The sequence below is a fragment of the Jiella sonneratiae genome (assembly GCF_017353515.1).
Classification (GTDB): domain Bacteria; phylum Pseudomonadota; class Alphaproteobacteria; order Rhizobiales; family Rhizobiaceae; genus Jiella; species Jiella sonneratiae.
Genome location: NZ_JAFMPY010000007.1, coordinates 1 through 56800 on the forward strand (window position 1 = coordinate 1; position 56800 = coordinate 56800).

At 68.4% G+C, this 56800-nt stretch carries 49 protein-coding genes and 1 tRNA gene (1 of these 50 cut by a window edge); 26 read left to right on the top strand and 24 right to left on the bottom strand.

The window, feature by feature from the left end; translation table 11 throughout:
- Positions 1–565 (bottom strand): ISAs1 family transposase (locus J1C47_RS08290; RefSeq protein ID WP_207350291.1); only part of this gene is annotated, 565 nt, incomplete at its 3' end.
- 216 nt (positions 566–781) lie between these two features.
- On the opposite strand from J1C47_RS08290, the gene J1C47_RS08295 reads away from it, so the two are divergent.
- The gene (locus J1C47_RS08295) at positions 782–1204 is read left to right on the top strand and encodes a DUF6163 family protein (RefSeq protein WP_207350292.1); all 423 of its coding nucleotides are present in this window, start codon (positions 782–784) and stop codon (positions 1202–1204) included.
- A gap of 171 nt (positions 1205–1375) precedes the next feature.
- A complete protein-coding gene (gene ldtR / locus J1C47_RS08300; RefSeq protein ID WP_207350293.1) occupies positions 1376–1885 on the top strand; it encodes a transcriptional regulator LdtR in 510 nt (169 codons plus the stop codon).
- Positions 1886–2176: 291 nt separating this feature from the next.
- Here ldtR and J1C47_RS08305 read toward each other — a convergent pair whose 3' ends face one another.
- From J1C47_RS08305 to J1C47_RS08315, 3 genes are all read right to left on the bottom strand, one after another.
- On the bottom strand, positions 2177–3007 hold the full coding sequence (locus J1C47_RS08305) for a lytic murein transglycosylase (RefSeq protein ID WP_207350294.1): 831 nt from the start codon (positions 3005–3007) through the stop codon (positions 2177–2179).
- A gap of 241 nt (positions 3008–3248) precedes the next feature.
- Complete coding sequence (locus J1C47_RS08310; protein WP_207350295.1) at positions 3249–3581, bottom strand: lipid-A-disaccharide synthase N-terminal domain-containing protein; 333 nt, start codon at positions 3579–3581, stop codon at positions 3249–3251.
- Positions 3582–3585: 4 nt separating this feature from the next.
- Entirely contained in the window at positions 3586–5184 is a 1599-nt protein-coding gene (locus J1C47_RS08315; RefSeq protein ID WP_207350296.1) for a glycosyltransferase, read from the bottom strand.
- 293 nt (positions 5185–5477) lie between these two features.
- Between J1C47_RS08315 and J1C47_RS08320 the strand changes: the two genes are divergently transcribed.
- The gene (locus J1C47_RS08320) at positions 5478–7049 is read left to right on the top strand and encodes a glycosyltransferase family 39 protein (protein WP_207350297.1); all 1572 of its coding nucleotides are present in this window, start codon (positions 5478–5480) and stop codon (positions 7047–7049) included.
- Positions 7050–7149: 100 nt separating this feature from the next.
- Here J1C47_RS08320 and J1C47_RS23690 read toward each other — a convergent pair whose 3' ends face one another.
- From J1C47_RS23690 to J1C47_RS08355, 7 genes are all read right to left on the bottom strand, one after another.
- Entirely contained in the window at positions 7150–9384 is a 2235-nt protein-coding gene (locus tag J1C47_RS23690) for a methyl-accepting chemotaxis protein (RefSeq protein ID WP_281065491.1), read from the bottom strand.
- A gap of 538 nt (positions 9385–9922) precedes the next feature.
- Complete coding sequence (locus tag J1C47_RS08330) at positions 9923–11554, bottom strand: caspase family protein (protein WP_207350298.1); 1632 nt, start codon at positions 11552–11554, stop codon at positions 9923–9925.
- Between the two features lie 309 nt (positions 11555–11863).
- Positions 11864–12439: a DUF6101 family protein gene (locus J1C47_RS08335; RefSeq protein WP_207350299.1), complete on the bottom strand. Its 576-nt coding sequence runs from the start codon at positions 12437–12439 to the stop codon at positions 11864–11866.
- A gap of 181 nt (positions 12440–12620) precedes the next feature.
- Complete coding sequence (locus tag J1C47_RS08340) at positions 12621–14081, bottom strand: FAD-binding oxidoreductase (protein WP_207350300.1); 1461 nt, start codon at positions 14079–14081, stop codon at positions 12621–12623.
- A 107-nt stretch (positions 14082–14188) separates the two neighbouring features.
- A complete protein-coding gene (locus J1C47_RS08345; RefSeq protein WP_207350301.1) occupies positions 14189–15154 on the bottom strand; it encodes an L-threonylcarbamoyladenylate synthase in 966 nt (321 codons plus the stop codon).
- 87 nt (positions 15155–15241) lie between these two features.
- On the bottom strand, positions 15242–16783 hold the full coding sequence (locus tag J1C47_RS08350; protein WP_342591950.1) for a GH25 family lysozyme: 1542 nt from the start codon (positions 16781–16783) through the stop codon (positions 15242–15244).
- 406 nt (positions 16784–17189) lie between these two features.
- Complete coding sequence (locus J1C47_RS08355) at positions 17190–19604, bottom strand: glycine--tRNA ligase subunit beta (RefSeq protein ID WP_207350302.1); 2415 nt, start codon at positions 19602–19604, stop codon at positions 17190–17192.
- Between the two features lie 279 nt (positions 19605–19883).
- Between J1C47_RS08355 and J1C47_RS08360 the strand changes: the two genes are divergently transcribed.
- Positions 19884–20162: a ribbon-helix-helix domain-containing protein gene (locus tag J1C47_RS08360; RefSeq protein WP_207350303.1), complete on the top strand. Its 279-nt coding sequence runs from the start codon at positions 19884–19886 to the stop codon at positions 20160–20162.
- 101 nt (positions 20163–20263) lie between these two features.
- A complete protein-coding gene (locus tag J1C47_RS08365; RefSeq protein ID WP_342591956.1) occupies positions 20264–20458 on the top strand; it encodes a type II toxin-antitoxin system RelE/ParE family toxin in 195 nt (64 codons plus the stop codon).
- Between the two features lie 11 nt (positions 20459–20469).
- Here J1C47_RS08365 and ypfJ read toward each other — a convergent pair whose 3' ends face one another.
- Positions 20470–21366, bottom strand: coding sequence for a KPN_02809 family neutral zinc metallopeptidase (gene ypfJ, locus J1C47_RS08370; RefSeq protein WP_207350304.1), 897 nt, complete (start codon positions 21364–21366; stop codon positions 20470–20472).
- A 227-nt stretch (positions 21367–21593) separates the two neighbouring features.
- On the opposite strand from ypfJ, the gene J1C47_RS08375 reads away from it, so the two are divergent.
- The 3 genes from J1C47_RS08375 (at position 21594) to gndA (ending at position 24818) form a co-directional block, all read left to right on the top strand.
- Complete coding sequence (locus J1C47_RS08375) at positions 21594–22538, top strand: ABC transporter ATP-binding protein (RefSeq protein ID WP_245396443.1); 945 nt, start codon at positions 21594–21596, stop codon at positions 22536–22538.
- Entirely contained in the window at positions 22535–23296 is a 762-nt protein-coding gene (locus J1C47_RS08380; RefSeq protein WP_207350305.1) for an ABC transporter permease, read from the top strand. The genes J1C47_RS08375 and J1C47_RS08380 overlap by 4 nt, the downstream gene beginning before the upstream one ends.
- Positions 23297–23390: 94 nt before the next feature.
- Positions 23391–24818 carry an NADP-dependent phosphogluconate dehydrogenase gene (gndA, locus tag J1C47_RS08385; RefSeq protein ID WP_207350306.1) on the top strand — a complete coding sequence of 476 codons (1428 nt, stop codon included), beginning with the start codon at positions 23391–23393 and terminating at the stop codon, positions 24816–24818.
- A 204-nt stretch (positions 24819–25022) separates the two neighbouring features.
- On the opposite strand, the gene J1C47_RS08390 is transcribed toward gndA, so the two are convergent.
- From J1C47_RS08390 to J1C47_RS08400, 3 genes are read right to left on the bottom strand one after another with little or no spacing between them, the layout of a single operon-like run.
- Positions 25023–26180, bottom strand: a complete 1158-nt coding sequence (locus J1C47_RS08390) for an ABC transporter permease (protein ID WP_207350307.1) — start codon at positions 26178–26180, stop codon at positions 25023–25025.
- A gap of 22 nt (positions 26181–26202) precedes the next feature.
- Positions 26203–27201 carry an ABC transporter permease subunit gene (locus tag J1C47_RS08395; protein ID WP_207350308.1) on the bottom strand — a complete coding sequence of 333 codons (999 nt, stop codon included), beginning with the start codon at positions 27199–27201 and terminating at the stop codon, positions 26203–26205.
- Complete coding sequence (locus J1C47_RS08400; RefSeq protein WP_342591951.1) at positions 27198–29153, bottom strand: ABC transporter substrate-binding protein; 1956 nt, start codon at positions 29151–29153, stop codon at positions 27198–27200. The genes J1C47_RS08395 and J1C47_RS08400 overlap by 4 nt, the downstream gene beginning before the upstream one ends.
- 432 nt (positions 29154–29585) lie before the next feature.
- On the opposite strand from J1C47_RS08400, the gene J1C47_RS08405 reads away from it, so the two are divergent.
- The 6 genes from J1C47_RS08405 (at position 29586) to J1C47_RS08430 (ending at position 34220) form a co-directional block, all read left to right on the top strand.
- The gene (locus tag J1C47_RS08405; RefSeq protein ID WP_207350486.1) at positions 29586–30812 is read left to right on the top strand and encodes a glycosyltransferase; all 1227 of its coding nucleotides are present in this window, start codon (positions 29586–29588) and stop codon (positions 30810–30812) included.
- A 16-nt stretch (positions 30813–30828) separates the two neighbouring features.
- Positions 30829–31620, top strand: a complete 792-nt coding sequence (locus J1C47_RS08410; protein WP_207350310.1) for a polysaccharide deacetylase family protein — start codon at positions 30829–30831, stop codon at positions 31618–31620.
- A 100-nt stretch (positions 31621–31720) separates the two neighbouring features.
- Positions 31721–32053, top strand: a complete 333-nt coding sequence (locus J1C47_RS08415; protein ID WP_245396445.1) for a hypothetical protein — start codon at positions 31721–31723, stop codon at positions 32051–32053.
- A gap of 185 nt (positions 32054–32238) precedes the next feature.
- Positions 32239–33270: an NAD-dependent epimerase gene (locus tag J1C47_RS08420; protein ID WP_207350312.1), complete on the top strand. Its 1032-nt coding sequence runs from the start codon at positions 32239–32241 to the stop codon at positions 33268–33270.
- Positions 33271–33401: 131 nt separating this feature from the next.
- Positions 33402–33575, top strand: coding sequence for a hypothetical protein (locus tag J1C47_RS08425; protein WP_207350313.1), 174 nt, complete (start codon positions 33402–33404; stop codon positions 33573–33575).
- Positions 33576–33773: 198 nt separating this feature from the next.
- Positions 33774–34220, top strand: coding sequence for an RbsD/FucU family protein (locus J1C47_RS08430; RefSeq protein ID WP_207350314.1), 447 nt, complete (start codon positions 33774–33776; stop codon positions 34218–34220).
- A 311-nt stretch (positions 34221–34531) separates the two neighbouring features.
- Here the strand turns inward: J1C47_RS08430 and J1C47_RS08435 are convergent.
- Both J1C47_RS08435 and cpdR read right to left on the bottom strand, forming a co-directional pair.
- A tRNA-Val gene (locus J1C47_RS08435) sits at positions 34532–34606 on the bottom strand.
- A 298-nt stretch (positions 34607–34904) separates the two neighbouring features.
- Positions 34905–35270 (bottom strand): cell cycle two-component system response regulator CpdR, encoded by a 366-nt coding sequence (gene cpdR, locus J1C47_RS08440; RefSeq protein WP_207350315.1) that lies wholly within the window; start codon positions 35268–35270, stop codon positions 34905–34907.
- A 156-nt stretch (positions 35271–35426) separates the two neighbouring features.
- Here cpdR and J1C47_RS08445 point away from each other — a divergent pair, with 156 nt between their 5' ends.
- Together J1C47_RS08445 and hisN are read left to right on the top strand one after the other, a co-directional pair.
- Complete coding sequence (locus J1C47_RS08445) at positions 35427–36329, top strand: N-formylglutamate amidohydrolase (protein WP_207350316.1); 903 nt, start codon at positions 35427–35429, stop codon at positions 36327–36329.
- 346 nt (positions 36330–36675) lie between these two features.
- Entirely contained in the window at positions 36676–37458 is a 783-nt protein-coding gene (hisN, locus tag J1C47_RS08450) for a histidinol-phosphatase (RefSeq protein WP_207350317.1), read from the top strand.
- Between the two features lie 314 nt (positions 37459–37772).
- Here hisN and J1C47_RS08455 read toward each other — a convergent pair whose 3' ends face one another.
- Together J1C47_RS08455 and J1C47_RS08460 are read right to left on the bottom strand one after the other, a co-directional pair.
- Positions 37773–38747, bottom strand: coding sequence for an alpha/beta fold hydrolase (locus J1C47_RS08455; protein WP_207350318.1), 975 nt, complete (start codon positions 38745–38747; stop codon positions 37773–37775).
- Positions 38748–38906: 159 nt separating this feature from the next.
- A complete protein-coding gene (locus J1C47_RS08460; RefSeq protein ID WP_207350319.1) occupies positions 38907–39362 on the bottom strand; it encodes an SRPBCC family protein in 456 nt (151 codons plus the stop codon).
- 162 nt (positions 39363–39524) lie between these two features.
- Here J1C47_RS08460 and J1C47_RS08465 point away from each other — a divergent pair, with 162 nt between their 5' ends.
- From J1C47_RS08465 to olsB, 5 genes are all read left to right on the top strand, one after another.
- Positions 39525–40622, top strand: a complete 1098-nt coding sequence (locus J1C47_RS08465) for an RsmD family RNA methyltransferase (protein ID WP_207350320.1) — start codon at positions 39525–39527, stop codon at positions 40620–40622.
- Positions 40615–41490, top strand: a complete 876-nt coding sequence (locus J1C47_RS08470) for a TrmH family RNA methyltransferase (RefSeq protein ID WP_207350321.1) — start codon at positions 40615–40617, stop codon at positions 41488–41490. The genes J1C47_RS08465 and J1C47_RS08470 overlap by 8 nt, the downstream gene beginning before the upstream one ends.
- Positions 41487–41987, top strand: a complete 501-nt coding sequence (lspA, locus tag J1C47_RS08475) for a signal peptidase II (RefSeq protein WP_342591952.1) — start codon at positions 41487–41489, stop codon at positions 41985–41987. The genes J1C47_RS08470 and lspA overlap by 4 nt, the downstream gene beginning before the upstream one ends.
- A 172-nt stretch (positions 41988–42159) precedes the next feature.
- Complete coding sequence (gene acuI / locus J1C47_RS08480; protein WP_207350322.1) at positions 42160–43152, top strand: acrylyl-CoA reductase (NADPH); 993 nt, start codon at positions 42160–42162, stop codon at positions 43150–43152.
- 334 nt (positions 43153–43486) lie between these two features.
- The gene (gene olsB / locus J1C47_RS08485) at positions 43487–44326 is read left to right on the top strand and encodes a l-ornithine N(alpha)-acyltransferase (RefSeq protein ID WP_245396461.1); all 840 of its coding nucleotides are present in this window, start codon (positions 43487–43489) and stop codon (positions 44324–44326) included.
- A 145-nt stretch (positions 44327–44471) separates the two neighbouring features.
- Here the strand turns inward: olsB and J1C47_RS08490 are convergent, their stop codons facing one another.
- Positions 44472–44762 (bottom strand): hypothetical protein, encoded by a 291-nt coding sequence (locus tag J1C47_RS08490; RefSeq protein ID WP_207350323.1) that lies wholly within the window; start codon positions 44760–44762, stop codon positions 44472–44474.
- Positions 44763–45189: 427 nt separating this feature from the next.
- Between J1C47_RS08490 and mutS the strand changes: the two genes are divergently transcribed.
- The 5 genes from mutS (at position 45190) to J1C47_RS08515 (ending at position 53632) form a co-directional block, all read left to right on the top strand.
- Complete coding sequence (gene mutS / locus J1C47_RS08495) at positions 45190–47877, top strand: DNA mismatch repair protein MutS (protein ID WP_245396446.1); 2688 nt, start codon at positions 45190–45192, stop codon at positions 47875–47877.
- A 295-nt stretch (positions 47878–48172) separates the two neighbouring features.
- The gene (locus tag J1C47_RS08500) at positions 48173–48607 is read left to right on the top strand and encodes a hypothetical protein (protein ID WP_207350324.1); all 435 of its coding nucleotides are present in this window, start codon (positions 48173–48175) and stop codon (positions 48605–48607) included.
- A gap of 131 nt (positions 48608–48738) precedes the next feature.
- The gene (locus J1C47_RS08505; RefSeq protein WP_207350325.1) at positions 48739–51609 is read left to right on the top strand and encodes a [protein-PII] uridylyltransferase; all 2871 of its coding nucleotides are present in this window, start codon (positions 48739–48741) and stop codon (positions 51607–51609) included.
- Positions 51606–53243 carry a murein biosynthesis integral membrane protein MurJ gene (gene murJ, locus J1C47_RS08510; protein WP_207350326.1) on the top strand — a complete coding sequence of 546 codons (1638 nt, stop codon included), beginning with the start codon at positions 51606–51608 and terminating at the stop codon, positions 53241–53243. The genes J1C47_RS08505 and murJ overlap by 4 nt, the downstream gene beginning before the upstream one ends.
- Positions 53240–53632 (top strand): VOC family protein, encoded by a 393-nt coding sequence (locus J1C47_RS08515; RefSeq protein ID WP_207350327.1) that lies wholly within the window; start codon positions 53240–53242, stop codon positions 53630–53632. Before murJ ends, J1C47_RS08515 begins: the two co-directional genes overlap by 4 nt.
- 3 nt (positions 53633–53635) lie before the next feature.
- On the opposite strand, the gene trmB is transcribed toward J1C47_RS08515, so the two are convergent.
- From trmB to lnt, 4 genes are all read right to left on the bottom strand, one after another.
- Positions 53636–54343, bottom strand: coding sequence for a tRNA (guanine(46)-N(7))-methyltransferase TrmB (gene trmB, locus J1C47_RS08520; RefSeq protein ID WP_207350328.1), 708 nt, complete (start codon positions 54341–54343; stop codon positions 53636–53638).
- A gap of 176 nt (positions 54344–54519) precedes the next feature.
- The gene (gene metK / locus J1C47_RS08525) at positions 54520–55785 is read right to left on the bottom strand and encodes a methionine adenosyltransferase (RefSeq protein WP_207350329.1); all 1266 of its coding nucleotides are present in this window, start codon (positions 55783–55785) and stop codon (positions 54520–54522) included.
- A 191-nt stretch (positions 55786–55976) separates the two neighbouring features.
- The gene (locus J1C47_RS08530; protein WP_207350330.1) at positions 55977–56402 is read right to left on the bottom strand and encodes a helix-turn-helix domain-containing protein; all 426 of its coding nucleotides are present in this window, start codon (positions 56400–56402) and stop codon (positions 55977–55979) included.
- A 141-nt stretch (positions 56403–56543) separates the two neighbouring features.
- A protein-coding gene (gene lnt / locus J1C47_RS08535) for an apolipoprotein N-acyltransferase (RefSeq protein ID WP_245396447.1) crosses the window boundary here: on the bottom strand, positions 56544–56800 show its 3' end. 1432 nt of this gene lie beyond the right edge of the window; 257 of the gene's 1689 nt are visible here — the last part of the coding sequence; its start codon lies off the right edge, out of view; its stop codon occupies positions 56544–56546.

Below are 56800 nucleotides of genomic sequence, written 5' to 3' on the forward strand. Positions count from 1 at the left end.
CGATGGCGTCGATCGAGACCAGCGCGCCCTCGAGCCCGCCGTCCTCGCCGAGCCGGGCCAGAAGTTCGGGGATGGCGGCCAACTCGCTGGCCTTGTCCGGCACGGCCTCCTGGCCGAGCACCAGCCGTTGCGTCGTGGCGAAGGCCGAGACCATGTGGATGGCCTGTTGGCCGGCGCCCCGGTCATGGCTGCGGCGCGAGGTCTTGCCGTCGATGGCGATGAGGTCGACCCGCTCGGGCCAGGTCTCCCGCACCCAGTCGGTGAAAGCCTTGGAGAACAAAGCCGGGTTGATGCGGTTCATCACGATCGTCAGCCAGCGCTCGCCGGGCACGCCGTGCTCGTAAGGCAGGAAGCGGCGCAGGAACGGCAGATGCGCAGCGCCCCATGCGGCGATCGTTTCGTAGTCGTCGCAGTCGGCCATCGTCCCGCAGACGACGAGCAGCAGGACTTCGGGAAGCGGATGATAGAGCCGGCGCACATCGCGCGGGTCATCGATCTCGGCAAAATGCTCCAGCAAAACCCGAAGGCGGGACTTCGAACCCCAATCGTCGGCACAAGCGCTCATCGCGGCGGCTCCTCGAATCAACCGCCGCCACAGAATCAGCCTCCGCGCAATGCGTCACCTGCTGTCATATGAGTTCGGAGCCCTGCCTGAACCCGGGCCCCAGATTGACCATGGCTCGGCGGGGGCGGTAGGTTGCCGGCAAGCCGCCCGAAAGCCGGCCCCAGGGAGCGCCGCCCGCGCGTGTCGGGGCGGCGCCGCCACGACGACGGGAGCGCCATGACCATCGAGCTTTCGGGCGAGAGCCGCGCGGAAAGCCTCAACCGGCGACTGACGGTCTGGCTCTGCCGGCTCGCCGGGCTCTGCCTGTTTTGCGTCGGCGTCTTCTACTGGGTGCGGCTGATCGGCGTCGAGCCCGCCCGCCTCGGCCGCTTCGACCTGATGCCGCTTTGGTGGCGGATCGCCGCGCCGGCGCTCGCCGTGCTCTATCCGGTCGCCGGCATCGGCCTTTGGATGACCGCCGGCTGGGGCGCGGTTATCTGGGCGCTGATCGCCATCGTCGAGGGGGTGATGCATCTCGGCTTTCCGGCGCTGTTCGGCGAAAACCTCCTGGGGCTCGCTGCCCATGCCTGGGGCCTCGGCATGCTCGCCGCCCTCAGGGTGGTGGACTGGCGCGAGAGCGGCCGGCGGCGCGGCCGCTGAAGCCGGCGCGGTCGCGCCGGGCGGAAAATCGTTAAGCAAGAAATTCGTCTGGTTCGCGTAAGGCCCCGTTAAGTCTGGGGTTTAAGTCGAATTTTAGGTGCGCCGCGTAGAGTGGTCTCCAAGATGGATAGACAAAACAATAATCCATCACTTCAACAGCGGAGATTTAACATGGTCACGAACAACAAGGCGCAGTCGGTTCCCGTTCACGAAGAAAAGGTGGAACTGAAGTCACTCTACCTCGAGACACTGCAGTTGGTCGAGCGGCTGCATCGGCGGTTGCTGGACGTGATCAAGGACGAGTTCGACCGGGCGGGTCGCACCGACATCAATGCCGTGCAGGCGCTCCTGCTCTTCAACATCGGCGATTCGGTGCTGACCGCCGGCGAGCTTCGCAGCCGCGGCTTCTATCTTGGCTCGAACGTCTCCTATAATCTGAAGAAGCTCGTCGAGCTCGGCTTCATCGACCACCAGAAGTCCCGCGTCGACCGCCGCGCGGTCCGGGTCTCGCTGACCGAATCCGGCAAGGAAGTCGCCGAGGTCGTCGCCGGCCTCTACGACCGCCACATCGGCTCGATCGACAAGGTTGGCGGCCTCGACGAGCAGGAATTCCAGAAGATGAACAAGTCGCTGCAGCGCCTCGACCGCTTCTGGAACGACCAGATCCTCTATCGCCTCTGATCGCCGGCCTGACCTCCAACGATCATCGGGCATCGACCCGCCCCGGAGCATCGCTCCGCGGGCGCGGTCGGCGTTTGGCGTCCGGCCCAAGGCCCGCGGCGCTTCCGGACATGGCTGCGAGCCGGATTCGATGCTCTGGTCAGGCAGGGCCCAATGGGCGGGCCGGCCTTACGGCACCGCAACCGAGACCCGGCCGGAACCGTGCATGAAAAAGCCCGGCGCCGTCGGCGCCGGGCGGATCAAGGATCGGGAATGCGGCCCGCGGTCAGCGGGCGCGCGGTCCGCTGCAGCTCAGCTCGCGAGCTTGGAGGCGAACAGCGCCAGGGCCTTCTGGTAGACGCCGGCCTTGTTCCACTCGCGCAGAACCGAGAAGTTCGGCTGGCCCGGCTGGTAGCCGGCGCCCGCCTGCCAGCCGTGCTGGCGCAGGAAGTTCGCCGTCGAGGCGAGGACGTCGGCCTTGGAGCGGATCAGGTCGCGGCGGCCGTTGCCGTCGGCATCGACGGCAAAGCGCAGATAGTTCTTGGCGAGAAACTGCGTCTGGCCGATCTCTCCGGCCCAGGCGCCGCGCATCTGGTCGGCGCTCATGTCGCCGCGGTCGATGATGGCGAGAGCCGCGAGCAGCTCCTCGGTGAAGAAGGCCGAACGGCGGCAGTCATAGGCGAGGGTCGCCAGCGAGGGGATCACCGGCATGCTGCCGGAATTGGCGCCGAAGCCGGTCTCCATGCCCCAGATCGCGACGAGGATCTCCTTCTGCACGCCGTAGCGGCTCTCGATCGAATTGAGCAGCCCGGCATTCTGCTGGATGATTCGCTTGCCCTTCGAGACGAAGGAGGCCGGCGCCCGCCGCGCCATGAAGGCGTCGAGCGACAGGTTCATCGAATGCTGGTTGCGGTCGAGGCTGATGACCTTCGAGGAATAGCGGGCCGGCATCAGCGCCGACTCGATGGTGCGCTGGGAAATGCCGGCGGAAGCCGCCTCGCGGGCCATCTGCTGCTTCCACTGGTCGAAACCGGCGGCGGAATTGCCGCACTGGGCGGCTGCTGCGGGAAGCGCGCCGGCGCCGATGACGAGGGCCGTCAGGCCGGAAAGGGCGAGCTTCGCGAGGCTGGTGCGTCTGAGCATGTCGGAAGAATTCCTCCTTTGGGAAAAGATCTGAGGTTTCGGGCCCGCGCGACGGCGGCGTGAAAGGTTTCGGGCGATGCGGCCGGCCTTGCCCGGCTTCGCGCCGCCGGTCCCGGCGATTGTCGTCGGGCGGCGGCAGGTCGGATCGCCGCCGAATCGCCCTGTCGGTACGGAACGCTTCCCGAAGGAAAACGGCAGCAGTCGGGCAGGACGGTGTGCCTGCGCGCAATTCGGCGCCGCGTCAGGAATGCGGGATCTCCATGCTCTCGGTCTCCGCCAGTGTCCGTTTCTTCTCTCCGACGATCAACATGACGTTCCGGGCATAGATGAACAGGCCCGCCGCCTGGCCGATGATGAAGACCGGATCGCGGCGATGCAGCGCATAGACGAGGAGCAGGCTGCCGCCGAGCAGCGAGAAGGTCCAGAAGGCGACCGGCATCACCGACCGGCGGGCCCGCTCCGAGGCGATCCACTGGATGAGGAAGCGCGCCGTGAACATCGCCTGGGCGATGAAGCCGAGAACGATCCAGAGGTCGAACTGCTCGATGAAGACGTGATTGAGATAGGACAGCATGGCGCTACTCCCTCGCGGCGGAGACGTCGTCGACGCGGCCGGGCGTGCGGCGGCCGCGGCGCAGGATCCACCAGACGCCGAAGAGATCGAGCGCCCCGCGTGCCGCCCGGTCGAAGATGCCGTAGTTCGATTGGCCGAAGCGGCGCTGGCGGTCCTTGACGTCGAGATGCGCGATCGAGAATTCCTCCCTGAGGACGAGCGCCGGCAGATAGCGATGCCAGCCGTCGAAATAGGGCAGCCGGCGGAACAGCGCCGTCGGAAGCGCCTTCAGCCCGCAGCCGGTGTCGCGGGTCGCATCGCTGAGGATCGCCGTCCTGAGCCGGTTGGCCGCCCTGGAGGAAAGGCGCTTGGAAAAGCTGTCGGTGCGCCCTGTCCGCTGGCCGGCGACGAGACCGCAGCCTTCGCCCGCCCGTTCCAGCCGCGCCACCATTTCGGGAATGAAGGCCGGGTCGTTCTGGCCGTCGCCGTCGATGGTGACGAGGCAGTCGCCGGCGGCGTGGAGCACGCCGGTGCGCACCGCCCGGCTCTGGCCGGCGGAGCGTTCGTGGCGGATGTGACGGACGGCGAGCCCTTGGCCGCGCAGCCGCTCGAGCGTCTCCGGCGTCGCATCCGTCGAGCCGTCGTCGACGACGACGATCTCGTGCCGCCGTGCGGCGAGGGCCGTCGCGATCTCGGGCACGAGAACCGCGAGGTTCTCGGCCTCGTTGCGGGCCGGAACGACGACGCTGATCATGGCGAAATGCCGCTGCTGCGTCGGTTGAAGCGTGGGAAGGGCGTCCATCGGCGGCGCCTTATCACAGTCCTTCGCGCCGGTCGCGCCAGAAAACCGTGCCGCGGCGCTGCCATTCGCCGGCTGCCGCGCCGCCCGGTTTTTTCCGGAGGCGAAGCCGAGGCGGGCCCGAATGGCCTCGCGGGTCGCGGCGAAGCGGGCATCGATTCTGCCCCCTGCCGCGCCGAAGAACAGCGGCCTGAGGATGACGATCGTCGCAAGGACGATGATCCAGGAGACCAGGACGTCGGAGAGGAAGTGGCCGCCGGCGGCGATCCGCGCCGCCGAGACCGTCGCGGCGGCGACGGTGAGCCCGAGCCCCACCGGCGCGCGATCGGATCGCGGCACCACGAAGAACAGCGACAGGATCGCGGCGGCCGAGGCCGCCTCGCCGGAGGAGAACGAACAGTTGCCGGTGCACTGGCCGGCGAAGTGCCACACCGGCGTGAAGTCGAGGCTGCCGCCGAATTCGGCGAGATTGCGCGGCCGCACCCGGCCCGCGGTGTTCTTCAGGATGGCGTTGACGACGAGGCCCGGCCCGAGCGCATAGACGCAAAGGACGAAGAGGCCGGCGCTCGGCCGCATCGGCCAGCCGGGCAGGCGGGCGAAAAGCGCCCCGACGACGGAGAGCCCGGCCGCCGAGACGGCGAGGATGGTCATCCAGTTGCCGAAGCCGCGGACGATCTGGAGGTCGATGCCGGACTGGTCGGCAAAGCCGCGGCCCTGTTGGTAGAACAGTGCGCTGACGCCGGTGTCGATGCCCGGAAAGGCAAGGAAGACGAGACTGACGAGGCACAGCACCACAGTCAGGCCGGCGAGCGGCCGGCGGTTCATCAGGCCGGCGAGGCGCCGCCACGGCGCTCCTTTCGTCGGACCGTACCCGGGCCCGCCGCTGCCGATCCCGTCATCCGAAAGGCCGGCGAACCCCGAAGAGGCCACGGCACCTCGATCCATCTTCGACCATCCTTGCACTGCACTGCGCCATGGGCCAGTTTGCCCCGGCCCGCAGCGTCGATCATGGCCCGCGCCGCATGGCGGGGCTTTCGACACGCGTTCTGCGGCCACTAACCATCCATTCGCAAGTAATTATGACACGAACGACGACCGCAACGCGTCAGGCCGCAGGCGTGACGGATCGGCTACAGGACCGCTCCCTCGGCATGGCCGGGCTCGCCCTGATCCTCGCCGCCGTCGCGCTCGCGCGGCTCCTCGCTCTGGTGCTGTCGCCGAGCGAGCTCGGCTTCGACGAGGCGCAATACGTCCTTTGGGCCCGGCATTTCGACTTCGGCTACTTCACCAAGCCGCCGCTGATCGCCTGGGTGATCGGGGCGGAGACGCAGGTTTGCGGCACCGGCGCGGCCTGCGTGCGCTCGGTCGTGCCGCTGGTCAATTCGGCGACGGCCTTCGTGCTGGCGCTGCTCGCGGCGCGGCTCTACGGCCGGCGCAGCGGCTTCTGGACCGGCATCTTCTTCGCCCTGATGCCGGGGATCGCGGTCTCGTCCTTCCTGATCACCACCGACCCGTTCCTGCTGTTCTTCTGGGCGCTCGCGCTCTATGCGCTGTTCGAACAGATCGAGCGGCCGGGCCTTTCGCCGGCGCTGCTCTTCGGCGTCGCCGCCGGCCTCGGCCTCAACGCCAAATATGCGATGATCTATCTGCCGGCGCTGGTGGCGCTTTCGGCGGCGCTGCTGCCGGAACTGCGGCAGAAGCTCGTGCGCCGCGAAAGCCTCGCAGCGCTCGCCGTCATGCTCCTCCTCATCGCGCCGAACCTCGTCTGGAACGCGCTGAACGGCTTCGCCACCTTCGAGCATACGGCGAACGACAACATCGGCTGGTCGCTGGACCGGATCAACGGCCGGAAGGGCTTCGAATTCCTGGCGGCCCAGTTCGCCATCGCCGGCCCGGTGATCTTCGGGGCGATGCTCAACGCCCTCTTCCTCGGCGCCCGGACGGAGAAGCCGCGCACCGATCTTCTGCTGCTCGTCCTCTCCTGGCCGATCCTCCTCGCCATCACCGTCCAGGGCTTTCTCGCCCAGGCGAACGTCAATTGGGGCGCCACCGCCTATCCGGCGGGCGCGATCGTCGCGACCGCGCTGGTCGTGCGCCACCGCTGGCGCTTCTTCTTCCTGGCCAACCTCGTCGTCTGCGGCCTTGCCTCGCTGGTGATCCTCTTCGGCACGGCGTTCTTCGACCCCGGCTCGGCGCCGGCGGCAGGCCGGCAGCTGCGTCAGCTCGCCGGCTGGCAGAAGACCGCCGAGAGCCTCGAAGCCCTGGCGGCGCAAACGGGGGCAAGGCGCGTCGTCGTCGAGGGGCGGGCGCTGACGGCGGGCATCGCCTATGCGCTGCGCGATTCGGATCTAAAGGTCCTGGCCTATCTGCCGAAGGGCGACCGTCCCGGCGACCAGTTCCAGCTCGACCGGCCGTGGAACGGCGAGGACCAGCGCCAGGGCACGCTGCTCTTCGGCGTCGGCCGCGAGGGCCTGGAGCGGCTCGGCGCATCGCCGATCGCCGTCATCGAGGCGCCGATCTATGCCGCGAAGGACGGCACGATGCCCGTCTACGGTTTTGCGGAAGGGGCGACGCCGGCGGCCGGACCGGCGGCGCAGTCCACCGCCGCGCGACCGTCGGACCCTGCCAAGGGCGCTGCCGGAGGCGGCGATGCAAAAGCGCGCGCCGGTGACGGGGCCGGCACGCGCTGAGCTTTCGCGAGGCCGCCGAACGCCTCCAGATCGGCTGGGTCCGACTGGTGCGGCCAGATCCGGCGGGGAGTGGCCGGCCCGACCCGAGCCGGCCGAAGGCTCAGAACTCCTCCCAGCTCTCCTCGGCTGCGGTGGCGGCGGCGGGCTTGCGGGCCGCGCCGCCGGTGCCGGCGGTCTTCAGCTGCGGCAGGCCGCGGGCACCGGGCCGAGCGGCGGTGCGCATGCCGCCCGATCCCGCCGCCCCGGCGGCCTTCGCCGCCGTCCCGGCCGTCCGGAACCGCGCCACCGCCGCCGCCAGGCCCTCGGTCTCCTTGGCGAGCGTCTGGGCCGCCGCGGTCGATTCTTCCACCATCGCGGCGTTCTGCTGCGTCACCTTGTCCATCTGGTCGGCGGCGCCGGAAACCTCGCGCAGGCTCGTCGCCTGTTCGCGCGCCGAGGCCGCGATCCGCCCCACCACCTCGGCCATCCCCGCGACCTCCGCGACGATCTCCTCCAGCGACCTACCGGAGGCGGTCACCAGCGTGACGCCCTTCTCCACCTGTTCCGAGGAGGCGTTGATCAGGCCCTTGATCTCCTTGGCGGCCTCGGCCGAGCGCTGGGCGAGCGCCCGCACTTCCTGGGCCACCACCGCGAAGCCCTTGCCGGCCTCGCCGGCCCGCGCCGCCTCGACGCCGGCATTCAGCGCCAGGAGATTGGTCTGGAAGGCGATCTCGTCGATCACCCCGATGATCTGGTTGATCTGCTGCGAGGACGCCTCGATCTGGCTCATCGCGGTCACCGCCTCGGCGACGATCGCGCCGCCCCTTTCGGCCTTCTGACGTGCCGCCTCGGCGCTCTGGCGCGCCTCGTTCGCCCCGTCGGCGGTGCGGTTGACGCCGCCGGTCACCTCGCCGAGCGCGGCGACGGTCTCTTCCAGGCTCGCCGCCTGCTGTTCGGTGCGCTGGGCGAGGTCGTTGGAGGCGACGGTGATCTCCGAAAGCCCGGTGCGGATCGAACCGACCGCCCCGACCACCCGGCCGATCGCCGCTTCCAGCTCTTCAACCGAACCGTTGAACTTCGCCCGGATCGGCTCGAATTCCGGCGCCACCGCGCCGGCCATGCGCACCGTCAGGTCGCCCGAGGACAGCCGGTCGAAGCTCGCGTCGACGAGGCCCATGAAGGCCCTGAGGTCTTCCGCCTTGGCATGTTCGAGATCGGCCTGGCGCCGCCGCGCATCCGCCTCCGATACCCGCGCGGCCTCGGCCTCGCCTTCGAGCCGTCGCTGATCCACCGCCGTCTGCTTGAAGACCTCGACGGCTGCCGCCATCGCGCCGATCTCGTCCGACCGTTCCTGGCCGTCGACCTCGACCGTCAGGTCGCCGGCTGCCAGCCGTCCCATCGTCGTCGTCAGGCGCTTGATCGCCGTGCCGAGGGACCGGGCGAAGAGCATGAAGCCGACCAGCGCCAGCAAGGCCACCGCCAGCGTCGCCAGCATCGTCGTCCACAGGGCGGCCCCCTGATGGGCCGAAAGATCCGTGACGTCCGAGGCGAGCTCCAGGACGCCGATCGGCTCGCCGGAGAAGTTCGTCAACGGCATTGCCGTCACGGCATATTCCTCGCCATTCGTCGTGGCGTGGCCATAGACCGGCCGGCCGGCGAATGCGTCGTCGATCTGCTCGCCCGTCAGGATGCTCTCTGAAGGGAAGGTCGACGCCTGCCGGGTGAACTGCCCCTCCTGGAACATGTGGACCGCGACGTTGCCATGGATGCTCTTGGCGATCCGGGCGAAATATTCGTCGTTCAGCCGCGTTCCGACGTCGATGACGCCGACGACCGTTCCGTTCTGGACGACGGGCGCGGAGGCGAACATGCCGATGGCGGCGCGTCCCGGCTCGATGCCGGCCGTCAGCCGCCCTTCCGCGATGGCCACCTCGACCATCTTGCGGCGGCCCTTCATGAAGTCTCCGGACTTCTTAGGATCGTGCACCCGCGCGATCGCCTGGGTCTCGGCATTGACGAAGGTGATCGCCTGGACGTCGCTATGGGCGGTGATCTGCGGCAACTGCGCCTGATAGCGCGCGACGAGCGTATCGTGCGCCCGCTGCCGGATGAGTTCGGCGGTCTCGGGTTCGGCGGCGATCGTCAGCGCGACGGCGGAAGCGGACCGCTTCTGGCCCTCGACATCGGCCTCGACGAAGGCGAGGTCGTTCCGCGATTCGGCCCGGATCGCGTTGTCGCTCATCGAATCCTGGCGGTACCAGGCGAGCCCTCCGATCGTGCAACTGGCAAACAGGACGGCAGCGATGCCGCAAGTGGTGATCTGGATCCACAGGGGACGCGTGACGTTCGTTGCCATTTTCCGACGAGTTCCGTGTTGTGCGCGGATGGTACCGGCAAGCGGGTTTGCTGCGGCAGCACAAGCTCGGATGGAAACATTAAACTTCGGTTATAAATTCTCCGTGAGAAGTTGAATTCGCGTAACCGTGGGGCGTGGTGGCCTGTCGACAGCAAACCGCTCGCGTGAACGGCGTGACGCAGGAAATTCCTGCTTCTCCGCTCCGTCGCCGCGCAGCTTCGACGCGCCGCACCTTTCGCCGCCGCCGCGCAGATTTGCCGCGGCGCAGCGACGCCGCCGCAGCGTTCCAACCGCAACGCAACGCGCCGACCGCGGACCACCACCGCAGGCCGAGCCATGAACGGAAAAGGGGCGGCCATGGCCGCCCCCTTCGTCGTTCTTCCGGATTTGACGCGCAGACGGCCTCGCCGCATTTTTGGATGCCGGATGCCGGATGCCGGATGCCGGATGCCGGATGCCGGATGCCGGATGCCGGATGCCGGATGCCGGATGCCGGATGCCGGATGCCCGATGCCGCATGCCCCGCGACAGTTGCGGGTCAGCGGCCGATGGCGCCGCCGATCACCCCGCCGACGAGACCGCCGAAGAAGGCCGCGGCTGCGGGATCGCCGCCGCCGGAGCGGCGCGGGGAGACCCTTCGCACGACATGCGGCTGCGCGCGCTGCGCCCGGCGCGGCTCGGAATAGGTCTGCCGGGTGGCGCGCTGCGGCGTGTAGGCCCGCACCTTCGGCGGAGCCGGCGGCGTATAGGCGGCGAGGGCGGCCTGGGTCTGGTTGACAAGAAGGTCGTATTGCGGACGGTTCAGATAGCCGCTGACATGCACGGCGCGCGCCGTCTGCCACCGGATGATGGCGTTGCGGGTGTTCGGGCCGAAGGCGCCGTCCGGCGTGCCGCATTGGAAGCCGGCGAGGTTGAGGCGGAGCTGCACCTCCTTGCGGAGGTTGCGGTCGAGGCCGAGCACCGCCTCGGTTCCCTCGCTCGACTGCAGCGCGCTCTGGCCGGCCGTTCCGGAGAGCCCGGCATCCGGCTCGGCCGCGGCGGCCAGCGGCTGCGGCGCGCTGGTGCCGGGATCGAGGCTGGCGACGACGTTGCCGCCGGTTTCCCGCGCCAGCTTCTGGATCTGCTTGCGGGCGTTGGCCGCGAAGAGCCCGTCCGGGAAGGTTTCCAGATAGGCCTCGTAGTCGGCACGCTGGCCGGTCTGGCGGGCGAAGTTGTAGAGCGCCGTTTCGCGCTTCAGGAGGTCGGCGTCGTCGCCGCGGCTGGCCGTCGTGTTGTCGGCGGTCGGCAGGGCCGGCGCCGGCACGGAGTCCAGAGCCGGCGAGATCGCCACCGCCGGATCGAGCGAGGCGACCCGCGTCGCATCCGGGTTGAGATAGACCTCGCCGGTCAGCGAGGCGTTGATCCAGGGGCGCTGCTTGTTGCCGGTGGTCTGCAGCACCTGGCCGGTGACCCGCGACATGACCACCTGGATGTCGGTGTCCGGCGCCTCGATCTGGTCGAGGAAGGCCTGGGTGAAGGGCGAGTGGGCGGTGCCGTCGCCGTCATAGGCCACCTCGTCCGGGCTGGTCGCGTAAATGATCGCGGTGCCCTCGCTGCCGTCGCCGTCGCCGATGTCGACCTTGGCGAGGCCTTCCGAGATCTTCGCCGACCGCGTCGACCGCGTCAGCGATCGCGCCAGCGAGCGCGACAGCGGATTGTCGCGGCAGGCGTCGAGCACGACGAGGCGCACGCCGACGTCGTAGCGCATCTGCTTGTTCACCGTGTCGAGCGAGACGGCCTTGAAGTCGAGATCGGAGGGATCCTCGAAGGCCGCGTCCACCGGCACCAGGTAGTTCCTGCCGTTCACCTGCATGCCGTGGCCGGCATAGAAGAACATCCCGATCTCGGCGCCGCGGACGGCCTTGGCGAATTCCTGGATGGTCATGTCCATCTTCGCCTTTTCGAGGTCGTATCCCTCGATCACCTCGAAGCCGAGCTTCTTCAGCTTCAGGGCGATGGCGCGGGCGTCGCGCGAGGGGTTCTCGAGGGCGCCGGTGTTGAGATAGGCGCTGTTGCCGATCACCAGGGCGACCCGCTTCGCCTCGGTGGCGGCGCGCGCCCCGCCGGGCGCCGAAAGGCTCGCCAGGGCGAAGGCGAAGAAAAGGGCGAAGGCGCCCGCGACGAAGCGCAAGGCCGACCGGCGGCGGCGGCCGGAGGTGCGATCCCGGCGCGTGACTGCGCCGCTCAGCGGCCCGGCCGGACGAAGGCTTTGATTTCCCACGAGCCTACCCCTCTAAGTCGTTCCTTACCTTAGGAGACGCACGCCACGGTATTGTCATTTGCCGGCAAAGGCAACCGGAAAACGCATCCCTGAGGCAAAAGGCCGCCCGGTCCTTGCGGACGGGCGGCGACGCTCTCTCGGGGGCCGAGGCAGGAAGCGGGGCGGGGGCGGGCCGCGCCGCGGCCGGACAGGGGAAGGGGACTGCGGCGGGCCGGACGGTCAGCGGCGGGCGATGATCTCTTCGCCCGACACCACCATGCGCATGCCGAGGCCGGGCTTGCGGCGGGCGAGGAAGCGCGGGCGGCGCTGGCGATGCGGCCCGGCGCGGCGCGAGGCGGGCTTTGCGGTGCGCACCTGGCCGACGGTCTCCTCCAGCGTGACGACGCTGCCGTCGGCCTCGATCATCAGCATCGGCAGGCCGAAGAGGTCGGACCAGCCGCGCCAGTCGGCGGCGACGTCGAAGAGGTCGCTCGCCACGAGTAGCGGCACCGTGCATTTCGGGTCGTCGTGATGAAGTTCCAGCGTCACCGTCACCTCCCCTTCCGCGGTTTCCATCGCCCGGGCGGCGATGCCGCGGAAAACGCGAGGCGCAAGTGCAACGGAAATCGGAAGTCCGCAACCTTTCAGAGTGCGGCGGATGACCGCTCCCCGCCGGTCGACCCGGTAGGTGACCTCCTCGCCGTCCTCGACGGCGACGAAGCTCTGATGCCGATCGCAGTCGCGCGGATCGAGCCGCACCGGCGCGCCGGCCCAGGTCGGGCGGGAAAGGGTCTGTGCGTTCTGAGCGGTGGTCATGGATGACGCCTTCTGTCTCTCCTGAGAGCCGATTGTCCGGCTCGGGATCCCCGTTTGCGACGGCCGATGTGTTCCCGGCCTTTCGATGGGATCAGAATAGACAGCGCCTCTTGCCCGCCCGCTAAGAAAGTCAGTTAAGTCTTCCTGACCTTTGCGAGGGTTACCAGAAAAGAAACTTGAATCAAATCTGAACGACCTTGCCAGGGTTGAGGATGTTGTTGCGATCGAAGATCCGTTTGATCGAGCGCATGAGATGCATCTCGAGTGCCGGCTTCGTCCTTGCGAGTTCCTCGCGCTTCAAAAGGCCGATGCCGTGTTCGGCGGAGAACGAACCGTCCATCTCGGCGACGAGGCCGTGGACGAGGCCGTTGATCTCGCGCCAGCGGGAAAGGAACCCGGCGGTGTCGGCGCCGACCGGCTGGGAGATGTTGTAGTGGACGTTGCCGTCGCCGAGATGGCCGAAGGCGCAGATGCGGGCGCCGGGGATCGCCGCCGTCACCGCCGCGCCGGCCTTTTCCAGAAATTCGGGAACCCGGGCGACCGGCACCGACACGTCGTGCTTGATCGAGCCGCCTTCCGGCTTCTGGGCCCAGCTCATCGATTCGCGCATGTGCCAGAAGGCGTCGCCCTGGGCGAGCGAGGCGGCGATCGCCGCGTCCGCGACGATCCCGGCCTCGAAGCCTTCGGCGAGAAGCGCCTCCATGGTCTCGCGCGCGTCCTCCGCCGAGCGGCTGGAGGAGACCTCGACGAGAACGTACCAGGGGTGGGCCTGGGCCATCGGGTCGCGGGCCCCCTCGATGTGGCGGAGGACGAAGTCGAGGCCGAGCCGCGGCAGGAACTCGAAGCCCGTCAGGCCGCCGCCGGCGTGCCTTTCGGCGATCCTGAGAAGCTTCAGGGCGGCTTCCGGCGAGGCGAGCCCGACGAAGGCGACCTCGCGCCCGGCGGGCTTGGGAAACAGCCGCAGCACCGCGCCGGTGATGACGCCGAGGGTGCCTTCGGAGCCGACCAGGAGGTCGCGGATGTCGTAGCCGCGATTGTCCTTCTTCAGCCGGCGCAGGCCGTGGAAGATCTCGCCGCCGGCGAGCACCGCCTCGATGCCGAGGCAGAGCTCGCGCGAATTGCCATAAGCGAGGACGCCGGTGCCGCCGGCATTCGAGGCGAGGTTGCCGCCGATCTCGCAGGAGCCCTCGGAACCGAGCGACAGCGGGAAGAGGAGGCCCGCCTCGTCGGCCGCCTCCTGCACGCGCTGCAGCACGACGCCGGCATCGACGGTGATCGTCCGGCCGACGGGATCGACGGCGCGGATGCGGTCGAGCCGGGACAGGGAAAGGACGATCTGGCCCGGCGAGCGCGGCGACTGGCCGCCGGTGAGGCCGGTGTTGCCGCCCTGCGGGACGATCGGCGTCTTCGTCTCGTCGGCGAGGCGCAGGATCGCCGAGACTTCCTCGACCGTCTTCGGCCGCAGCACCATCGCCGCCCGGCCGGGAAACAGCCCCCGCGGCTCCTCGAGATAGGCGGCGAGGTCCGCCGCCTCGGTCAGGGCGTTCGCCGTCCCGACGATCGCCGCGAAGCGCGCGCGCAGCGCCTCCGACAGCGGCGCGTCGTCCGGATCCGTTGGCAGTGCGATGTCGATGCCGGTCATGTGTGCCGCCCCTTCTTCCCGTCCTTTTGCGCAGATAGGGCCGAGCCCGGGCCGGGCGAAGCGCAAGCTGCGCCGGACCCCTCCCGGGCCTGTCCTTCAGTTTGAGATCATCTCGGCGCGGCGGCGCGCCGCAGCCGGTCGTTGATCGCCTCGCCGAGGCCTTCCTCGGGGATCGGCGCGACGGCGATCCGCTCGACATCGGCCGAATCGAAGGCCGACAGCGCAGCGAAGAGATTGGCCGCCGCCTCCTTCAGGTCGCCGCGCGGGCTGAGATTGACGATCGCCGCGGCCCGTTCCAGGCCCTCCGGCCGTTTCGGCCCGAAGGCGACGACGAATTCGCCGGGCTCGACGCTGGTCGCACCGAGCCGCACCCGCCCGGCCGGGGCGTAATGCGAGGCGAGCCCGCCGGGCGCGGCGATCGCCGCACCGGCTTCGGGGCCTTCCACGGCACGGCCGGTGGCCGCCTCGATCGCGGCACGCGGGAGGGCGCCGGCGCGCAGCAGCACCAGCCGGCCGGCCTCCGGGCGCAGGATCGTCGATTCGATGCCGACGGGGGAGGGGCCGCCGTCGAGGATCAGCGGGATGCGGCCGGAAAGGCCCCGGGCCACCGCCTCGGCGCTGGTGCCGGTGACGCGGCCGGAGGGGTTGGCGCTCGGGGCGACGATCGGCCGGCCAAGCCGTCCGGCGAGCCGCGCCACGACGCCCCGCGGCATGCGCAGCGCGACGGTCGAAAGCCCCGCCATCGCCAGCGGGTGGACGGGCGACGCGGCGGCGGCCGGCAGCACCAGCGTCAGGGGGCCCGGCCAGAACCTTGCCGCAAGCGAGCGCGCGAGGTCGTCGAAGACGGCGATGCGCTCGGCCATGTCGAGGCCGGAAACGTGGCAGATCAGCGGATTGAAGCGCGGCCGCCCCTTCGCCTCGAAGATCGCCGCGACGGCGCCGCCGAGGGTCGAATCGCCGGCAAGGCCGTAGACGGTCTCGGTCGGCAGGGCGACGAGTTCACCGGCGGAAAGAAGCGCCTCGGCGCGCGGCTCGGCCGCGGGATCGGCAAGGGGGAGAAGGACGGTCTGCATGAGGTCTGGATTGCAGACCTTTCGCCGGAAGGAAAGCCCCGGCGGGCACGAACCGGCTCGGCAAAGGGCGGCGGGCCGCCCGCTGCGTCAGCGGGTCGCCTCGAAGGCGCCGAAGATCCGCCGGTCGACCATGTCGAGCGCGGCGACGTGATCGGGCGCGGCGCGGCGCACCCGGCCGCCCCGCTCGGAACGGTCGGCGCCGAGCTGCGACAGAACGCGCGCGGGCATCGGCAGCGCGTTGGCGCGGCGCTCGGCATCGGCAGCGGCGAGCACCTTCATGACGTGGGAGCGCTCAATGCCGGTCTCTGCCGCGTCCGGGCGGCGCGTCGCCTGCGGCGCGAAACTCTCCGGCAGGCGGACCGCGGCGGCGGCGGGCGGCGCGATCAGCCGGTCGAGGCTGCCGGCGGCAAGCGAGACGGCCTGCTGCAGCGACTTGACGTTCCGGGCGATCGCCGCGGCGGCATCGCCGGAAAGCACCGAAGGCTTCATCGGCGCGGCGGCCGTTTCGGCCGGCTTGCCGCCGGCGAGCTTCGCCGCCTTCGCCTTATCCGTTCCAGCCTTCTCAGCGCCGGCCTTTTCCGCGCTCGCCGTCGTCGTCTCGCCCTTGGCGATCGAGGTCAGCATCTGCAGCGGGTCGATCGCGGCGTGGTGCTCGGAGGGGCCGTAGGCGGCGAGCAGCGTGTCGCTCGCCCCGCCGGAAACGTTCTTCGGGGCCGCGCCGAGCTTCTCGGCGCCGGCGACCGCGTTCTTGGTCTTGTCGGAGACGGCGGCGATCAGGGCGCCGGCGTCGCGGTCGGCCGGCTGGGTCACCAGTTCGTCGAAGGGCCAGGCCTTCTGCAGCTCGGCGACGTCGTAGGTCGAGACGTTGACGTCGATGTTGGTCTCGGCGCCCTTCACCCGGTAGGGGCAGGACTGCTTGTTGCAGTTGTGCATGGAGGAGAACTGCCACAGCGCATAGGACGGCCAGGTCTCGACCGGGAACTTGCCGGCGATGTTGTCGCGGTAGCGGGCATACCAGAGCGGCAGGCGCGACAGCAGCGGATAGTCGGCGCTGTGGTCGGAGATGAACTTGGCGGTGGAGCCGTTGGTGTAGAGGACCGGATAGCGGCCGGTGCGGATCTTGATCTGGTCGGCGAAGATCTCCGCGTCGGACAGGCTCATCCACTCGTCGGAATTGTCCTCGATGTCGAGGGCGAGGAGATCGTCGTCGGCCGGCTCGGCGAAGTCGACGAAATGGTCCGCCTGGGCCCGCGGATTGCCCGGCCGGCCGAGATGATAGGCGCCCCAGAGCAGCCCCTTCATCTTCGCCATCTGCCGGCGGGTCATGTAGAGTTCTTTGGTGACGGAGTATTTCCACCAGCGGTTCTTGCAGAGCTGGTACTCGTCGTCCTTGTACTTGTTGCAGTTCCACTCCGGCGGCAGGCCGTCCGAGGCCTTGTTGATGAAGCCGGCGATCCGCTTGTCGGACGTGAGCGCCTTCCAGTCGATCGGATTGAACTCGTAGGCGTCGATGACCAGAGCCTTGTCGGACCCCTTCCACGGCTCGTTCCACGCCGCTGCGGCCGGCGTGGCACCTGCGAATACGAGTCCGTATGCCATCAGCAGCGCGAAGGATATCGCGGCTGCCACGGCAGCGCCCTGTTTCCTCATGTCTTCGAAGCCCCCTCGAAGTCGATCGGCCTTGCGTCAGTCCCGCGGCTTTGTTTCATCCAGGTGACGTTTCCCCGGGCATCAGCCCCCGTCTCCTGCAACCGCCCTGCCTGTTTCCCCTGCAAATTGGGCAGGTTCCGGGCGCCGCACTTCACGAATTGTTACATCGAAATGTTTCGTGATGGGTGTTGCGCCGGTTCCGCTGCATCAATGCGCAGTCTGGCAAATTTGATGCAATTTCGACAGACAAGTCTTGCCCGAGGGTTAACACGGCGCCAACGAAGACGGTTAAAACGCCTCGCCGGCCACGGATCGGCGGCCGTCCGCCGCAAATCGTGGCGGCGGGACGGGCCGATTCGGCAGGACGAGCGGGTTTCGGCCAAGCTCAGCCGACGATGCGCGAAAAGTCCGCGACCTTGCCGCAGGCGGCGCGGATGCGCGCGAGCAGCGCCAGCCGGTTGGCGCGCACCGCCTCGTCCTCGGCATTGACCAGCACCTTGTCGAAGAAGGCGTCGACCGGCAGGCGGAGTTTTGCGAGCCCGGCCATCGCCTGTTCGTAGTCGGCCTTTTCGAGCGCCTCGGCAAGCTCGGTCTCGGCCCGCTCGATGGCGGCGGCGAGGCGCTTTTCCTCGGGTTCGGCGAGGAGCGAGGGATCGACGGCCTCGGCGATGGCGGTGTTCTTCTTCTCCTCGGCGGCGAGAATGTTCGCGGCGCGGCGATGGCCGGCGAGGAGGTTCGCCCCGTCTTCGGTGGCGAGAAACGCCCCCAGCGCCTCGACCCGGCGGGTGACGTCGAGAAGGTCGTCGTTCTGAGATTGGCGGATCTCCCCCCTTGAGGGGGAGATGGGCGGCAGCCCAGAGGGGGGCGCGCCGGGCGATGTGTCGTCAGAAGTCGGTGCCGAGGCACCCCCCTCTGCCTTGCCAGGCATCTCCCCCACAAGGGGGGAGATCGCAGCGTCGGCCGTCGCGCCGCCCGACAGAACCGCATCGACAAGATCGTGCCTGGCGCCGGAATCGCGCAGCTGCACCTTCAGCCGGTCGTGGAAGAAGGCGAGGAGATCGCCCGCCGGCGTCAGCGAGCCGAGCCCCAGCGTCAGCCCGTTCTCCAGCAGGATCCTGATCACGCCCAGCGCCGCCCGGCGCAGCGCATAGGGATCCTTCGAGCCAGTCGGCTTCTCGTCGATCGCCCAGAAGCCGACAAGCATGTCGAGCTTGTCTGCGAGAGCCACTGAGATTGCCACCGGGTCGGTCGGCACCTGATCGCCGGGGCCGAGCGGCTTGTAATGGTCCTCGATCGCCGCCTGGACGAAGGGATGCTCGCCCTGCAGCGCGGCGTAGTAGCGGCCCATCAGGCCCTGCAGTTCCGGAAATTCGCCGACCGCCTCGGTTGTGAGGTCGGCCTTGGCGAGCAGCGCGGCGCGTTTCACGTGGCGCTTCAGCGCCTCGCCCGAGACCTTTTCGCCGCCCAGTTCGGCACCGTCTGGATAGACGGCGGCGGCGATCGTCTCGGCGAGCGCGGCGATGCGCGCCACCCGCTCGCCTTGCGTGCCGAGTTTCGCATGGAAGGTCACGCCGAGGGCGTCGAGCTTCGCCATGCGCTGGTCGAGCGGCTTTGCAAGGTTCAGCCCAAGCTTGTCCGCCGAGGGCTTCAGGCCCTGAAGATCCGGCAGGTCGCCCTGGTCGGTCTGCCAGAAGTAGAGGGCATCCGAGAGCCGCGCCCGCACCACCTTGCCGTTGCCGCGGGCGATCTCGGCGCCGTGGTCGCTGGCGGCGATGTTGGAAACCAGCAGGAAGTCGTTGGAGAGGGAAGTCCTTGCGCTCGCGCCGATCTGCTCCGCAGACGCCTGCGCGGCGGCGCCCCCACCTTGCGACGGCCGTTCGGCCTTCCCGGCCTGCGGCCCGCTCTCCGCGCTGCCCTGCGGCCGGGTGACGAAGCACTTCTGGTTGGCCTTGATGGTGAGCTGGATCACCTCCGGCGGGATCGCGAGAAACTCCGCCTCGAACTGGCCCATCAGCGTCACCGGCCATTCGACGAGGCCGGAGACCTCTTCGAGCAGCCCCTCGTCGGGCACCACTTCGAGGCCCTTGGCGAAGGCGAGGTTCTCCGCGTCGTGGCGGATGATGTCCTTGCGCCGCTCGGCGTCGAGGACGACGAACGCCTTTTCGAGCCCCGCCGCGTAGTCGTCGAAGCGTCGCACCCTGAACGGCTCCGGCGCATGGAAGCGGTGGCCGGCGGTCAGGTTGCCGGCGCGGATGCCGCCGACCTCGAAGTCGACGACGACCGGCTCCTCGGTCTCCGGCCCGAAGGTGCAGAGGATCGACTGCAAGGGCCGCACCCAGCGCAGCGAACCGGGCTCGGCCGAGGCGGCGCCCCAGCGCATCGCCTTCGGCCAGGGAAAGTCGCGCAGGATCTTCGGCATCGCCGCGGCGACGATCTCCTCCGCCGGACGGCCGGGCTTCCTGAGGGTCGCGACGTAGAAGTCGCCCTTCTTGGGATCGGACTTGACGCCGGCTTCGTCTATCGAGGCGAGCCCCGCGCCGCGCAGAAACCCCTCGATGGCCTTTTGCGGCGCGTCGGTGCGCGGTCCCTTGCGCTCCTCGACGACGTCGCGCGAGCGCGCATCGACACCGCGCACGTCCAGAGCGAGCCGCCGCGGCGTCCAGTATTCCCGCGCTCCCTCATAGGTGAGGCCGGCCTCGACGAGGGCGTCGGTGACGAGCTTCTTCAGATCGCCCGCCGCCTTGCGCTGCATGCGCGCGGGGATCTCTTCGGAGCGGAGTTCGAGCAGAAGGTCGGGCATCAGTTGGTCTCCACCCGCATGCTTTTCATTCCGTTGCGCTTCCTCGCGCCTGCGGCGCTGCGGGAGCGCGGGCGCGCGGGAATTTCCTCGGAGCGGAGTTCGAGCAGAAGGTCGGGCATGGCTATTTCTGAAGGTCCAGCAAAACGTGCCGTCTTGCATCACGGCGCCCGGGCGAATGCAAGAGCGGGACAGCCTGAGGCGGGTGCAAAGCCATTCGAACGATTGTTCTCGCTCTGCTTGCACGGTATCTTCTGAGGGAACCGACGGGGAGCCTTGCCCATGGGCGCCGAGAAGTCTTTCAACGTCCAGCTTGCCGAAGACGAGGCCCGCTTCGTCGAGGACGAGGTGGCGCTTGGTCGCTTCGGCTCCGTCAGCGAGGTCGTCGCGGAGGCCATTCGAACGTTCCGGGCGGGCCACGAGCCGACCGACTGGTCGACGGAGGAGCTTCGCCACCTGGCCGAAGAAGGCGACCGAAGCGGCCCGAGCCGATTTGCGTCAATCGACGAGGTCAAGCAGGAAGCGCGGCGGCGGCTCAACGCAGCCCAGTCCGGTTCCTGAGCTCACGTGGCGAAGATTCATCGATCGGAACGGGCCGACGAGGATCTCATCGCAATCTGGCAGTATGTCGCCGCTGATAGCCCGGCAGCCGCTGATTGGGGGTGATCGCCGCAATCGAGCGGCGATGGCGCCAGTTGGAAAGCCATCCGTGGTCCGGCGCTGCGCGCGACGACGTTCTGCCCGGTCTCAGGCAGATCGTCGCCGGGCGCTATCTCGTTCACCGTATCGATGCGCAGGGCGACGTTCGGATCGTCCGCATTCTCCACGGCCACCGCAATCTCAGGCAAGATCTCTGAGGCTGAACCCCTCAGATCCCGCCGCTGAAGGTGTCACACTGGTCCATCTTGCCGCTTTCGTAGCCGCGGCGGAACCATTGCTGGCGCTGCGCCGAGGTGCCGTGGGTGAAACTGTCCGGCACCACCACGCCCTGGCTCTTGCGCTGCAGCGTGTCGTCGCCGATCTGCTGGGCGGCGTTCAGCGCCTCGTTGATGTCGCCGTCCTCGATATAGCCGGCCGCCTGGGTGTCGTGGGCCCAGATGCCGGCATAGCAGTCGGCCTGCAGTTCGGTGCGCACGGAAATCGCGTTGGCCTCACCCTCCGGGGCGCTCTGCTGCAGCTGCTGGCTCTTCTGCAGCGTGCCGGTGAGGTTCTGCACGTGATGGCCGACCTCGTGGGCGATCACATAGGCCTGGGCGAAATCGCCCGGCGCCCCGAGCTGGCTCTTCAGCTGCCGGAAGAACGACAGGTCGAGATAGAGCTTCCGGTCGTTCGGGCAGTAGAACGGCCCGGTCGCCGAGCCGGCGATGCCGCAGGCGGACTGGACCCGGTCGTCGAACAGGACGAGGGTCGGCTTGGGATAGGTCTCGCCCGCCGCCTGGAAGCGTTTGCCCCAGACGTCCTCGGTGTCGGCGAGAACGGTCGCGACGAAGTCGTCGGTCGTGTCGGCCGTGCCCGAAACGCCCGGTCCCTGCTGCTGGCTGGTCTGGTAGTTGCCGCCGCCTGTGTCCATGCCGCCGAGAAGCGCCAGCGGATTGATGCCGAAGACCAGCCAGAGGACGAGCGCCACGACGATGATGCCGATGCCGCCGCCGCCGGCGCGCACCGGAATGCGCATTCCCCCGCCGCCGCCTCCGAGACCGCCGCCGAAGCCGCCGCCGCGCCGATCCTCGATGTTGTCAGACTGCCGTCGCCCTTGCCAACGCATGCGATATGATCTCCGTCTGTCGCCGGCACGCCGTCCAGGGCCGCGGCGAAACTGTTCCTTCCGGCGCGGAAATAGCGCGGGCCGGGGCCGCAGCGAGATCCCTCGCCGGCAAACGACGCAGGCCGCCGGCGCCGGGGGGCGGCCTTTCCTTGCGGCCGCCGCCACCTATCTCGCCGGGCACCGCGGCCGGGCCCTGCCGGCGCACAGTCCCACCGGCCGGACCGCCCATGCTCATGCGAAACGACGCGCCGCCGATCCTTTCCGTCTCGAACGTCTCCAAGACCTACGAGGGCGGCTTCGCGGCGCTGAAATCCATCGACCTCGAAATCGCCCGCGGCGAGATTTTCGCGCTGCTCGGGCCGAACGGCGCCGGCAAGACGACGCTGATCTCGATCATCTGCGGCATCGTCAATCTGTCCGCGGGAAGCGTCACGGTCGACGGCCACGACATCGGCCGGGACTACCGCGCCGCCCGGGCGAAGATCGGCCTCGTGCCGCAGGAACTGACCACCGACGCCTTCGAGAGCGTCTGGGACACGGTCTCCTTCTCGCGCGGCCTGTTCGGCAAGGCGAAGGATCCCGCCCATGTCGAGAAGGTGCTGCGCGACCTCTCGCTTTGGGAAAAGCGCGACAACAAGATCATGACGCTGTCCGGCGGCATGAAGCGCCGCGTCCTGATCGCCAAGGCGCTGTCGCACGAGCCGGAACTTCTGTTCCTCGACGAGCCGACGGCGGGCGTCGACGTCGCGCTGCGGCGCGAGATGTGGGAGGTGGTGCGCAAGCTGAGGGAGAGCGGCGTCACCATCATCCTCACCACCCACTACATCGAGGAGGCGGAGATGATGGCCGATCGCATCGGCGTCATCTCGCGGGGCGCGCTGATCCTCGTCGAGGAAAAGGCCGAGCTGATGCGAAAGCTCGGCCACAAGGAGCTGACGCTGCATCTGATGGACCCGATCGGCGCGGTGCCGGCGGGCTTTTCGGACTACGAGCTGACGCTCTCTACGGACGGATCGAGCCTCACCTATTCCTACGACACCAATGCCGAACGGACCGGGATCGCCAGCCTGATGCGACGCCTTGCGGAGGAGGGCATCCGCTTCCGCGACGTCTCCACCAAGCAGTCGACGCTGGAGGAGATCTTCGTCAATCTCGTCGAGGAGCGGGCATGAACATCAACGCCGTCGCCGCCATCTACCGCTTCGAGATGGCCCGCGCCTTCCGCACGCTGATGCAGAGCATCGTCTCGCCGGTGATCTCGACCTCGCTCTATTTCGTGGTGTTCGGCGCGGCGATCGGCTCGCGCATCCAGGAGGTCGACGGCGTCTCCTACGGCGCCTTCATCGTGCCGGGCCTGATCATGCTGTCGCTCCTGCAGCAGAGCATCTCCAACGCCGCCTTCGGCATCTATTTCCCGAAGTTCACCGGCACGATCTACGAGATCCTCTCGGCGCCGATCTCGCCGCTGGAGATCGTCCTCGGCTATGTCGGGGCGGCGGCGACGAAGTCGATCGCGCTCGGGCTGATCATCCTCGCCACCGCCTCGCTGTTCGTCGATCTCAGCGTCGAGCATCCGGTGTGGATGCTGGTCTTCCTCGTCCTGACCGCCGTCACCTTCGCGATGTTCGGATTCATCATCGGCATCTGGGCCGACGGCTTCGAGAAGCTGCAGATCGTGCCGCTGCTGATCGTCACGCCGCTCGCCTTTCTCGGCGGCAGCTTCTATTCGATCTCGATGCTGCCGGCCTTCTGGCAGGACGTCAGCCTGATCAACCCGGTGGTCTATCTGATCAGCGGCTTCCGCTGGGCCTTCTACGGCACCTCGGACGTCTCGATCGCCGTCAGCCTCGCCATGACGCTGGTGTTTCTGGCGGCGACGCTCGGCGCCGTGACCTATATCTTCAGAACCGGCTGGCGGCTGAAGAGCTGAACCGCCCGCGCGGCGCAAGATTTCATTCCCCGAGGCCGCAGGGCCGGAGGGCAGGACTGCAGGAAGAGGCCGGCAACGGCCGAGGAGACGGATCATGGCGAACGGCACCGCGGATATCGGGGTCATTGGAATGGGCGTGATGGGCGCCAATCTCGCGCTCAACATGGCCGAGAAGGGCTTCAAGGTCGCGGTCCAGAACCGCACGCCGGACAAGGCCTTCGCAGTGCGCGACGACAATCCCGAGCTTGCCGCCAACGTCCTGCCGGCCGAGACGCTGGAGGACTTCGTCAAGAGCCTGAAAAGCCCGCGCGTGGCGGTGTTCATGGTGCCGGCGGGCAAGCCGGTGGACGACGAGATGGCCAAGCTGATCCCCCTCCTCGAAGCAGGCGACCTGATGGTCGATGCCGGCAACGCCGATTTCAACGACACCGTCCGGCGCACCAAGGAGGTCGAGGGAACCGGGATCAAGTTCACCGGCATGGGCGTTTCCGGCGGCGAGCTCGGCGCCCGGCACGGGCCGTCGATGATGGTCGGCGGGGCCAGGGACACCTATCCGCTGCTCGAGCCGGTGCTGACGAAGATCGCCGCCAAGTACAAGGACCAGCCCTGCGTCGCCTGGCTGGGACCGGACGGGGCCGGCCACTTCGTCAAGACCATCCACAACGGCATCGAATATGCCGACATGCAGATGATCGCCGAGATCTACGGCATCATGCGCGACGGGCTGAAGCTTGAGCCGGCGAAGATGGCCGAGGTCTTCCGCGACTGGAACACCCGCGAGCTTTCCTCCTATCTGATCGAGATCACCGCGGTGAATCTCGACGAGAAGGATTTAGAGACCGACAGGCCGATGGTCGACCTCATCGTCGACGAGGCGGGCCAGAAGGGCACCGGCCGCTGGGCGGTGATCGAGGCGCAGAAGCTCGGCGTCGGCGCGACGACGCTCGAGGCGGCGGTCGCCGCACGCGGGCTCTCCTCGCGCCGCGACGAACGGGGCGAGGCGGCAAAGCTCTACAGCGGCGTCGAGACCGCGCCGGCGCAGTTCTTCGCCGACGAGGCGGGGTTTTCCGAGCTCGAATCGGCCCTCGTGACGGCGAAGATCATCGCCTATGCCCAAGGCTACGCCGCGATGGCTTCCGCCTCGGACGAATTCGGCTGGAACCTGCCGCTCGGCACCATCGCCGAGATCTGGCGCGCCGGCTGCATCATCCGCTCGCATTTCCTCGACGACATCGCCAAGGCCTACGACAAGGGCCAGCGGGTGGTGAACATCCTGCAGTCGCCGGACTTCGTCGGCCGCGTCGCCAAGGGCCAGGCGGCGCTGCGCCGGGTCGTCGCCAAGGCCTCGCTCGGCGGTATCCCGGTGCCGGCGCTGTCGGCGGCGCTCGCCTATTTCGACGACTATCGCCGCGAGCGGGGCACCGCCAATCTCATCCAGGCCCAGCGCGACCTCTTCGGCGCCCACACCTTCCGCCGCTTCGACAGGGATGGGGCGGTGCATCACCACTGGCCTGCGGTGTGAGGGCGGCCGCGCACCATTCCCTCCCCATTCCCTTGCCCTTCGAGGCTCGCTCCGCTCGCACCTCAGGATGAGGGAATGGGGCGAGCCGGCTGCGCATCGTCATGGCTTCGAGGGGAGCAGGGCGTTCGCCTGCCCCTCATCCTGAGGTGCCCGGTTCGTCGCAGACGGGCCGGGCCTCGAAGGGCGAGGGGCATCGCGCGGCCCTCAGTGCTGATACGGGTCCACCGCGTCGCGCAGACCGTCGCCGACGAAGGAAAACGCCAGCACCACCAGCACCACCGGCAGCATCGGCAGGAGCAGCCAGGGATAGAGCGCCACCGCCTCGATGTTCTGGGCTTCCGACAGAAGCACGCCCCAGGAGGTGATCGGCGGGCGCAGGCCAAGGCCGAGGAAGGAGAGGGCGGTCTCGGCGAGGATCATCGTCGGGATCGACAGCGAGGCCGAGGCGATCAGGTGGCTCATGAAGTTCGGCAGGAGATGCCGGAAGATGATCCGCCGCGGGCTCGCCCCGAGCATTTCGGCGGCGACGACGAAATCCTCCTCCCTGAGCGCGAAGAGCTTGGAGCGCACGGCCCGGGCGAGACCCGGCCAGTCGAGCAGCGCGAGGATCAGCGTGATGCCGAAATAAACGAGCAGCGGGCTCCAGGTGAGAGGCAGCGCCGCCGACAGGGCAAGCCACAGCGGCAGCTCCGGCAGCGAGCGCAGGATTTCCGTCACGCGCTGCACCGTCGCGTCCACCCAGCCGCCGAAATAGCCGGCGAGGCCGCCGATGCTGATGCCGAGGATGAAGGACAGCGTCACCCCGACGAGGCCGATGGTCAGCGAAATGCGGGCGCCGTAGATCATGCGCGAGAGCATGTCGCGGCCGAGCCGGTCGGTGCCGAGAAGAAACAGCGTGCCGCCTTCCGGCGGGCAGACGAGATGGGTGTCGGCCTCGATCAGCCCCCACATCCGGTAGCGTTCGCCGTGGCAGAAGAAGCGGATCGGCAGCGGCTGCGCGCGGTCGGGCTCGTAGGTCCGGCGCAGCGTCTCCATGTCGAGCGAATAATCGAGCGGGTAGACGAAGGGGCCGACGAAGCGGCCCTCGTGGAAGAGATGCACGGCCTGTGGCGGGGCGAAGATGAAGTCGGTGTGGCGGGAGTTCAGCTCGTAGGGCGCGAGGAACTCGACGACGAGGATCGAGGCGTAGCTGACGACGAGGAAGAGGAGGCTGACGACGGCCAGACGGTGGCGCAGGAAGCGCCACCAGATCAGCCGCGCCTGCGAGGCCCGCGCGTAGCGTTCCGAGACGACCGAGCCGGCGGCGACCGTCGCCTCGGCGTCGAAGGGCTCGGTCGAGATGAAATGCGGGATCTGGCTCATCGGCGTCTCGTCGTCCTGCCCCTCACCGCGCACCCTTGACGCCGAGCCGGATGCGCGGATCGAGCACGGCGAGCAGGATGTCGGAGACGAACATGCCGACGACGGTGAGCATCGCCAGGAACATCAGGAACGAGCCGGCGAGATACATGTCCTGGCTCCTGAGCGAGGAGAGCAGCATCGGCCCGGTGGTCGGCAGGCTCATCACCGCCGAGATGATCACCGAACCCGAGACGATCTGCGGCAGGATCGAGCCGAGATCGGCGATGAACGGGTTGAGCGCCATGCGCAGCGGATATTTGAACAGGATGCGCCGCTCGGGCAGGCCCTTGGCCCGCGCAGTCACGACATATTGCCGGTTGAGCTCGTCGAGGAGGTTGGCCCGCAGCCGGCGGATCATGCCGGCGGTGCCGGCCGTGCCGATGACGACGACCGGCACCCAGAGATGGGCGAGCACCGAGCCGAGCTTGGCGAGCGACCAGGGAGCGTCGATGTATTCGGGCGCCATCAGCCCGCCCACCGAGGTGCCGAACCAGACATTGGCGAGGTAGAGCAGGATCAGCGCGAGCAGGAAGTTCGGCGTCGCGAGGCCGAGAAAGCCGAGGAAGGAGAGGCCGTGGTCGCTCCAGCTGTACTGGTGGGTCGCCGAATAGATGCCGATCGGGAAGGAGACGAGATAGATGAAGATCACCGTCGCCGCATTGAGGATCAGCGTCAGCGGCATTCGCTCCCCGACGACGTCGGCGACCGGCTGGTTGTATTCGAAGGAATAGCCGAGATCGCCCTGGACGAGCCCCGTGACCCAGACGAGGTATTGCTCCCACACCGGCTTGTCGAGGCCGTATTCCTCGCGCAGGAACTGGATCTTGTCGGCCGTGACCTGCTCGCCCTGGGCCTGGATCTCGGCGATGTAGCTGGTCAGGTAGTCGCCGGGCGGCAGCTGGATGATGGCGAAGACGAGGACGCTCACCGCGGCGAGCGTCATGGCCATGGTGACGATGCGTTGCATCAGATAGCGGATCACGGGCGCTTTTCCGCCGTGTCGACCGCCGGGCAGGCGAAATAGAACGTGTCGGGGTTGTACATGCCGAAGAACGCCCCGGGGTCGTAATTGTAGACGCCGTGCTCGGGCACGTTCTCGAGCGCGTCGGAGACGACCACCAGCTGGTCGACGCCTGAGACGATGCCGATGGTGTAGACCTGGTTCGCGAAGATCTGCAGCGCCTCGCGCCAGATCTTCGCCCGTTCGCCCGCGTCGAGGCTGGCCCTCCAGGCCTCGCGCAGCGCGATCAGCTGCTTCAGTGGCTGCATGTCCGGCGTATCGCCGGGCGCCTCGCCGCCGGTGCCGTGGGTCTCGACCCACATGCCGTAGCCCGGCCATTCGAGCTGCTCGGCGGTCGAGGGGACGAGTTCGCCGGGGTCGGATGCCGGGCCCGGCAGGCCGTTGTCGAGGCCGGTCCAGACCGAGATCAGGGTCGAGCCCGCCTTGACGCGGTTGCGGAAGATCTCGCGCTGGGATTCGCGGATCAGCAGCTCGATGCCGAGCTTGCGCCAGTCGTCGCGGACGAGCTGCAGGACGTCCGACTGTTCGCGGCTCTCGCCGGCGGTCTCGACGACGATGCGCATTTCCCGCCCGTCCGGCAGCCGGCGCAGCCCGTCCGGCTCGTCGCGTTCGAGGCCGAGCGAATCCAGCATGGCGTTGGCGCGGTCGGGGTCGTAGACCGACCAGGCCGAGCGCAGCTTGGCGTCGAAGAAGGGCGAGCCGGGAAGCACCGTGTTGCCGCCCGGCTCCGCGAGCCCGTAGAAGATCGCCTTGTTGATGTCGTCGCGGTTGATCGACAGCGACAGGGCGCGGCGGAACTTCGCCGTCTGCAGCAGCTTGCGCCAGACAGGATCCTTGGCGTTGAGGTTCGGATAAAGCGCGACATGGGCGCCCTTGCCGGACTTCCAGCGTCTGAGGTCGTAGTGCGAGCGCTTCTCGCCGCGCTTCAGGAAGGGATAGTTCGGGAAGGAGAGATAGGCGGCCTGAAGGTCCGCCTCGCCATTCGCGACCTTCGCCGGAATGAGCCCGGGATTGGAGATGATGAGCGCCACCTCGTCGACATAGGGAAGCTGCCGGCCTTCCTTGTCTACCCGGAAGAAATATGGGTTGCGGGCGAAGATCAGCCGCTCCGAGGGCGGCTCGGTGACGAGCATCCAGGGCTGCAGCGTCGGCATGTCGGGATTGTCGTTGCGCTGGGCGCGGTCCTTCTTGAAGTGCAGTGCCACCCAGTTGCGCTGGCCGGACTTCTCGACCTTCTCCTCGACCTTCTTGGGGTCGGTGTAGTTCGGATTGTACTTCTTCAGGTAATGGGCCGGGCGATAGATGTCGAAGGGCGTCGCGGCGGCGAGCGCGGCGAGGAAGCCGGGATTGGGCTTCGGCCAGGCGTATATGACCGTGTAGTCGTCCGGGAAGGTCACCACCGGCTCCTGCCCGTCGGCCAGAAGCTCCGGCGGGATGCCGAACTTGGCGATCTTCGGGTTCTTCGCCATGTCCTCCCAGAAGTAGCGGAAATCCTCCGAGGTGAACGGCTTGCCGTCGGACCATTTCATGCCGGGACGCAGGTGGAAGGTGAAGATCCGCCCCTCCTCGACGTCGAAGCTCTGCAGGATGTCCGGGACGATCTGGTAGTCGCTGTCGTAGCCGACGAGGCGGGCATAGCCGAAAACCGGCATCAGCCGCGTGTCCTTGGCGCTGCCGGCGAGCATGTTCAGCGTTCCGCCGAGATCCTTCGCCGAGCAGGGGCTGTCGACGGGAAGGACGCGCGGCACGCTCGGCAGGCGCTCGGCGAGCGGCGGCAGGTCGCCCTTTTCGACCGCTGCGGCGAGCGACTTCGGCTCGGCAGATCCGGCGGCATGTGCCGGCGCGATCGCGAGAAGGCCGAAAAAGAGAGGAAAAGCGGCCGCGGCTGCCGCGCGGCGAAGGCGGGAGCGCACCGTCCCTGGTCCCGGCCCCTGCGGCATGTGTCTGAGTTCCTTGCCCGTTCTCTTGCGGCCAGTAAGCTTTGGCGCCGACGCTTTGTCAATCTTCGCAACGGTCCCGTCGGCGCGATACCTGGTACCGCGAAGCTTGCCGGCGAAACCACGCATTGAAGCCGTCTTGCTCAGATCGCGGGGCCGAACTCGGCCAAGCCGCCCCACCGTTTTCCCGCCATCGATGGAGCAGGTTGCGAGACGCCGGCCGACCTCGGCCGGGCTGCGACGTGGGGCGACATCCGCCATTGCTCTCGAGTTCGTCGGGTTTCGCTGATCCAGGCCGGCGCGGGAACCCGTGTCCTTGCCGGCGCCGCCCGCGTCGCATAATCACCCCTCGATACCCATCTGATCTGAGCGATCGGGCGCAAGAAGCGGGACTGAACGGACGGTATGATGCAGGGGCGGGTCGCGATACTGGTGAAGGGCTATCCGCGCCTGTCCGAAACCTTCATCGCCCAGGAGATCGCCGGGCTCCAGGATCGCGGCCTCGAGCAGCTGATCGTCTCGCTGCGCCAGCCCGGCGAGACCAAGGTCCATCCCGTCCACAGGAAGATCACCGCGCCGGTCCTCTATCTGCCTGAATATCTGAAGGACGATCCGGCGCGGGTGAAGCGCGGCCGTGCCTTCGCCGAGGCGCAGCCGGGCTTTGCCGAGGCCGAGCGGATCTTCGAGGCGGATCTGAAGCGCGACCACACCGCCAACCGCTACCGCCGCTTCGGCCAGGCCTGCGTGCTCGCCGCGGAGCTGCCGGCCGACGTCGGCTGGCTGCACACCCACTATCTGCACACGCCGGCCTCGGTCGCCCGCTATGCCGCGACGATCCGCGGCCTCGGCTGGTCGTTCTCGGCCCATGCCAAGGACATCTGGACATCCGAGCGCTGGGAGCTTTCCGAAAAGCTCGACGACGCGGCCTTCGGCGTGACCTGCACCGCCTCGAACCTTCTCTATCTGCGCTCTCTGGCGAAGCAGCCGAAGAAGCTCGAACTCGTCTATCACGGCCTCGATCTCTCCGGCATCGCGCCGCCGGAGCGCCGGCCGGCCGGGGCCGGCAGGCCGTTCCGCATCGTCTCGGTCGGCCGGGCGGTCGAAAAGAAGGGGTATGGCGACCTCATCCGGGCGCTCGTGCTTCTGAAGGACCGGGACTGGCATTTCGACCATGTCGGCGGCGGGGCGCTGGCGAAGAAGCTGAAGAGCCAGGCCGAAAAGGCCGGCATCGCGGGCAGGATCACCTGGCACGGCAGCCGCGAGCGCGGCGAGGTGTTCGACCTGCTCGCCAGGGCGGACCTCTTCGTTCTGCCCTCGCGCATCGCGAAATCCGGCGACCGCGACGGCCTGCCCAACGTCCTGATGGAGGCGCAGGCGCACCGGCTGCCGGTCATCTCGACGAAGGTCTCGGCGATACCCGAACTCGTCGCGGACGGGCGGACCGGCCTCCTCGTCGAGGAACGCGATCCGAAGGCGCTGGCGCAGGCGATCGCGACGCTGATGGACGATCAGGCCCTCGCCGCACGCCTCGCCGCGGCGGGTGAGAGGCGCGTGCGGGAGGATTTTTCGCCCGAGCCGGGTCTCGACCGGGTCGCCGCGCTGCTCGGCCAGGCGCTGGCGCGGAAGGCGGCATGAAGGGCGCGGACGGACGATGAGTAAGCGCCATCTGCCGCTCGCCTCCGCGGCGCTCGACACGCTCGCCGGTGAGGGGCGGAGCCTTCGCTTCTGGTGGCGAGACGACGATGCCCGGACGGTGACGCCCGACCTCGAGCGGCTGCTCGGGCTGGCGAAAGCTCACGATCTGCCTCTCGCCGTCGCCGCCATTGCCGACGGCGCCGAAGCGGCTCTGGCGGAGCGGATCGCCGACGAAGACGGGGTCCGCGTCCTCGTTCACGGATACGCCCACGCCAACCACGCGCCGGCCGGCGCAAAGCGCGCCGAATTCGGTGACCACAGGCCGGGGGACGCGATGGCGGCCGAGATCGCGGCGGCGAAGGCGCGGCTGGAGGCGCTCTTCGGCGGGCGCCTGCTTCCGGCTTTCGTGCCGCCCTGGAACCGGATCGGCGAAGCCGCCCGCGCGCTGCTGCCCTCACTCGGCCTGCCGGTCGTCTCGGTCTACGGGCCGGCGAGGGCGGCAGGGCCCGGCCTGCCGGCCGAGCTCAACACCCATCTCGACGTGATGGACTGGCGGGCGATGCGCGGCCTCTCCCCGGCGGAGGCCGACCGGCTTCTGGCGGGGCTGATCGAGGCACGCGCCACGGCGGATGCCGGCGGCGCGACCGAACCGATCGGACTGTTGACGCATCACCTCCAGCATGACGAGGCCGCCTGGCACCTCGTCGAAGCCGTGGTCGCCCTTTGCGCCTCCCACCGGGCTGGCGCATGGCCGGCCCTGCGGGATCTGGTCGATGCGCGCCGGGTTCCGGGGTGCGGACGCGCATGAATTGAAGATGAACTCGGCATTCAGTCCAGGTTCCCTTGGGTAAGGTCATAACGACGTCGCGCCTCAAGAAGTCCGCGCCCCAACCCAAGGAGAAATGTCCATGTCGAAGTCGCTTGTGTCCGCCCTCGTCGCCGCCGCCGTCGCCCTGACCGCCGCCGCCACCCTGACCGATGCCAGCCGCAGCCAGGCGTCGGCCGCCACCTCGATGAGCTGCACCATCCCGAATTCCGTCTCCTGCACCATCACGAGCACCAAGGGCCTGCGCTCCGTGCTGATCAAGGCGAACACGCCCCTCGGCGTCATCGACCTGGTCAACAAGACCTATCGCGGCTGCCCGAAGAGCGTGAAGGTCTCCTGGGACTCCGCCTATCATTCCTCCTCGACGAAGTTCGTCGAATGCGCGTCCGCAAAGCTCAAGCTGAACTCCAACTGAGACGCGCAGGTCGCCGCAGCGGTCGGGCGTCGGACGAACGTGCAGTCCCGGCAGGGGCTGCACGTCTCCGGCCTCGCCGCGGGTCGGCGACGCCGGACCGGCGCCGAGGGTGCCGGGGGTCGCGCGCAGGGGCGGCCTGCGTCGCCATGCTTTGCTTCTCCTGCCGATGGGACTAAGAGGCCGTCATGTCCCAGCGCGTGCTTCTCACCGGCGTTGCCGGCTTCATCGGCTTCCACACCGCCCGCAAGCTTCTCGCCAGAGGCGACGCCGTCGTCGGCTTCGACAGCGTCAACGCCTATTACGACCAGCGGCTGAAGCGCGCGCGGCTCGCCGAGCTCGACCGGCAGACGCAGGCGGCGGGGCACGACTTCACCTTCGTCGAGGCCGATCTCGCCGATCGCGCCGCGCTCGACCGGGTGTTCGCGCAAGCGCCCTTCGACCGGGTGATCCATCTCGCCGCCCAGGCCGGCGTCCGCTACTCGCTGGAAAATCCGGAGAGCTACGTTTCGAGCAATCTCGTCGGCTTTGCCAACATGCTCGAAGTCTGCCGGCACGCCGGGGTGCCGCATCTCACCTTCGCCTCGTCCTCCAGCGTCTACGGCGCCAACCGCAAGGTGCCGTTCTCCGAGCATGACGGCGTCGACCACCCGATCCAGCTCTATGCGGCGACCAAGCGCTCCAACGAGCTGATGGCGCATGCCTACAGCCACCTTTTCGCCCTGCCGGTGACGGGCCTGCGCTTCTTCACCGTCTACGGGCCGTGGGGCCGGCCGGACATGGCCTATTTCTCCTTTGCCGAGAAGATCATGGCCGGCCAGCCGATCGCGCTGTTCAATCACGGCCGCCACAGCCGCGACTTCACCTATGTCGACGACATCGTCGAGGGGGTGGTGCGGGCGAGCGACCGGATCGCGCCGCCGAGCCCAAGCTTCGATCCCGCGCGGCCGGATCCGGCGACGAGCAGCGCGCCGTTCCGCATCTTCAACCTCGGCAACGGCCGGCCGGTCGAACTGCGGCGCTACGTCGAGGTGCTCGAACAGGCGCTCGGAAAACGCGCGGTCATCGAGCTGAGGCCGATGCAGACCGGCGACGTCGAGGACACCTTCGCCGATGTCGGCGAGATCGAGCGGGCGCTCGGCTATCGCCCGACCACCACGGTCGAGGAGGGGCTGAAGGCCTTCGTCGACTGGTTCCTCGCCTATCGCCGGCTCGCCTGAGGAAACGCGCGATCGATCGCCATCGATCGGCGTCAATCCACCTCGGCCCGGCGGTGCCCGACGTTCCGGCGGAACGTCTTTGCGGCATCGCGCCTTTCTCTTTCCCAGAATCAGTTGCGGAAGACGTCGCCATGCCAGATCCCAGGAAGCCCAAGGAAGCCGATGCCGACCGGCCCGATCTCGTCGGCAACGCCGTCGAGCGGACCGACAACGGCTATGACGGCAAGAGGGACGGCGAGCGGCTGATCGGCCGCGACGTGCCGATCGAGGAGCAGGACGCCGAGGAGGAAGAGCAGCTGCCCTGACCGGGCAGGGTGCCTGGGCAGATCTTTCCGGCATCCGCCGGTCGGCAGCCGCCGGTATGCGGCGCGCGGACCGGCTCGCTTTGCCGGAAGATCGAGCCCGGCTGCGGCCGCGATTTCCGACGGCCGGCGTTGCCGAACCTCCGGCACCGGTGCCAGGATCGGTGCGAGCGGCCGTCAGGGCCGCGGGGGAGGGAAAAGATGCTGAAGGGAATTCCGCCGCTGGTCACGCCGGAACTGCTGGCGCTTCTGGCGGCAATGGGCCATGGCGACGAACTGGTGCTCGCCGACCGCAACTTCCCGGCTGTCTCCGTGGCCGCGGCGACGGTCAGCGGCGAACTCGTGCAGCTGACCGGCGTCGACTGCAACGCGGCGGCCGAGGCGATCCTGTCGCTGCTGCCGCTCGACGGCTTCGTGCCGGCGCCGGTGAAGCGCATGGCGCCGGAGGGCGAGCCGCAGACGGAGTTCGAGGTCCATCGCGACATGCAGCGCATCGTCGACGCCGCCGAGGGCCGCAGCGTGACGATCGAGGCGGTGGAGCGCTTCGCCTTCTACGCGGCGGCAAGGCAAGCCTTCGCGGTGGTCCGCACCAGCGAGAGCCGACCCTATGGCTGCTTCATCTTCAAGAAGGGCGTGATCTTCGACTGATACGAGATCCGCTCGATCAGAGCGGGGCTCGTTATCAAGCCCGCGCGGCGAATGAGCGTCTCTGTTTCCGGCGTCACGACGTGACCTGCCGGAAACCCTATGATACGAGATCCGCTCGATCAGAGCGGGGCTCGTATCAAGCCCGCGCGGCGAATGAGCGTCTTTGTTTCCGGCATCACGACGTGATCTGCCGGAAACCGTATGAGCCTCGGGCCCCCGGTCGGCCGCCCAAAGGCATCGGCCCGACGCTTGAGGCCACGGTGCCGTGAACGGCCCGTGCGCTTCGACGATGCGGCTTGAAGGAAGTCGAATGGTGGGCGTGACAGGGATTGAACCTGTGACCCCTTCGATGTCAACGAAGTGCTCTCCCGCTGAGCTACACGCCCATTCGACGGAGCGGCATAGACCACAGGACCGCGCGGGCCGTCAATAGCAAAACCGGCGCCTCGAAACATTTGCTCCTGCCGGTGGGAGAAGGCTTCGAAAAGCCCGGCTGCGGCCCCGCAGGGCAGGGCAATGGCCTCTCTCGGGGGCGTCTCGGCCGTCTGATTTGCGGGCGGCCTGGCGCCGGTTGCGGACGGCGACCGGGCGCCCTCCGCAACAGGTCAGCCGGTTCGCCCGGCGGTCTCGTCATACGCGGTCCGACGCGCCGGGTGACCCGATCTGCCGGAAAGGCCGGACAGGTCAGGCGGCGTCTTCGAGGATCTTGCCGACCTCGTCGACGAGTTCCCGCAGGTGGAACGGCTTCGACAGGATCTTGGCGTTCTTCGGCGTCTTCGAATCCGGGTTCAGCGCGACGGCGGCAAAGCCGGTGATGAACATGACCTTCAGGTCGGGATCGAGTTCGGTCGCCCGGCGTGCGAGCTCGATGCCGTCCATTTCCGGCATGACGATGTCGGTCAGGAGCAGGGAGAAAGGCTCCTCGCGCAGGCGCTCGTAGGCACTCCCGCCATTGTCGAACGCGACCACCTCGTAGCCTGCCCGCTCCAGTGCTTTGGCCAGGAAGCGGCGCATGTCGTTGTCGTCTTCAGCAAGCAGTATCTTCGCCATTCCCAAAACCTGTTTCCGTCCCGGCCGACTGGACCGTCGACAAGCCGATATCTTACACGAATTTCATACCAGATTGGTCCGATATTTTCTAAAACCAATTGGCGCAATGCCGCCTGCAGCCCTAGCTTTGGGTTAAATTCTGGGAAAGAGGGACGATTGACGACAATCCCGACACTGAAGACCAGCGATGGCCTGGTGCCGGCCTTCGAGATCGCCGAGCCGCGCGATGCGGCGATTCCCTTCGTCTTCTGTTCGCCCCACAGCGGCCGGGACTATCCGAGCGACCTGATGGCGGCCACCAAGCTTGGGCGTGAGGCGATCCGCCGCTCCGAGGACGTCTTCGTCGACGAACTCTTCGATTTTGCGCCCCGTCTCGGGGCGCCGCTGATTCGGGCACGGTTTCCGCGCGCCTATCTCGACGTCAACAGAGAACCCTTCGAACTCGATCCGAAGATGTTTTCCGAGACCCTGCCGGGCTTCGTCAACTCGGCCTCGCTGCGGGTCGCCGGCGGGCTCGGCACCATTCCGCGGATCGTCGCCGAGAACGAGGAGATCTATCGCGGCACGATGTCGGTCGAAGCCGCGATGCGGCGGATCGACGCGATCTACCACCCCTTCCATCTGGCGCTCGACGGGCTCCTGCACCGGACCCGCGAGCAGTTCGGCTTCGCCATCCTGATCGACTGCCACTCGATGCCGTCGAGCGTCAGGGCGCTGCCGGGGGGACGCCGCCCCGACATCGTCCTCGGCGACCGCTACGGGACCAGCGCCTCCAGCCGCTTCGTCGCCATGGCGACCGCCCATCTCACCGTCTTCGGCTTCGACGTCGCCCGCAACAAGCCCTATGCCGGCGGCTTCATCACCGAGCATTACGGACGGCCGGCGGCGGGCTTCCACGCGATCCAGATCGAGCTCAATCGCGGGCTCTATGCCGACGAGAGCAGCTTCACACGGCATCACGGCTTTGCACGGCTGCGCGAGCAGCTGGCGCGCTTCGTCGGACGTTTTGCGGCGGAGGTGAACGCGGAATGCGGCGAGCGGCCGGCAGCCGCCGAATGAAGCCAGCCGGGAGCCGCGATGCGGCGGGCAAAAAAAACCGCACTGCATGGGCAGCGCGGTCTTGAGTCTAGGGAGGAAACGCCCCTAAGGGCAGCGGCACGGATGCCGCACCGCAAAAGCTATGTTGCGCCGCCCAATATGTCAATGCTCTTGACCGTTCTCCGCCAGACGAGATTTCAAATTTCCGTGATCGCCCGTGCGCGGTCCCGAATCACCTGAACGGGATGAGGCGAGCTTCGCTCGTCATCCTGCTCGCACTTTCTTCTTCCCATATGCGCATGATCTTTTCCGAAGACAGGTTCCCGCTTTTCGGGATCATGCCCTAGTCGCCTGGAGCGAATGGCCGATGCCGGAACCCGATGCCACCTTCCTCCTCGAGCTGGCGGATGCCGCCGATCGCGAGACGCTGCCGCGGTTTCGTGCCGGCGGCGGCATCGACAACAAGCTGTCGGGCGGCGCCTTCGATCCCGTGACCGAAGCCGACCGCGCCGCGGAGGCGGCGATCCGGCAGATAATCGCCGCGCGCTTTCCCGACGACGCCATCGTCGGCGAAGAGTTCGGAACGCAGGGCGACGGCGAGCGCCGCTGGATCATCGATCCGATCGACGGGACCAGGGCCTTCATCAGCGGCGTGCCGGTCTGGGGCACGCTGATCGGCCACTATGTCGGCGGCCGGGCGCGGCTCGGCATCATGTCGCAGCCCTTCACCGGCGAGCGCTTCTACGCGGACGGCGCGGCGGCCTTCCTCAAGCACGGCGGCGGCGCGCCGCAGCGGCTGGCGACGCGGAAGACGACCAGCCTCGGACAGGCGACGCTCTTCACGACCTCGCCGCGGCTGTTTTCCGGCGCGCTTCTGGCCGGCTTCGAGGCGTTGGAGCGCGACGTTCGCCTCGCCCGCTTCGGCACCGACTGCTACGCCTTCGCCATGCTGGCGGCCGGCCATGTCGACCTCGTGGTCGAGAGCGGGCTGAAACCCTACGACATCGCCGCCCTCATCCCTCTGGTCGAGCAGGCGGGCGGCGTCGTCACGACCGTCGCCGGCGGACGGCCGGAGGAGGGGGGCGACGTCGTCGCCGCCGCAACGCCCGAACTCCACGCCGCGGCGCTCGCCCGGCTGTCGGGCGGATGACGCGCGCCGACCTCATTTGCGGCCGGCGGCCGACTGCAACGTCGAATGGCGGCGAAGCAGGTTTGCTGCGAAGAGGGTGCGCGGGGCGATCGAAAGCAGCCTAAAACTGCCTTTCAACAGGTCCCGTGACGAGCGTCTTTTCCGCAACGGCATCGGATGCGAAAATCTCGGAACGCCTCAAACGAATGCACCCGCCGTGGTCACGCGGAGGACTTGGCATCCCGTTCGTGCCCAGCGAGAGTGATCCAGAGGGGTTCACGACTTCGTCCGCTCGATCGTCAAGTTCCCACAGCCTTCCGGCGGCGCGCGGCGCGCTATTGCGCCGCGACGGCGGCCTCCTCGCCGACATAGGCGTCGAAGGCCTCGAGCGCCTGTTCGCGGAAGCGGTCGGCCTCCTGCAGGAGTTCGTGGCGGGCGAGCGGGATCCTGAGGCTCGAGCCGCAGCGCATGCGGTAGGCGAGGCGCTCCGCCGCCGCCGACGCGACGACGCGGTCGGCACCGGCCGTGACGATCAGCGTCGGGACGGTCAGCGCGGCGATCTCCGCCGAGGATTGCAGCCGGGCCATCGCCCGGCTCATCGCCGAGAGCCAGGCGACCGTCGGGCTGCCGACGAAGAGTTCGGGCGCCTTGGCGGCGATCCGCAGGTTGCGCTCGTAGCGGCGGGGGTCCGAGGTGAGCGGGTTGTCGTCGGCGTCGGTCAGCCTGCCGGGCATCGCCGCCCGCCGGACCGGGCGCGTCGCCAGTCCGAGCCAGCGCGCCGCGCCGGTCAGGCGCTGTAGCGTCGTCAGCGAAGGCACGTCGGCCGGAAAGCCGATCAGCGGCGCAAGCAGCACCATGCGCTCGATCGCGTTGGCGTGGCGCGCCGAGGCATGCAGGGCGACGAGGCCGCCCATCGAATGGGCGAGCAGGTTGTAGGGCGGCCGGCAGTCGGGCAGGACGAGATCCTGCATGACGCATTCGAGGTCGACCAGATACTGGCCGAAATGGCCGACATGGCCGAGGTTCCTGCGGGCGAGCAGCCGTTCGGAGCCACCCTGGCCGCGCCAGTCGAAGGTGACCACCGAAAAGCCGCGGTCGTTGAGGTCTCCGATCGTCTCGAAGTACTTCTCGATCGCCTCGTTGCGTCCCTGCAGGAGGATGACGGTGCCGCGCGAGGCGCCCGGCACCTTGGCGATCGCATAGCGAAGCCGCCGCCGGTCCGAGGTCTTGAGATAACCGCCGACGAGCCCGGCCGGGGCCGGGTTGCCGGCAATCCGCACCAGTGCGGAACGGTCTTTCGTCTCGGGCATCGCGGATCTCCGGATCGGGCGGCGGGTCGAACGATCATGCCCTGGCGCGATCACCAAGCTCATAACGGCGGCCGGCGGCAGCGTCGACCGGCGTGTCCCGCTTCGCCGGCCGGCCGGGCGACCTGCCGGCCGGCACCGCCGCACGGTCCTCGGCGGTCGTCAGGCCTTGGCTTCGGCCGCCTCGACCTCCTTGGCGAAATTGTCGAAGAACTGGCCGGCCAGCTTCTTCGCCGAAGAATCGATCAGCCGGCCGCCGAGCTGGGCGAGCTTGCCGCCGACCTGCGCACTGACATCGTAAGTCAGGACGGTCTCGGCACCTTCCGCCGCGAGATGGACGTTGGCGCCGCCCTTCGCGAAGCCGGCGATGCCGCCCTTGCCCTCGCCGACGATCGAATAGCCCTCCGGCGGGTTGATGTTCTCCAGCCGGATCTCGCCGTTGAACTTGGCCTTCACCGGGCCGACCTTGGCGGTGACGGTCGCCTTCATCTCGTTGTCGCCGGTCTTTTCGAGTTCTTCGCAGCCGGGAATGCAGCGCTTCAGCACCTCCGGATCGTTGAGCTTCTCCCAGACCGTCTCGCGGCTGGCCGGCAGCCTGTATTCGCCCTTCAGGTCCATTGCATTCCTCCCATCGAACGCCGGCCGGTCAGAGCGGCCGTGACACTTTGCGTCATGCGCCCCTAACTTGACGGTTTTCGGCGTTTTGCCAAGCCGTCGGAGAACGGATAGAGAGCGCGCAACGCTTCCCGGAAGCCGAGCCGATGCTCAAGGAGAACGCCTTTGGCGCGCAGCCGCCGCCCGGACGAGACGAAGGTCGCGGAGGACGCCCGCCGCAATCGCGGCGGACGACCGCCGGCTTCCGCCGCGCGCGAGGCTGCCGGCCCGGTGCGCACTGCTTCTCGCCCGGCGCCGCGCGAGGCGGAAGCCGCAGCCAAGCGGCTCGACCTTCCCCCGGCGACCGGCCCGCGGCCGCGGCTGCAGGCCCCCGTGGTCCTCGCCGTCGCGCCGGGCAGGGACTACGAACTCGTCGACAGCGGCGACGGCGAGAAGCTGGAGCGCTACGGCCCCTATCTCGTCCGCCGTCCGGAGAATCAGGCGATCTGGCCGCGCCGCCTTTCCCCGCGGGTCTGGGAGGGCGCCGACGCGGTGTTTTCCGGCGACGTCGAGGAAGAGGGCCTCGGCCGCTGGCAGTTTCTCAGGGAGCCGCTCGGCGAGACCTGGCCGCTCTGTTTCGACGGGCTTTCCTATCTCGGCCGCTTCACCTCCTTCCGCCACGTCGGCGTTTTTCCCGAACAGGCGGCCCACTGGGCCTTCATCGAGGCGGAGATCGCGCGGCGGACCGCCGCGGGCGCCGCCCCACGTCTCCTCAACCTCTTCGGCTACACCGGTCTCGCCTCGCTCGTCGCCGCCCGCGCCGGCGCCGAGGTGACCCATGTCGACGCCTCGAAGAAGGCGATCGGCTGGGCGCGCGAGAACCAGGAGGTCGCCGGGCTGCTCGACCGGCCGATCCGCTGGATCTGCGAGGACGCCGTGCGCTACGTCGAGCGCGAGGTGAAGCGCGGCCGGCGCTACGACATCGTGCTTCTCGACCCGCCGAAATTCGGCCGCGGTCCGAAGGGAGAGACCTGGCAGCTCCTCGACGATCTGCCCTATCTCGTCGGTCTCGTCCGTGCGCTGCTCTCCGAAAGACCCGCCGCCGTGATCCTCACCGCCTATTCGATCCGCTCTTCCTTCTATTCCCTCGGTGCGCTGATGGGCGAGGCGTTCCGCGGCCTCGGCGGACGGATCGAGGCCGGCGAACTCGTCATCGGCGAGGCGGGCGAGGAACCCCGGCTGCTCTCGACATCGCTCTTCTGCCGCTGGATCGCCGATGACTGACGCCGCCGACAGGCCGCCGCGCCGTGCCGCAGACGGGTCGATCTCGGCCCCCGGCCGCATCAAGGAGATCGCGAGCCCGGCCAATCCGATCGTCAAGGACATCCGCGCGCTCGCCCAGAAGCGGCATCGCGACGAGACCGGGCTGTTTATCGTCGAGGGCCTGAAGCTGGTGCTCGACGGCCTCGACGCCGGCTGGGAGCTGAAGACCCTCGTCGTCGCCAAGGCGGCGCTCGAAGCCGGCACCGAGGTCCTGACGCGGGCGGTCGCGCGGGCCGTCGCTTCGGGCAGCGACGTCATCGAGGCGAGCGCCAAGGTTCTGGAGGCGATCGCCCGGCGCGACAATCCGCAGGCGGCGATCGGGATCTTCCGGCGCCAGCTGACCCCGCTCGCACGGCTCGCCCTTGCCCCCGGCGAGGTCGCCGTCGCGCTCGACCGGGTGCGCGACCCCGGCAATCTCGGCACCATCCTGCGCACCGCCGACGCCGTCGGGGCGAAGGCCGCCATTCTCGTCGGCGACTGCGTCGATCCGTTCTCGCTGGAGACCGTCCGCGCCACCATGGGCTCGATCTTTGCCGTTCCCGTCGCGAGGGCGCGGGAAGCCGAGTTCCTCGCCTGGCGGAAGGGCTTTTCCGGCAAGGTGGTCGGCACCCACATGGCCGGCACCGTCGACTATCGCGCCCCCGACTACGGGAGCGCCGCGACGCTGCTCTTCATGGGCAACGAACAGGCGGGCCTCTCCGCCGAGATGGCCGGGGCCTGCGACGTCCTCGTGCGCATTCCCCAGGCCGGGCGGGCCGACAGCCTCAATCTCGCGGTCGCGACGGGCGTCATGCTGTTCGAGGCGCGGCGGGGGAGTCTCGGCCTGTGACCCGCGGCCTCATGCTCTTCAACCTCCTGACGGTGGTTGTCGCCGTCGTTCTCGACCAGCTGGTCAAGGCGGTCGTCGTCGCCACCATGCCCCTCGGTTCGGCGATCGAGGTGCTGCCGTTCCTCGCTCTGTTCCACGCCCGCAACACCGGCATCGCCTTCTCGATGTTCGCCGGGCTCGGCGATGTCGGCCTGTCGCTCCTCGCTGCGGCGGTCCTCGCCGTCGTGCTGTTCCTGTGGATCAAGACGCCGGCCTCCCGGCGGCTCACCCATTTCGGACTCGCGATCATCGTCGGCGGCGCGATCGGCAACCTGATCGACCGGACCCGCCTCGGCTACGTGGTCGACTACGTCTATTTCCACACGCCTGCCTTCGATTTCGCCGTCTTCAACCTTGCCGACGCCTTCATCAGCGTCGGGGCGGTCATCATCCTTCTCGACGAGTTCGTCCTCGTCGGCGCCGGTCGCGGCAGGACCGCCGGAAGGCAGGGCGATTGACGGGGGCGCAGCGGGCGCTTCATCCTTTCTGAGACGAATGGCAAGGCGGCCGCCTCGGAGGCGACCCGCGCACAGGGGCTCTCGCCGCGTCCGGCGGCAGACGAGGTCAGGCCGGGCTGCGACGCCGAAGAAGGCCGCGACGCGAAGCAGGAAGCAGGACAGGGAGATGGCCATGACCGAGACGTTCCGCGCGATCCTCATCTCGCGCGACGAGGCGAAACGACAGTCCGTCGACGTCGTCGAGATGAGCCCCGACGACCTGATGGAGGGCGACGTCGACGTCGCCGTCGAGGCGACCACGGTGAACTACAAGGACGGCCTCGCCATCACCGGCAGGTCGCCGGTCGTCAGGCGCTGGCCGATGATCCCGGGTGTCGATCTCGCCGGAACGGTCGTCCGCTCGGACCATGCGCGCTGGAAGCCCGGCGACAAGGTCGTCCTCAACGGCTGGGGCCTCGGCGAGACGCATTACGGCGCCTATGCGGGGCTGGCGCGGGTGAAGGGCGACTGGCTCGTCGCCCTGCCCGAGCGCTTCACGCCGCGCGAGGCGATGGCGATCGGCACGGCGGGCTATACGGCGATGCTCTCGGTGCTCGCCATCGAGCGGGCGGGGCTGACGCCGCAGGACGGCCCGGCGGTCGTGTCCGGCGCCTCGGGCGGCGTCGGATCGGTCGCGGTCGCGCTCCTCGCCCGGCGCGGCTGGGAGGTGATCGCCGTCACCGGCCGGACGTCGGAAGCGGACTATCTAACCGGTCTCGGCGCGACGCAGATCCTCGACCGGGCCGAACTCGCCGCTCCCGGCAAACCGCTCGGCAAGGAACGCTGGGTCGCCGGCATCGACGCGGTCGGCAGCCACACCCTCGCCAACGTCCTCGCATCGACGCGCTATGGCGGCCTCGTCGCCGCCTGCGGTCTCGCCCAGGGCATGGACCTTCCGGCGACCGTGGCCCCCTTCATCCTGCGCGGCGTCTCGCTGATCGGCATCGATTCGGTGATGGCCCCGCTCGACAGGCGCGAGGCGGCATGGCGGCGCCTCGCCGAGGATCTCGATGCCGCGGTCCTGTCGACGATCGCCGCCGACATCGGCTTCGACGAGCTGATCGCCAATGCGCAGGCCATCGTCGAGGGGACGATTCGTGGGCGGGTTGTAGCAAAATTGGCGTAAAGGCGGCAGAATGCCATAGTCCGGCGGTGACGGACGACGCTCCGGCGGCCGAGAGGCACGGTCGCCGGCGGCTGCCGGCGCCGCGCCTTGCAGGAGCCGGCGCCGACCGGCCGAGGACCGGTCACGAAAACGTTGCCGAAATTTCGTAATGCGTAAGGAAATGCCGGTTGGTGGACGGAGAGACAGGATGGCAGTGCACGGTCACGAGGTCGCCGACGAAGCCGGTCACGTCCTTCTCGGCGACGGTATCGGGCCGCAGATGAAGGTGCGGCGTCCCGGCCCCATGGGTTTCGGCAGGATCGGCTTCGACGGCGGCACCGGCGGCTTCGGCCAGATGCCGGCGAAGCTCCTGCATTACGTGCGCCGCTTCGATCCCGCCGCGCCGTCGCTCGGCCGGATCGGCAATCTCGAGGTGCGGCTCGCCCGCAACGCCGCCGAGGTCAAGGCCGCGCAGCAGCTGCGCTACCGCGTCTTCTACCAGGAAATGAGCGCCCAGCCGTCGAAACTGCAGAAGATGACGCGGCGCGATCGCGACGGCTTCGACCGCTACTGCGACCACCTCCTGGTCATCGATCACGGCCGCGGCGGGCCGATCGCCCGGCAGATCGTCGGGACCTACCGGCTGATGCCCGGGGAGCGGGCGGCGCTCGCCGGCGGCTTCTACACGGCGCAGGAATTCGACATCGCACCGATGCTCGCCCGCCACGCCGGCAAGCGCTTCCTCGAACTCGGCCGCTCCTGCGTGCTCAAGGACTATCGCGGCAAGCGGACGGTCGAGCTGCTCTGGCAGGGCATCTGGTCCTACGTCCTCGGCCACGGTGTCGACGTCCTGTTCGGCTGCGCTTCGCTCGCCGGCACCGATCCGGCGACCCTCGCCGGTCCGCTCGGCTTCCTCCAGGCCAACGCCGCGGCGCCGGCCGAGTGGCGTGTCCGGGCGCATCCGCATCGCGGCACCTTCTTCGAGGCGGTGACCGACGTCGATCCGCGCCGGGCGCTGGCCGCCCTGCCGCCGCTCCTCAAGGGCTATCTGCGGCTCGGCGGCTATGTCGGGGAGGGGGCGGTCGTCGACCACCAGTTCGGCACCACCGACGTTCTGATCGTTCTGCCGCGCGAGAACATCAATCCGCGCTACATCGGCCATTACGGCGCCGACGCCAGCCGCTTCGCCGCCTGACGCGGCCCGCCGGAAGCCGCGTCACGGGGCACGGGCCGCGCCAGCGGGCGCCGGAGCGGCGATCCTGACCGGCGTTGGCCGGCATGGCTGCCGCCGGGGCGGCGGCCGGCGGATTGTCGCGGCCGCCGCACCGGACCTGCCGGCCTCAGCCGCCGATCCGCACGATGCTGCGGGTCTTCATGTCGACGATCACCGGCTGGCCGGCGTAGTAGAAATAGGCGAAGGCCTTGCTGCCCTTCGGCTGCTGCAGCTTGACCGAGCCGGGAACCGAATCGCCGAGCGCCGGCGGCGCGCGCAGACTGGCGTTGTCGGTCGGATGCGCCAGCGCATACTGCAAGACGTTGACCGATTCGTCGGCGGCGATCGCAGGCGAAAGCAGCGCCGCCTGCAGCGAGAACAGCGCGGCAATGGCGAGGCGCGGGATTTTGGTCGGCATCAGGTCTTCCCTCTCCGTTCGGCAGCCCGGATTCGTTGGTCCGTTCGGACGCACTCGACCCGTCTGATCGCATCGCCCCCATGAACAGAAGCTGAGCGGCCGGCCCAATGCAAGGGCAGCCCTTCGCAGTCGCACACAGATGGGGACGCAGGGCGCCGGAGGAAAGGTGCCCCTTTCGGGCTCGGTCGCCGGCAGGCGGGGCGGCGGTACCCCGAACCGAATGGCGGGGATGATCCGCCCGGCCGGCTTGCGAAGCCATCGCCGCACCGATAGCGGTTCGTGTCGGCGGCTCTCCACCGGCGCCGGTCTCCCGGCTCCGACGGGCCGCCCCGTCACGGCAAGACCGATCGGCGCGTGCCGGAACCGACATGCCACCCGCCGGCGCGGCCGGCCGCATTGCGACCTTCGACGAGGTGACACCCCGCTGATGACCGGCGACGCCGCTCCGACCCCGATGATGGCCCAGTATATCGAGATCAAGGCGGCCAATCCCGACTGCCTGCTGTTCTACCGCATGGGCGACTTCTACGAGCTGTTCTTCGACGACGCGGCTGAGGCGTCGCGGGCGCTCGGCATCGCCTTGACCAAGCGGGGCAAGCATCTCGGCGAGGACATCCCGATGGCGGGCGTTCCGATCCACGCTGCGGACGACTATCTCCAGAAGCTCATCGCGCTCGGCCACCGGGTCGCGGTCTGCGAGCAGATGGAGGATCCCGCCGAGGCGAAGAAGCGCGGCGCGAAGTCGGTGGTGCGCCGCGACGTCGTCAGGCTGGTCACGCCGGGCACGATCACCGAGGAGGCGCTGCTCGATCCCGGCCGCGCCAACTATCTGATGACCCTCGCGCGGATCGGCGGCGGCGAGGCCCAGAGCTTCGCCCTTGCCTGGGCGGACCTTTCGACCGGCATGTTCCGGACGGCGGCCGTCGCCGCCGACCGCATCGAGGCGAAGATCGCCGCCGTCGAGCCGAGCGAGATCGTCGTCCCGGAGCCGGTGTTTTCCGACGAGGCGCTGTCGCGGCGGCTGAAGCGCTTCGGCCGCACCGTCCGGCCAGAACCGCAGGCGCTGTTCGACGGCTCGACGGCCGAGGCCCGGCTTTGCCGCTTCTTCTCGGTCGCGACGCTGGAAGGCTTCGGCCGCTTCAGCCGCGCCGAACTCTCGGCCGCCGCGGCCCTCACCGCCTATCTCGGCAAGACCCAGCTCGCGGCGAGGCCCATCTTGGAGCGCCCGGTCCAGGTCTCTGCCGGCTCGGTCATGGCCATCGATCCGGCGACCCGCGCCTCGCTGGAACTCACCGCGACGCTCGCCGGCAAGCGGCAGGGCTCGCTGCTTGCGGCCGTCGACCGGACCGTGACCGGGTCCGGGGCGCGGCTTCTCGCCGCCTGGCTCGCCGCGCCGCTGACCGACCCGGAGGCGATCCTGGCGCGCCAGGACGCCGTCGCGCATTTCGTCGAGGAAACGGATCTGCGGCGCGCCGCCCGCAAGCTGCTCGCCGGCCTGCCGGATTGCGAGCGGGCGCTCTCGCGGCTGGCGCTGATGCGCGGCGGCCCGCGCGATCTCGCCGGCGTGCGCGATTTTCTGGCGGCCGCCCTGACCTTGTCCGACACGCTGCCGGAAGCGCTACCGGGGGAACTTGCCGCCGTCGGCGCGGCGATCGGGGCGCTGCCGCGCGACCTCGCGCAAGCGCTGGAAGACCATCTCGTCGATGCGCCGCCGCCGTTCAAACGCGACGGCGGTTTCGTCCGCCAGGGCGCGATCGCCGGCCTCGACGAGGCGCGGGCGCTCGGCGAAAATTCGCGCCGGGTGATCGCCGAGCTGGAAGCCCGCTACGCTTCGGAGACCGGCGTCCGCGGCCTCAGGATCAAGTACAACAACGTGCTCGGCTATTTCGTCGAGGTGAGCGAGGCGAATGCGAAGGCCCTGACGGCCGGCGCGGGCGCGGCGACCTTCGTCCACCGCCAGACCATGGCGAATGCGATGCGCTTTTCGACCGAGGAACTCGCGGGCCTCGAAAGCCGCATCGCCGGCGCCGCGAGCGACGCGCTCGCCATCGAATTCTCCTGTTTCGACGAGCTTTCGGCGGCGGTCCTCGGCGCGGTCGCAGCCCTTCGGCGCGGTGCCGAGGCGCTCGCCAGGCTCGACGTCGCCGCCGCCCTCGCCGAACTCGCCGTCGAGGCGAACTGGACGCGGCCGAAGGTCGATGCGGGCCTTGCCTTCGCCGTGACCGGCGGCCGGCACCCCGTCGTCGAGGCCGCGCTGAAGGCCGGCTCCGGCGCATCCTTCGTCGCCAACGACTGCGATCTCTCGCCGGGCCAGGGCGGCGCCGTCTCAGGCCGCGAGGCCGGGGCGATCTGGCTCCTCACCGGCCCGAACATGGGCGGCAAGTCGACCTTCCTGCGCCAGAACGCCATCATCGCCGTGCTCGCCCAGATCGGCGCCTTCGTTCCGGCGGAGCGGGCGCATATCGGCGTCGTCGACCGGCTGTTCTCGCGCGTCGGCGCCTCCGACGATCTCGCCGAGGGCCGCTCGACCTTCATGGTGGAGATGGTCGAGACTGCGGCGATCCTCAATCAGGCCGGGGAGCGATCGCTAGTGATCCTCGACGAGATCGGCCGCGGCACCGCCACCTATGACGGGCTGTCGATCGCCTTCGCCACGGTCGAGCACCTGCACGAGGTCAATCGCTGCCGGGCGCTGTTCGCCACGCATTTCCACGAGATGACGGCGCTCTCGAAACGCCTGTCGCGGATCAGCAACGCGACGATGCGGGTCAAGGAATACAAGGGTGAGGTGATCTTCCTGCACGAAGTGACGGCCGGCGTCGCCGACCGCTCCTACGGCATCCAGGTCGCCAAGCTCGCCGGCCTGCCGCATGCCGTCATCGAGCGCGCGCGCCACGTCCTCGCCGAACTCGAACGCAGCGGCTCGCAGTCCCGCCGGACGGCCTTCGTCGACGATCTCCCGCTGTTCTCCGCCGCACTCTCCCGCAAGCCGGAAGGTCCGTCCGAGAGCGAGGTCGAACGGGAACTCGCACGGCTCGACCCGGACGGCCTGACCCCGAAGGCGGCGCTGGAGGAACTCTACCGCCTGAGGCAGCTCCTCAAAGGAGCGGGATGACATGAGCTTCGCTCATCCTCCCGCTCCATCTTCGTGTTTCCGCATGATCTCTTCCGAAAACCGGTTTCCCACTTTTCGGGATCCTGCGCTAGCGCCGGGAAGTCTTCCGGCTAGGGCCTGCGCTTCACGTTCCGTGTCGCATTTTTGTGAACGCTGCGTTGCCGCATAGCCATATCTGCAGCGGAACCAGCCAGATGTGACACCGTTGTGGAACCATACGTCGAAACAGAAAGCCGGGCGTACTGCAGATTACCGCAGATCACAGCAAGCCCGGCTCATGCTATCGAAAGGTATGATGATGAAGAAGACCGCTATTTTTTCCGCTGCTATTCTTGGCGTTTCCATGATGAGCTTCGGTGCCGTGGCGCAGACTGCGACGAAGCAGACGATCGTTCCGGGTTCGGACGCGCAGCGCGAGCTCCAGAACGCCGAAAGCCGCGACGACGTCGCCGACAATCCGGGCATGGGTCAGGCCGAGGTCGCCCAGCCCGAGAGCCAGACGATCGTTCCGGGCAGCGAGTCGCAGCGTGAGATCGTTCGGGCGCAGGAGCGTGACAGCGTGGCCTCCGGCGACGACGCGATGGCGACCGGCGCGGTGACGACCGACGACGAGGCGGCCGACGGCAAGGTTCTGGTCCCGGGTTCGGGCGCCAACTTCTCGGCCGAAGCGCCGGATACGCAGAAGGCCAAGGCCCTCCAGGACGATTCCCCGGCCAGCCAGACGCAGTGATCGCGTCGCACGCCTGATCCCACAAGGCTTTGGAAAGGCCGTTCCGGTACGACCGGGGCGGCCTTTCGCTTTGCCGCTCCGGGCATGTGCGATATAGCGGGCAGCCATCCGAACGTGTCGCAGGAAGTTTCATGGCCCAGAGTGCGGCGGCGAGCCGTAAGGTGACGACCGGCCCGGCCAAGGTCTCGCAGATCGACGTGTCCGCTTTCATCGACGCGGCCGGCGTCGCTGCCGGGCTTTCCGCGATCGCCGAGGCCGACAGTGCCGGCGGGTCGTCCGATGCGGCACGGGCGAAGGTGCTTGCCTATCTCCGCGACGTCGTGCGCGACGCCCGCGCCAGGGTGGAGGAGGCGTTCCGCGAGGACCGTGCCGGCCTCGACTGCGCACGGCGGCTCGCCACCGTTCAGGACGTCCTGATCGAGCGCATCCACGATTTCGCGCTCCGCCACGTCTTTCCCTCGTCCAACCTCTCCTCGGGCGAGCGCATGGCGATCGTCGCCGTCGGCGGCTACGGCCGCGGCACGCTGGCGCCTGGCTCGGACATCGATCTCCTTTTCCTGCTCCCCTACAAGCAGACGGCCCTCGGCGAGCAGGTGGTCGAATATCTGCTCTATCTTCTGTGGGATCTCGGCTTCAAGGTCGGCCACGCCTCGCGCACCGTCGACGAGTGCATCAAGCTCGCCACTGCCGACATGACGATCCGCACCTCGATCCTCGAGCGCTGGCTGATCGTCGGCGACGAGATGCTGTTCCGGGAACTCGGCGAACGCTTCCAGCGCGAAGTCGTGGAAGGAACCAGCGAGGCGTTCATCGCCGCAAAGCTCGCCGAGCGCGCCGCCCGGCATGCCAAGCTCGGCAACACCCGCTATCTGGTCGAGCCGAACGTCAAGGAGGGCAAGGGCGGCCTGCGCGACCTCAACACGCTGTTCTGGATCGCCAAGTACCACTACCGCGTCACCACGCCGGAGACCCTCGCGGAACTCGGTGTCATCTCTCGGCGCGAGCTGCGGCTGTTCCAGAAGGCGGAGGATTTCCTCTGGGCGGTGCGCTGCCATCTGCACTTCGCGACGGGCAAGGCGGAGGAACGCCTGTCCTTCGACCTCCAGCCGGAAATCGCCGGGCGCCTCGGCTACAACGCCCATCCGGGGCTGAAGGACGTCGAGCGCTTCATGAAGCACTACTTCCTGATCGCCAAGGACGTGGGCGACCTGACGCGCATCCTCTGCGCCGCGCTCGAGGAGCAGCATGCCAAGGCGGCGCCGGGCATCGCGGGGATCCGCAACCTCGTGCGCAACCTGCGCGGCCGGGCAAAGAAGATCCCAGGCACCATCGACTTCCATATCGACAACAACCGGATCAACGTCTCCTCGCCGACGGTGTTTCGCGACGACCCGGTGAACCTCATCCGCGTGTTCCGCCTCGCCGCGTCCAACAGCCTCGAATATCACCCCGACACGCTGAAGCTGATCCGCCGGTCGCTGCGGCTGATCAACGGGGAACTGCGGGAAAACCCGGAGGCGAACAGCCTCTTCCTCGACGTTCTGACCGACCGGACCAATCCCGAGTTCCATCTGAGGCGGATGAACGAGGCGGGCGTCCTCGGCCGCTTCATCCCGGACTTCGGCAAGATCGTCGCGATGATGCAGTTCAACATGTATCATCACTTCACCGTCGACGAGCATCTGCTGCGGTCGATCGGCGTCCTCTCGCTGATCGAGCGGGGCGAACTTGCCGGCGAGCATCCGATGTCGACGGAACTCGTCGGTACGATCAAGGATCGCCGGGCGCTCTACGTCGCGCTGCTTCTCCACGACATCGCCAAGGGGCGGCCGGAGGACCACTCCGTCGCCGGCGCCAGGATCTCCCGCCGCCTCTGCCCGCGGCTCGGCCTCGACGAGCGCGAGACCGATCTCGTCGCCTGGCTGGTCGAAGACCATCTGGTGATGTCGATGACCGCCCAGCAGCGCGACATCAGCGACCGCAAGACGATCCTCGACTTCGCCGAGCGGGTGCGCACGATCGATCGGCTGAACCTTCTGATGATTCTGACGGTCTGCGACATCCGGGCGGTCGGCCCCGGCGTCTGGAACGGCTGGAAGGGGCAGCTGCTGCGCACGCTCTATTTCGAGACCGAGCCGACGCTCACCGGCGGCTTCACCCGGTCGACCCGGGCCGAGCGCCTCGACGCCTCGCGCCGGCGTCTCGCCGAGCGCCTGGACGAGTGGGCGGAGGCCGAGCGGGAGGCCTATCTCGACCTACACTATCCAAACTACTTCCTGACGACGCCGCTGGAGGAGCAGGTGCGCCACGCCGCCTTCATCCGCGAGGCGTTGGCCGGCGAACCGCTGTCGATCCGCGTCAGGACCGACGCCTTCCAGGGCATCACCGAGATCATGGTGCTGGCGCCCGACCATCCGCGGCTCCTGTCGATGCTGGCCGGGGCCTGCGCCGGGGCCGGCGCCAACATCGCCGACGCCCAGGTCTTCACCATGTCCGACGGGCGCGCCCTCGACGTTCTGGTCCTGAACCGGGAATTCGCAGAGGATGCCGACGAGCTCAGGCGCGGCGAGCGCATCTCCGGCCATATCCGCAACCTCCTGCAGGGCCGCGATTCCCGCCGCCGGCTGATCTCCGGCCAGAAGGCCAAGCGTCCGCCCAAGGCCTTCTCGATCCCGGCGAGCGTCAGGATCGACAACGACCTGTCCAACCAGTTCACCGTCGTCGAGGTCGAGGGCCTCGACCGGCCGGGGCTCTTGTCGGATCTCTCCCGGGCGATGGCCGATCTCAATCTCGACATCCGCTCGGCCCACATCTCGACCTATGGCGAGAAGGTGGTCGACGTGTTCTACGTCACCGACCTGCTCGGCACGAAGATCACCAGCGAAAGCCGCACCGAGCGGATCGTCGACTGGCTGGCACACGTCTTCGAAAATCCCGGCAGCGAGCCGATGACCGCCGGCGTCCTGCCGACGGAGAAGGTCTACGGGCTCGACCGCCCATGAGCCTCCTGTCGAAATTCGCGACGGTCGGCGGCGCGACGCTGGTCAGCCGCATCTTCGGCTTTGCCCGCGAGATGCTGATGGCCTCGGCGCTGGGCGTCGGGCCGGTCGCCGACGCCTTCAACCTCGCCTTCCGCTTTCCCAACCTGTTCCGCCGGCTGTTCGCGGAAGGGGCGTTCAATTCCGCCTTCATCCCGCTGTTCGCCCGTTCGCTCGAGGAAGAGGGCGAGGAGGGCGCGCGTCGCTTCGCCTCGGAGGTCTTCTCGACGCTGTTCACCGTGCTTTCGGCCGTGACGGTGCTGGCGATGGTCTTCATGCCGTTTCTGGTGAAGACGATCATCGCGCCGGGTCTCGCCGTCTGCGTCGACGATCCGTCGGCCGGCGGGGCGGCGATCTCCTGCGCCGAGCGCTACGACATCACCATCGCCTTCTCGCGCATCATGTTTCCCTATCTCGCCTGCATGTCGATGCTGGCGATGGTCTCGGGCATCCTCAACGCCTTCCGCCGCTTTTTCGCCGCGGCCGCCGCACCGACGCTGCTCAACTTCATCCTGATCGGCGTGATCGGTTATGCGCTCAAGACCGGCGCCGACAAGCAGACCATCGGCTTCCTGATGAGCTGGGGCGTGCTCGCCGCCGGCATCGCCCAGCTCGCCATGGTGGTGGTGGCGATGCGCCTCGCCGGCTTCGGCGTCGCGCTGAAGCGGCCGCGCTGGACGAAGGCGCTGAAACGGCTGCTCGTCCTCGCCGGGCCCGCTGCACTGATCGGCGGCATCACCCAGATCAACCTCTTCGTCGGCCAGGCGATCGCCTCCTTCAAGCCGGGCGCCGTCTCCATTCTCCAGTATGCCGACCGGCCCTACCAGCTGCCGCTCGGCATGGTCGGGGTGGCGATCGGCGTCGTTCTCCTGCCCGAGCTCGCCCGGGCGCTGAAGGCCGGGCACCTGCGCGAGGCCCAGCACACCCAGAACCGGTCGCTCGAATTCGCGCTGTTCCTGACCGTCCCGGCGGCGGTCGCGCTGTTCCTGATCCCCGAGCCGATCATCCGGGTGATCTACGAGCGCGGCCAGTTCGAGGCGTCGGCCACCGTCGCGGTTGCCGCCGTGCTCGGGCTCTATGCCCTCGGCCTGCCGGCCTTCGTGATGATCAAGGTGTTCTCGCCGGGCTTCTTCGCCCGCGAGGACACGCGCACGCCGATGTTCGCGACGCTGATCTCGGCCGGCGCGAACATCGTCCTGTCGCTCGGTCTTTTCTGGCTCTTTTCCGAACGCGGCATCGCTCTCGCGACGACGATCGCCGGCTGGCTGAATGCCGGCCTGCTGTTCCTCGGCCTCTACCGCCGGGGGCTCTGGGAGGTCGACCGGGCGCTTCTGAAGCGCACGCTCCTGGTTCTCCTGTCGGCGGCGGTCATGGGGGCGGCGCTCGTCTTCGGCCTCGATCAACTGTCGCCCTGGCTCTCCTCCGGTGCAGGACTGCATCGCGAACTTCCCGCGCTCGCGGGCCTGGTGGCCGCAGGCATGGTCGTCTACTTCGCCATGGCCTTCCTGACCGGGGCGGCCGACCGGGAACTGGTCCTGAAGGTCGCACGACGCGGGCGTCGCCGGCAGGCGGCCCCGGTCTCGAAGGAGGCGCCGTGAGCGATCGCGCCATCGCCCGCCTCGCGCTTCTCGTCGAAGACTACGACGCGGCGATCGCATGGTTCTGCCGGTGCCTCGGCTTCGTCCTCCTCGAAGACACGCCGCTCACCGGCGAAAAGCGCTGGGTCCGCCTCGCCCCGCCCGGCGGGCGCGGCGCCGAGCTTCTCCTCGCAAGAGCCGCCGGAGACGCACAGCGCGGTCAGGTCGGCGGGCAGGGCGGCGGCCGCGTCTTCCTGTATCTCGAGACCGACGACTTTGCCGGCGATCACGCCCGAATGACCGCCGCCGGCGTCCGCTTCCTGGAGGAGCCGCGGGTCGAGACCTACGGGACCGTCGCCGTGTTCGAGGACCTCTGCGGCAACCGCTGGGACCTCGTCGAGCCGGCCTGACGCTCAGCCTTCGATCCGCCGGAACGTCAGATAGGCCGGCGTCCGTCCCTCGCGGAACGCCTTCGCCTCGTAGCGGGTGCCCGGCCAGCCTTCGAAGGGCTGATGCCAGTCGGCGGGGCGCTCGGCGGTCCAGGCGAAGGCCGGATGGTCGCCGAGATGGCGCAGCGTCCAGTCGACATAGGTGTCGATGTCGGAGGCGAAGCGGAACAGCCCGCCCGGCTTCAGGACGCGGGCGAGGCGGTCGAGGTTCCTTGCATTCACGAAGCGTCGCTTGAAGTGTCGCCGCTTCGGCCAGGGATCCGGATAGTTCAGGTCGACGGCGTCGATGGAGCCTTCCGGCAGCCAGTCGAGGAGGAGCGTCGCGTCGTCGTCGAAGAGGCGGAGATTGTCGCGGGGGGCGTCTTCGAGGGCCGAGAGAAGCTTCGCCATGCCGTTGACGAAGGGTTCGACGCCGATGAAGCCGCAGGCGGGATCCGCCCTGGACCGATGAAGCAGATGCTCGCCGCCGCCGAAGCCGATCTCGAGCCTCGTGCGTTCCACCGGCGCCGCGAAGAGCGCGGCCGGATGAAGCGGCGCCGGCCGTGACAGGTCGAGCCGCAGGGCGGGCAGGGTCCTTGCGATCAGATCGGCCTGATGCTGCCTCAGCTTCGGTCCCTTCAGCCGGCCGAAGAAGGCCTCGCGGCGACGCTCGGGATGATCCTTGGCGACCATGGGCGATGGCTCCGTTTCGAGGCGGCCGACAGCGGCGGCGACCCGGGCGCCCGGCTGCATCGGGGCGACCATCCCGGGCAAAGCAAAGGGCCCGGCGCTGGCCGGGCCCGATGGTTCTTTTTCGCGATGCTTCGCCGTCCCGCCTCAGAAGATCGGCGGCCCGGCGAGGCGGGACTTCAGCCCTTCAGCGCGGCCTTCAGCTTCGGCGCGAGATCGGTCTTCTCCCAGGAGAACGACCCGTCGCGGCCCGGCTTGCGGCCGAAATGCCCGTAGGACGAGGTCTTGGCGTAGATCGGCTTGTTGAGATCGAGCTGCCGGCGGATGCCGGTCGGCGACAGGTCCATGACCGCGCGGATCGCCTTCTCGACCTCGACCTCGGTGACGTTCTTGCCGGTCTCGTGGAGGTTCACATAGACCGACACCGGCTGTGCGACGCCGATCGCATAGGCGATCTGGATCGTGCATTTTTCGGCGAGATTCGCCGCGACGACGTTCTTGGCGAGGTAGCGCGCGGCATAGGCCGCCGAGCGGTCGACCTTGGTCGTGTCCTTGCCGGAAAACGCGCCGCCGCCGTGCGGCGCCGCGCCGCCATAGGTGTCGACGATGATCTTGCGGCCGGTGAGGCCGGCGTCGCCGTCCGGGCCGCCGATGACGAACTTGCCGGTCGGGTTGATGTACCAGTTGCAGTCGTCGGCGATCGGCAGCTCGCCCAGCGCTTCGCGGATATAGGGCTCGACGACCTGGCGCACCTTCTTGGAGTCCCAGGAGGGGTCGACATGCTGGGTCGAGAGCACGATCGAGGTGACCGCGACGGGCTTGTCGTCCTCGTAGCGGATGGTCACCTGGCTCTTGGCGTCCGGGCCGAGCTTGGACGCCTCGCCCTCGCCGGACTTGCGGGCCGCGGCGAGCAGTTCGAGGATCTTGTGGGAATAGTAGATCGGCGCCGGCATCAGCTCCGGCGTCTCCTTGCAGGCATAACCGAACATGATGCCCTGGTCGCCCGCGCCCTCGGAGATTTCGTTGGTGCCGGTCTTGTCACGCACCTCATGGGCCTTGTCGACGCCCTGGGCGATGTCGGCGGACTGCGAGTGCAGGAGCACGTCGATCTTGCAGGTCTTCCAGTGGAAGCCGTCCTGCTCGTAGCCGATGTCGCGGATGGCGCGCCGGGCGGCCGACTTGAAGCGGGAGGGGTTGATCACCTCCTTGCCGTTCTTGTCGGTCTTCATCAGCGACGGCGGCAGGCGGACCTCGCCGGCGATGACGACGCGGTTGGTCGTCGCCAGCGTCTCGCACGCAATTCGCACCGACCAGGGATCGACGCCGCCCTTCTTGGCTTCCCGGTAGACCAGGTCGACGATCTCGTCGGAGATCCGGTCGCAGACCTTGTCGGGATGGCCTTCGGAGACGCTTTCGCTGGTGAACAGGTAGTCCATGCGTGGCATTCGATTTTCCCTCTTCTCGGGTCCGTGCGACCGTCACGGAAGGGAAGCCTCCGCGTCACGGCCGGGCACTCGGACCGGCTTGGATAAGATGTCGGGGGGGTGTTTCCCGCTGGCCGCTGCGGGGTTTGCGGCATGAGCGCGTGGAGGTCAAGCCACAGCGGCGCCAAAAAACCGACGAATCTGCGCGATTTTCAGGACTTCGCGGCCTCGTCCGACGAACCGGCCAGCGTCCGCACCAGGTCGATCACGCGCTTTCGGACCTTCGGATCGGGGATCTTCACGAAGGCCCGGTTGAGCTGAAGTCCTTCCGACGTCGACAGAAAATCGACCACGTAGTCGGAGCCGGTCTCTTCCATTCCGCTGCGCGAGGGCGCGGCGGATCCCGGCGCGTCCTCGAAGAAATACGCCACCGGCACGTTGAGGACGTCGGAAATGTGCTGCAGGCGGCTCGCGCCGATGCGGTTCGAGCCCTTCTCGTATTTCTGCACCTGCTGAAAGGTGATGCCGAGCGCCTCGCCGAGCTTCTCCTGGCTCATGCCGAGCATGGTGCGACGAAGCCTGACCCGCGATCCGACATGGGTGTCGATGGGATTCGGCTTTTTCTTGCTCTCCTGCATCGTCTAGCCCTTGCTTCTTCGACCCGCGTTTACCATCGGACCAGTGGGTCGGTCGGTCGGTCAGGGGCAGACCGGCTACGCTGGGAAACCATTCATCCCCCTTAGCATCGGACCATGGCGTCGCGCATTAGAACCGCGATGTCAATCCGTTTGCCGACTGACGAATAACCAAATGCTCACCCCAACGATAAATGTTGCAGCCAGCAACACGAAGAAGGGGAGATTTCGAAGGCGGGAATAAGGCGTCGGCGCGGCAGCCGCCGGCAGGCGGGATTCGATCGTCCCGGTGGCGCCGAGGGCGAGCGCGTCGATCTCGCGGCCGAACGGATCGGTGACGACGGAGATGCCGGTATTTGCCGCCCGCACCAGCGGCAGCCCGACGGCGACGGCGGAAAGTT

What these genes read in the sequence shown, in the direction of transcription:
- J1C47_RS08295 (WP_207350292.1), top strand. Translation starts at nt 782, where the DNA reads ATGACCATCGAGCTTTCGGGCGAGAGCCGCGCGGAAAGCCTCAACCGG.
- ldtR (WP_207350293.1), top strand. Translation starts at nt 1,376, where the DNA reads ATGGTCACGAACAACAAGGCGCAGTCGGTTCCCGTTCACGAAGAAAAG.
- J1C47_RS08305 (WP_207350294.1), bottom strand. Translation starts at nt 3,007, where the DNA reads ATGCTCAGACGCACCAGCCTCGCGAAGCTCGCCCTTTCCGGCCTGACG.
- J1C47_RS08310 (WP_207350295.1), bottom strand. Translation starts at nt 3,581, where the DNA reads ATGCTGTCCTATCTCAATCACGTCTTCATCGAGCAGTTCGACCTCTGG.
- J1C47_RS08315 (WP_207350296.1), bottom strand. Translation starts at nt 5,184, where the DNA reads ATGAACCGCCGGCCGCTCGCCGGCCTGACTGTGGTGCTGTGCCTCGTC.
- J1C47_RS23690 (WP_281065491.1), bottom strand. Translation starts at nt 9,384, where the DNA reads ATGGCAACGAACGTCACGCGTCCCCTGTGGATCCAGATCACCACTTGC.
- J1C47_RS08335 (WP_207350299.1), bottom strand. Translation starts at nt 12,439, where the DNA reads ATGACCACCGCTCAGAACGCACAGACCCTTTCCCGCCCGACCTGGGCC.
- J1C47_RS08340 (WP_207350300.1), bottom strand. Translation starts at nt 14,081, where the DNA reads ATGACCGGCATCGACATCGCACTGCCAACGGATCCGGACGACGCGCCG.
- J1C47_RS08345 (WP_207350301.1), bottom strand. Translation starts at nt 15,154, where the DNA reads ATGCAGACCGTCCTTCTCCCCCTTGCCGATCCCGCGGCCGAGCCGCGC.
- J1C47_RS08355 (WP_207350302.1), bottom strand. Translation starts at nt 19,604, where the DNA reads ATGCCCGACCTTCTGCTCGAACTCCGCTCCGAAGAGATCCCCGCGCGC.
- J1C47_RS08360 (WP_207350303.1), top strand. Translation starts at nt 19,884, where the DNA reads ATGGGCGCCGAGAAGTCTTTCAACGTCCAGCTTGCCGAAGACGAGGCC.
- ypfJ (WP_207350304.1), bottom strand. Translation starts at nt 21,366, where the DNA reads ATGCGTTGGCAAGGGCGACGGCAGTCTGACAACATCGAGGATCGGCGC.
- J1C47_RS08375 (WP_245396443.1), top strand. Translation starts at nt 21,594, where the DNA reads ATGCTCATGCGAAACGACGCGCCGCCGATCCTTTCCGTCTCGAACGTC.
- J1C47_RS08380 (WP_207350305.1), top strand. Translation starts at nt 22,535, where the DNA reads ATGAACATCAACGCCGTCGCCGCCATCTACCGCTTCGAGATGGCCCGC.
- gndA (WP_207350306.1), top strand. Translation starts at nt 23,391, where the DNA reads ATGGCGAACGGCACCGCGGATATCGGGGTCATTGGAATGGGCGTGATG.
- J1C47_RS08390 (WP_207350307.1), bottom strand. Translation starts at nt 26,180, where the DNA reads ATGAGCCAGATCCCGCATTTCATCTCGACCGAGCCCTTCGACGCCGAG.
- J1C47_RS08405 (WP_207350486.1), top strand. Translation starts at nt 29,586, where the DNA reads ATGCAGGGGCGGGTCGCGATACTGGTGAAGGGCTATCCGCGCCTGTCC.
- J1C47_RS08410 (WP_207350310.1), top strand. Translation starts at nt 30,829, where the DNA reads ATGAGTAAGCGCCATCTGCCGCTCGCCTCCGCGGCGCTCGACACGCTC.
- J1C47_RS08415 (WP_245396445.1), top strand. Translation starts at nt 31,721, where the DNA reads ATGTCGAAGTCGCTTGTGTCCGCCCTCGTCGCCGCCGCCGTCGCCCTG.
- J1C47_RS08420 (WP_207350312.1), top strand. Translation starts at nt 32,239, where the DNA reads ATGTCCCAGCGCGTGCTTCTCACCGGCGTTGCCGGCTTCATCGGCTTC.
- J1C47_RS08425 (WP_207350313.1), top strand. Translation starts at nt 33,402, where the DNA reads ATGCCAGATCCCAGGAAGCCCAAGGAAGCCGATGCCGACCGGCCCGAT.
- J1C47_RS08430 (WP_207350314.1), top strand. Translation starts at nt 33,774, where the DNA reads ATGCTGAAGGGAATTCCGCCGCTGGTCACGCCGGAACTGCTGGCGCTT.
- cpdR (WP_207350315.1), bottom strand. Translation starts at nt 35,270, where the DNA reads ATGGCGAAGATACTGCTTGCTGAAGACGACAACGACATGCGCCGCTTC.
- hisN (WP_207350317.1), top strand. Translation starts at nt 36,676, where the DNA reads ATGCCGGAACCCGATGCCACCTTCCTCCTCGAGCTGGCGGATGCCGCC.
- J1C47_RS08455 (WP_207350318.1), bottom strand. Translation starts at nt 38,747, where the DNA reads ATGCCCGAGACGAAAGACCGTTCCGCACTGGTGCGGATTGCCGGCAAC.
- J1C47_RS08460 (WP_207350319.1), bottom strand. Translation starts at nt 39,362, where the DNA reads ATGGACCTGAAGGGCGAATACAGGCTGCCGGCCAGCCGCGAGACGGTC.
- J1C47_RS08470 (WP_207350321.1), top strand. Translation starts at nt 40,615, where the DNA reads ATGACTGACGCCGCCGACAGGCCGCCGCGCCGTGCCGCAGACGGGTCG.
- acuI (WP_207350322.1), top strand. Translation starts at nt 42,160, where the DNA reads ATGACCGAGACGTTCCGCGCGATCCTCATCTCGCGCGACGAGGCGAAA.
- olsB (WP_245396461.1), top strand. Translation starts at nt 43,487, where the DNA reads ATGCCGGCGAAGCTCCTGCATTACGTGCGCCGCTTCGATCCCGCCGCG.
- J1C47_RS08490 (WP_207350323.1), bottom strand. Translation starts at nt 44,762, where the DNA reads ATGCCGACCAAAATCCCGCGCCTCGCCATTGCCGCGCTGTTCTCGCTG.
- mutS (WP_245396446.1), top strand. Translation starts at nt 45,190, where the DNA reads ATGACCGGCGACGCCGCTCCGACCCCGATGATGGCCCAGTATATCGAG.
- J1C47_RS08500 (WP_207350324.1), top strand. Translation starts at nt 48,173, where the DNA reads ATGATGAAGAAGACCGCTATTTTTTCCGCTGCTATTCTTGGCGTTTCC.
- J1C47_RS08505 (WP_207350325.1), top strand. Translation starts at nt 48,739, where the DNA reads ATGGCCCAGAGTGCGGCGGCGAGCCGTAAGGTGACGACCGGCCCGGCC.
- murJ (WP_207350326.1), top strand. Translation starts at nt 51,606, where the DNA reads ATGAGCCTCCTGTCGAAATTCGCGACGGTCGGCGGCGCGACGCTGGTC.
- trmB (WP_207350328.1), bottom strand. Translation starts at nt 54,343, where the DNA reads ATGGTCGCCAAGGATCATCCCGAGCGTCGCCGCGAGGCCTTCTTCGGC.
- metK (WP_207350329.1), bottom strand. Translation starts at nt 55,785, where the DNA reads ATGCCACGCATGGACTACCTGTTCACCAGCGAAAGCGTCTCCGAAGGC.
- J1C47_RS08530 (WP_207350330.1), bottom strand. Translation starts at nt 56,402, where the DNA reads ATGCAGGAGAGCAAGAAAAAGCCGAATCCCATCGACACCCATGTCGGA.